Raw genomic sequence first — 57,671 nt, 5'->3', positions numbered from 1 at the left:
CGCAACTTTCTAAATAGGTTTGTGCATTTAATTGTGCCAAATAGCGATCTCCTCTATCATGATCATCCCAGTTTTGGAAGCCCATTAATGCAGGAACTGCAAATAATGATACAGCCGAAACAGCGTAAGCAACTATTTTTTTACTAGCGTATTTTTTAAAGTAATCATATAGTGCTAATACACCAAAACCAATCCAGATAGCAAAAACGTAGAATGAACCAACTACTGCGTAATCACGTTCACGTGGTTCAAATGGTTTTGGGTTGGTGTAGAATATAATTGCCAATCCTGTAAATAAAAAGAATAGTGTTAGTACATAAAAGTTGTTTTTATCCTTGTTTACTTGATAAAACAACCCAAATATCCCTAATAGGAAAGGTAAAAAGAAGTAGGTGTTACGTCCTTTGTTGTTTTTTACATCGTCTGGTAAATTTTGTTGAGAGCCTAAGCGAGCTTCATCAATAAAATCAATACCGCTTAACCAGTTTCCGCTTTCAATATCTAAATTTCCTTGAATGTCGTTTTGACGACCTACGAAATTCCACATAAAATAACGTCCGTACATATATCCGAATTGGTAATCGACCATGAATTTTACATTCTCTAAAAAGGTCGGACGTCTTTTACTTCTTGCAGGAATTCCAGCAATGCTTTTGTATTGTTGATCTGAAGCAGGATTTACCATACGAGGTATAAACCCTTTGTGTTTGCTAGAGTAGTTTGGTAATACATTTTTATATCTGTTTACAATAACGTATTTACCGTCTATTTTTTCATATTTAGGTTTATCATCTTTATAAGGCTTTTCAGCATCTTGCTCTCTATCATAAGCAACAGAATAGTAATTATCGTAAAAAACATTTGCATCACCGTATTGTTCACGGTTGTAGTACGCTAATAATTCTCGAGCACTTGATGGGTTGTTCTCGTTGATAATTGTATCGGCATTTGCGCGAATTGGTAACATTAACCAAGATGAAAATCCAATCATTATAAATAGTACAGAAAGAACTAAAGTGTTTGCTGTAACTAAGTTCTTTTTGCGTGTATATTTTAATCCGTATACAAATAATCCTACCAATAGTAACCCTGCAATGATAGTTCCTGAGTTATAAGGTAATCCTATTTGATTAATAAAGAATAATTCAGCAACACTAAAGAATTTTAATGTAAAAGGAAATAAAAACTTAAACACAAAAGCTAATACAAGTATTGCAACTAGGGTAGCAACTGCAGCTGTTTTTAAAGTGATGTTTTTATAAGTTTTAAAGAAATACAATAAAACTATTGAAGGGATTACTAGCAATGACAATATGTGTACACCAAAAGACAATCCTACAACAAAACTAATAAGTACTAACCATTTATTACCTCTCGGAGTGTTTAATTCGGTTTCCCAACGCAATCCTAACCAAAATAAAATTGCCATCAAGAAAGATGACATTGCGTATACTTCGCCTTCAACAGCACTAAACCAAAAGCTGTCAGAAAAAGTATACGCTAACGAACCTACTAAACCACTTCCTAATATAGCAATTGCTTCATTTTTACTGAACTTGCCGTTTTTTACTGCCATTTTCCTAGCTAAACTGGTAATAGTCCAGAACATAAATAAAATAGTGAAAGCACTTGCTAAAGCAGACATAAAGTTGACCATCTTAGCTAATTGACTAGGGTCGCTAGTAAACATTGCAAAAAATGCTCCTAGCATTTGAAACAAAGGAGCTCCAGGTGGATGTCCTACTTCTAGGTTTACTGCAGTTGCGATGTATTCTCCGCAATCCCAAGAACTTACCGTAGGTTCAAGAGTTAATGTATAGGTAATTAATGCTATTGCAAATGAAACCCATCCTAAAATGATGTTCCATTTTTTATAGTTAGGCTCAGTCATAGTTTTTTATCTAGATATAAAGTACGAATGTATTAATTACAAACGATTTTTTCGTTGTAAGCAAAAATATAATTTTACACAAACTACTCAGGTATGTATACTACCAAAGTTGTGTTAAAAAATACACTTATTTTTTCTGAAATTAAAAAAATAGAATTATATTTGCACCCGCAATAAGCAATTGGCCCATGGTGTAATGGTAACACACCGGTTTTTGGTGCCGTTATTCTAGGTTCGAGTCCTAGTGGGCCAACTAATTTTGCTTGTTTTTAGTTTTCAACTAAAATTGCCCCATGGTGTAATGGTAACACACCGGTTTTTGGTACCGATATTCTAGGTTCGAGTCCTAGTGGGGTAACTTCTTAAAAGTCTTAACGAATTTCGTTAAGACTTTTTTATTTGTAACAAATTTTAGCAAGTGTCGTCTTCAATTAAAACACTACAATTATGAAACGTATTGCAACAATTTTTTTCTGTCTTTTTGTATTAAGTACATCATTTGCACAAGAACAAAACTTTAAAGAGTTTTATAAATCTAATAAAGATAGAGCTGAAGTATCTTTAAACATTCCTAGTTTTTTTGCAAACCTATTTATTTCTGATGAAGATACTGATGAATTTGCTGTGTTCTTAAAGAAAGCACGTAATTATAAGGTTATGGTGTTTAATAACAATTTATCATCTGTTCAAAATGATTTTAAAAAGTTTGTTAGAAAAAACAACCTAAAAACTTTAGTAAAAGTTAAAGACGGAAAGGAAAGAGTAACGGTCTTTTTTAGAGAAACAAAAGACCGTATTAAAGAAATTATAGTGAATGTTCACGACAATAAAGATGAGTTAGTTTTATTAGGGATTAAAACAAACCTAACTATGGATGAACTATCAGCAATGGTAGAAGCATCAACAAAGAATAATATTGCTTCGAACTAAATTATATATAAACTCCGACAAAAAATGTCGGAGTTTTTTAATTAATCAAGCTTTTTAAGCTTTCAACTACTTTTTTACTATTACCAATAAAAATTTGGTTTTCAACAATAAAAACTGGGCGCTTTAAAAATGTGTATTCATCTAAAATGTACTGGCGGTAATCAGCTTCAGTAACATTTTGATTTTTTAAGTCCATTTCCTTGTACAATTTTGCTCTTTTGTTAAATAAGCTTTCGTAACTATCGGTCATCGCACGCATTTCTTCTAGTTGAGCAACAGTAATAGGATTGTTTTTTATTTCTTGCTTTTCAAATCCATCAAGATTTACTTCTTTTAAAATTCTTCGGCACGTATCACAAGTTTGTAAAAAATAAACTTTTTTCATTGGTATAAACTTTTATTGTTATTGGTTTTAACCATTAAATAACAAATACGAAGTACAAGCTTTATAGGTTAAATAGCTATCTTTGAAATAGCTAAAATAACTAGAAAAATGAACAAACAATTTGAAGTTTTAAAAAAATCGAGAGAATTAGTTTTAAAAAGAATAGAAGGGTTAACCTTAGAACAACTGCATATCATTCCTGAAGGATTCAATAATAATATTGCATGGAATGTAGCACACTTAGTAGTTACGCAACAATTATTGCATTATAAATTGTCGGGATTAGATTGTTTAGCGCCTGATGAATTGATAGAAGATTACAAAAAAGGAACCGTACCAACGAAAGATTTTACCGAAGAAGAATTTGATGAGGTAAAAGAATTACTAATTGGTTTACCAGATACGATGCAAGAAGATTTTGAAGCAGGAATTTTTACAGATTACCAAACCTATGAAACAAGTACAGGTTTTGTTTTAGATTCAATTGAAAGTGCTATAGCTTTTAATAATTTACACGAAGGAATGCATTTGGGAATGATTATGACTTTAACTAAATTGGTGTAATTTTTCTGAAAAATTCATTCTGAAATAAATTATAGATGAAATTCAATACCAAAACCATACACGGAGGTCAAAAGCACGAAGAAGCAACGGGGGCGGTTATGACTCCGATATTTCAAACATCTACGTATGCGCAAACAAGTCCTGGAGTTAACAAAGGGTATGAATATTCGCGTGCCTCAAATCCTACACGTACCGCTTTAGAAAATGCGTTTGCAGCTATTGAAAATGGAACACACGGATTTGCTTTTTCTTCTGGTTTATCAGCGATAGATTGTGTGTTGAGAACTTTAAATCCAGGTGATGAGATAATTGCAGGAGATGATATTTACGGAGGAACCTACCGCATGTTTACGAACATGTTTGAAAAATATGGATTGCAATTTCAGTATGTTGACATGAATGAAGTGGCGAATGTAACCAATGCTATTTCTGAAAAAACAAAACTAATTTGGATTGAAACACCAACTAATCCGCTAATGAAAATTGCGGATGTAGAGGAAATTACCAAAGCAGTGAAAAATAAAAAACCAGCTATTATAGTAGCGGTTGATAATACTTTTGCAACACCGTATTTACAGCGTCCGTTAGATTTGGGTGTTGATATCGTAATGCATTCAGCAACAAAGTATTTAGGAGGGCATTCCGATTTGGTCATGGGAGCTTTAATGACTAAAAATGCTGAGTTAGCAGAACAATTGCACTTTATTCAGTTTGCAGCTGGAGCAATTGCAGGACCTATGGATTCGTTTTTAGCGCTTCGAGGAGTAAAAACTCTGCATTTACGTATGCAACGTCACTGTGAAAATGGGAAAGCAGTAGCTAAATACTTATCAGCGCATCCAAAAGTAAGAGAGGTATTTTATCCGGGATTAGAAAATCATCCAAATCATAAAATAGCTAAAAAGCAAATGGATGATTTTGGAGGTATGGTTTCTTTCCGATTGAAAGATGAAAGTAAACAAGCAGCTTTAACTTTTTTAGAAAACACTCAACTATTTACGTTGGCTGAATCGCTAGGAGGAGTAGAAAGTTTGGTAAGTCATCCAGTAACGATGACACATGCTTCTATTCCTGAAACTGATCGTTTAAAAATAGGAATTACAGATTCTTTAATTCGTTTGAGTGTTGGGGTAGAAGATATAGACGATTTATTGGCTGATTTAGAACAAGCATTGAAAAAATAGAACGAAGACGAGTTAAGATATAAAATTAAAAAATCCCGCAATTTGCGGGATTTTTTATTCTTAATTTATGATAGGAACTAATTACTTAGCTGCTGCATATCTTCTTTCTACTTCGTTCCAGTTGATAACCTTAAAGAAAGCTTCAATATAATCTGGACGACGGTTTTGGTAGTTTAAGTAATAAGCGTGTTCCCAAACGTCTAATCCTAAAATAGGAGTTCCGCCACAAGTAACACCTGGCATTAATGGATTGTCTTGGTTAGGAGTAGAGCAAACTTCTACTTTACCTCCTTTGTGTACACATAACCAAGCCCATCCTGAACCAAATTGTGTAGCAGCTGCTTTAGAGAACGCATCGATAAAAGCTTCTTTCGATCCGAATTCAGCTTCGATAGCATCTTTTAATTCACCTGATAAATATCCTCTGTCTTCTGGGTTCATTACTGTCCAAAATAAAGAGTGGTTGTAAAATCCACCTCCATTGTTACGGACAGCTCCGTTGCTCATGTCTAAATTAGTTAAAATATCTTCGATAGATTTTCCTTCTAAATCAGTACCTGCAATGGCATTGTTTAAGTTGTTTGTATATCCGTTATGGTGCTTACCATGGTGTATTTCCATAGTTCTAGCATCTATATGTGGTTCTAAAGCGTCGTAAGCATATCCTAATTTTGGTAATTCGAAAGCCATAATTTTTTGTTTTTTAATAGATTAAATTTTTCGTTTTTCTGAATGTAAATTTAACCCAAAAAAATAAGGCAAACAAAAGTTTGCCTTATGGATAATTTATATAGATATAAAAAATACTTATTCTTTAGTATGCTGGTTTATCGGCTGAAGAATATTCATTCATAAAATCCTCAGCTTTTTCAACCATTTGTTTACTTCCGCAATAAAAAGGAACACGTTGGTGTAATTCTGTAGGTTTAATATCCATGATTCTTGTAAAGCCGTCAGAAGCTTTTCCTCCAGCTTGCTCACAAATAAATGCCATAGGATTGCATTCGTATAACAAACGTAATTTTCCTTTCGGAGTGATTGCTGTAGCAGGATAAATATAAACTCCGCCTTTAATCATATTTCTATGGAAATCTGAAACCAATGATCCGATATAACGTGCTGTGTACGGACGGTTATCTGCCTCATTTAATTCTTTACAGTGAATTAAGAAACGCTTCATTCCTTCTTGAAAATGCGTAAAATATCCTTCGCTAACTGAGTATATTTTACCAATTTCTGGGAACTGCATATTTGGGTGTGATAAGTAAAAAGTACCAATAGCAGGATTTAGTGTGAATCCGTTTACTCCATTACCTGTAGTGAAAACTAACATGGTTGAGGTACCGTAAGCTACATAACCCGCAGCTACTTGTTCGCTACCTTTTTGTAAGAAATCTTCTTTAGTAACAGGAGTTCCCACAGGAGATATTCTTCGGTAAATAGAAAAAATAGTCCCTACCGATACATTTACATCAATGTTTGAAGATCCGTCTAAAGGATCCATTAACAATACATATTTGTTTTCGTTAGCTTTATTTTGACCTTCAACAATAACAAAATCGTCTTCTTCTTCACTAGCAATACCACAAACAATCTCACGGTTTATCAATGTTTGTTTAAATAAATCGTTGGCTAAAACATCTAGTTTTTGCTGTGCTTCTCCTTGAACATTAATGTCGCCAGCAGCTCCAGTTATATCTACTAAACCAGCTTTTCTAATTTCGTGATTTACTACTTTGGCAGCTAAACGAATAGAATTTATTAAACGAGATAATTCACCAGAAGAATATTTAAAATCTTTTTGTTTACTTATGATAAACTCACCCAGAGTCATGTGTTTATTGTCCATTTTACATGTTTGTGTTGTGTGTACAAAGATGCCAACTTTTTTGCTTTTCTACAATTATTTAGAGCCTTAAAAATTTCAACAAAAAATCTTGATGTGTTTTAAATTTTCCTTTTGCTTTTAGAGGATTTTTTTTAAAACTATCTTTACCAAAAAAATAAGAAATGAGTTTTATTATTAGACAAGGTGAACAAAAGGACGCGCAAGCTATTTTAGATTTAATCATAGAGTTAGCAGTGTTCGAAAAGGAGCCTAATGCGGTTGAAATTTCTATTGAAGACCTAATAGAAGATGGTTGGTCAAATACACCGAAATTTAAAACCTTTGTTGCTGAAGAAAATAATAAGATTATAGGTGTGGCGTTATTTTATGAACGTTATTCTACATGGAAAGGAAAAGCAATTCATTTAGAAGATTTAATGGTAACTAAATCTAAAAGAGGCCTAGGAGCAGGTAAAGCATTGTACACAGCTGTTTTAAAATACGCTTATGAAAAAGGATGTAAAAGAGTTGCTTGGGAAGTGTTAGACTGGAATACAAGTGCGGTTGATTTTTACAAAAGTACAGGTGCAACAGTATATGATGAGTGGAGAGTTTGTCATATGAATGAACAAAACTTACAACAATATTGTAATGAGAATATTTAAGTTTGGAGGAGCGTCGGTTAAAGATGCTAATGGAGTAAAAAACCTTGCTAAGGTATTGCAATACGAAGGAACTGAAAACACACTAGTGGTAATTTCAGCTATGGGAAAAATGACCAATGCTTTTGAACGTGTGGTTGATGGCTATTTCTATAAAAAAGAAGAGTTAAAAGAAGCATTGAATTATGTTGAAACTTTCCATCAAAATATGTTAGACGGATTGTTTTCTTCAAATCATGAAGTTTATAACAAAGTAAATTTCCTTTTTGGTGAATTAAGTGGGTTCATGATTCAAAACACCTCAAAAGATTATAACTATGTGTACGATCAAATGGTTGGCTTTGGTGAGTTACTATCAACTACTATTGTGAGTGCTTATTTGTCTGATATAGGGGTGAGCAATCAATGGTTAGATGTGCGTGAATACATTAAAACCGATGGTAGTTATCGCGATGCTAAAATTGATTGGAAACAAACTCAACAACAAATAAGTGAAAAAGTTGATGAGTCAAAACTTAACATCACACAAGGGTTTTTAGGAGGTTTTGGTGTTGAAACCACTACGTTAGGAAGAGAAGGTTCTGATTATACTGCAGGAATTTTCGCATATTGTTTAGATGCAGAAAGTGTTACCATTTGGAAAGATGTTGAAGGCGTTTTAAATGCTGACCCTAGAGTATTTTCTGAAACCACTTTGTTAGAAGAAATATCATATACAGAAGCAATAGAGATGGCGTTTTATGGAGCTTCTGTAATTCATCCAAAAACTATTCAGCCATTAGAACAAAAGAAAATACCGTTATACGTTCGTTCTTTTGAAGATGTTACGAAGTCTGGAACATGTGTAGGCAGAGGAAAGAAAATTACACCAGAAATTCCATGCTTTATTGTAAAGAAAAATCAAATTTTGGTGGCTATTTCAGCAAAAGATTTTTCGTTTATGGTTGAAGATAATATAAGCGATGTGTTTAAAAAATTGCATGAGTATAAATTAAAAGTTAACCTTATTCAAAATTCAGCTATTAGCTTCTCGGTTTGTGTAGAAGACAAGTACCATAATTTTGAAAATTTTTATAACGACTTAAAAGCTGCTTATAAAATTAAAGCTTACGAGAACACTACGCTTTATACCATTCGCCATTTTAACGACGATGCAATTGAAGTTATTAAAAAGCGAGGAAAATCTATCATACGACAAATAAATACCGAAACTGCACAATTTGTCATTCAAGAAAAGCTGGAAAGCTAGCGAAAAATAAATTATATTTGCAGTTATGTCAATTGATAACTGTTTATGGGATTAGTAACACCTAAGGAAGTTGCAAAAGCGATTGGGACTGATAAGTTCGGAGTTTTCGGGACGTTTTCAGGTTGGTTGCTGATGAAAGTTTTGCGAATTTCTACAGCTAATGAAGTTTACAACAAGCACAAACACAAAAAAGATTTGCCTTTTTTGAACGGTTTGCTTGATGAGTTTCAAATAGAATTTGAAATACCAGAAGAAGATTTAAAGCGTATTCCTAAAGAAGGACCATTTATTACCATTTCTAATCACCCACTAGGAGGTATAGATGGTATTTTATTGCTAAAACTACTATTAGAGCATAGAACCGATTATAAAATAATCGCAAATTTCTTATTACATAGAATTGAGCCTTTAAAACCATATGTAATGCCCGTAAATCCTTTTGAAAATCATAAGGATGCAAAATCGAGTGTTGCAGGTATTAAAAGTGCATTATCACACATACGAGAAGGAAAACCATTAGGGATTTTTCCAGCAGGAGAAGTTTCGACCTATCGTGATGGTAAATTAATGGTTGATAAAGAATGGGAACAAGGAGCAGTTAGATTAATAAAAAAAGCAAAGGTTCCAGTAATTCCAATTTATTTTCATGCTAAAAACAGCAAGCTGTTTTATACGCTTTCAAGAATTAGCGATACATTAAGAACAGCAAAATTACCTTCGGAATTATTATCACAAAAGCATAGAGTTATTAAGGTAAGAATTGGAAAACCGATTTCTGTAAAAGATCAAGATTCGTATGCTGAAATTCCAGATTTTTATCAGTTCTTACGTAGAAAAACCTATATGTTGGCAAATCCGTTTGAGAAAGGAGCTCAAAAAATATTGTCAACACAAAACCTTAAAATTCCGAAGAAAGCTAAAAATATCATTTCGCAAAAGTCTCCAGAATTATTTGTGAAAGAGGTGGATGCTTTACGAGAAAAAGGAAGCAGACTTTTAGAAAGTAAGAATTACGAAGTGTTTTTTGCTACAGCGAAAGAAATACCAAATATTTTACATGAAATAGGTCGTTTACGTGAAATTACCTTTAGAGAAGTAGGTGAAGGAACAAATAAGTCAATAGATTTAGACAAGTTTGACAAGTATTACCACCATTTGTTTTTATGGGATAACGATCAAAAAAAGTTGGTTGGAGCCTATAGAATGGGCTTGGGGAAAGAAATTTTTAAGAAGTACGGAATCAATGGTTTTTATATTCAAACTTTGTTTAGAGTGGAGCCAGAATTAAATCCAATGATGGAAAAAACCATCGAAATGGGACGTGCTTTTATCATCAAAGAATACCAACAAAAACCAATGCCTCTTTTCTTGCTATGGAAAGGTATTGTGCACGTTACGCTACGCTATCCTGAGCATAAATATTTAATGGGCGGAGTTAGTATTAGTAATCAATTTTCTGAGTTTTCTAAATCGTTGATGATTGAGTTTATGAAGTCGCATTATTACGATCCGTATGTGGCGCAATACATTCATCCGAAGAAAGAATTTAAAGTAAAACTAAAAGATGCAGATAAAGATTTTGTATTTGATGCTACTGAAGCTGATATGCAAAAGTTTGATAAAATTATTGATGAACTAGAACCTGGTGAATTACGTATTCCGGTTTTAATTAAAAAGTATGTAAAACAAAATGCACGTTTGGTAGCTTTTAATGTAGATCCGAAGTTTAACAACGCAATTGACGGATTAATGTATATTAAGGTTGCTGATATACCCGAAAGCACTGTAAAACCTGTTATGGAAGAATTTCAGGAAGAATTAGAACGTCGTGCAGCAGAAAATTTAAATAAGTAATTTATTATAAATATTAGCTAATAAAAAAGCATCGTACTAAGTACGATGCTTTTTTGTTTTTATTTAGTTTTTAGATTATTTGAATAACCTAAAAATATCGTTTCCGTTGGCAAATAGTAACAATGCAATTAATAAGATAAACCCTGTTATTTGCGCATATTCTAAGAATTTATCTCCTGGTTTTTTACCTGTAATCATTTCCCATAAGGTAAATACTACGTGACCACCGTCTAACGCAGGAATTGGTAATAAATTCATAAATCCTAACATGATTGATAAGAATGCAGTAATGTTCCAGAAAGTGTACCAACTAAATTCTGATGGGAAAATACTTCCGATAGAAATAAACCCTCCTAAACCTTTATAAGCGCCTGTACTCGGATTTAAAATCTTTTTCATTTGCTTAATGTAGTTCGTTAAAGTGGTCCAAGCTTTATTAGTACCAGCAGGAATAGCTTCACCAAAAGAATAACTTTTTTCTGCTAATGTATAGTACCCTAATTTTTCTAAATCGGTTAAAGGTAAATTAGTCGCATAAGCTCCTAGTTTTCCTTCTTCTGTAACTTTTACAGGAAATGTTATGTTTTGATTGTTTCTTAAAATAGTAAGGCTAATTTCTTGTCCTTTGTTATTTTCTAAAACAGATTGAACTTGGTCAAAATAGCTTACAGGAGTACCATTTATAGCTTTTACAATATCTTTCTTTTGTAAACCGCTTTTACTATTTGGTGAGTCATCAGGAATTTGACCGATAACAAAAGGCTGTCTGTAAGTAATGAAAGGACCAATGTCTCTACCTCTATCAACTAATTTAGAAATGAAATCTGTAGGAATGTCTTTTTCAATAACAGCTCCATTTCTTTCAATAGTATATTTATTTCCGTTGATGAATTCTAAAGGTAATTCACCAAACTTTTCAACTTTTTCACCATCAATAGTTAAAATTTTATCTCCAGTTTCTAAGCCTAAATCTTTTCCTAACTGGTCTTGTACCCAAACTCCATCTTTTAAACTTTCGTTTGGTAAATATTTTTCACCATACGCCCACATTAAACAGATGTAAATTAAAATACCAAGCACAAAGTTTACAAAAACTCCACCTAACATAATAATTAAACGTTGCCACGCAGGTTTAGATCGGAATTCCCAAGGTTGTGCAGGTTGTTTCATTTGCTCGGTATCCATACTTTCGTCAATCATACCCGCAATTTTTACATAACCTCCTAACGGAATCCAACCAATACCGTAAACTGTTTCGCCTATTTTCTTTTTAAATAATGAAAACTTATAATCGAAAAATAGGTAGAATTTTTCTACACGTGTTTTAAATAATTTAGCAGGAATAAAATGCCCTAATTCATGCAATACGATTAAGAGCGATAAGCTTAAAATAAATTGAGATGCTTTTATTAAAATTTCCATAAAAGGGTTTTGTCTAAAATTTAAAATCTGACAAATGTACGTTTTTCAGTACAGTTCTAAAAGTTTGCACCTTAGTTGGCGGTTTGTTTTAACAAAGTTTTTACGCTAGCGGTTTACAAACCTTGTTTTTAGTCGTATTTTTGCATAAAATTTATGTACTGTGGATCTTAATTTCTTTAAAAAATCTAAAAGCACCCTAATTTTTATCATTGTTTTTTGCGCTGTTGGAATTCCGGTGTTTTATCATTTGGTAAAAGTGGATACTAAACTACCTATTTATAATCCTGCTGATATTAATCCGAAATTGGTAGATGCTTCTATAAGAAATAAAACAAAGAATCATAAAATAGGAGATTTTAGGTTGATAAATCAGAATGGAGATACGATAACAAATGCTGATTATAAAGATAAAATATATATAGCTGATTTCTTTTTTACACGCTGTCAAACAATTTGTATTGCCATGGCGTATAATATGAGCGAACTCCAAGAGCATTATAAGAATGACGATGATATTATGTTTTTATCGCATTCGGTAACTCCGGTGATGGACAGCGTTCCTCAATTACGTAAATATGCTGATGAAAAAGGAGTAATCGATGGAAAATGGAATGTTACCACAGGAGATAAAAAGCACATTTACAATTTAGCACGTAAACATTATTTTGCTGTTTTAGACGAAGGTGACGGAGGTGAGAACGATTGGGTTCACACCGAAAACTTTGTGTTAATAGACAAAGAAGGTCGCATTAGAGGTTCTTATGACGGAACCAAAAAAGAAAACATGCAAAAAATTATTGATGACATTACTTTGTTGAAAGAAGAATACGCTAAATAATTACTTTAACTTCTTTCCGTCTTCATCAAAGTTCTTGTTAATTTCTTGCTCCGTTTTAATTACTGATACAGCCAATGAAAGTAGCATGATTGCCATAGGTTGCCATGTTAGTTCTTTAGATAAAAAAGCTAAAACTAAGACTGCAACTAAAGAAATAGCTGAATAAATTAAGAATTGCTTTGTAAAAAATGAATTTGCAAAATGCCAAATTGTTTCATTTTTCATGGTTTTATTGGTTCTGTAACCATAAATAGCATTTATTTTCTTAGGTGGAAAGAAATAAAAAATAAGGCTAAAAAAGAAAAGCATTCCGTTTACAGAAAGCACGTAATAAAAAGGATTCATGGTTTAATTTTTAATAGATTCTAGTATTCCTTTTAGTAAGGTGTTCATATCAGCATTTTTGGTAAGTCCTGTGCGAACCACTACTAAATCTTGATCTGGCAAAATAAATACATTTTGACCTTTATAACCATTAAAAGAATACATATTTTTTGGAGCATCAGGATATCTGCTTCCTGCATTTAACCAAATTTGAGCACCATACCAGCCATCAGAAGTTGGGGTAGGTGTCGTAGCATAAGTTACCCAATCTTGGTCGAACAAATGTTCTCCGTTCCATTCACCATTATGAAGGTATAATAAACCTAGTTTCGCCCAATCTCTTGCTGTAGCCCATGCGTATGAAGAACCAACGTAGTGATTACTCATATCAGTTTCAATAATCATAGAGTTCATTCCAATTTTATCAATCAACGCTTCATACCAAAAATCTAAATACTCTTGATGCGTATCAAATTGCGAACGTAAAATACCTGATAGCAAATTGGTGGTTCCAGAAGAATAGTTCCAAGATTCGTTGGGTTTTCCTATTAAAGGTTTGTTTACTTGAACTTTGGTCATGTCTTTTTCTAAAAACAACATTTTGGTTGCATCAGAAATCGTGTTGTAATCTTCTTCCCACTCCAAACCAGAATTCATTTGCAATAAATTATGAATGGTGATATTCTTACGATCATCATTTTCCCATTCTGGAAATAAATTGTCTTGTTGAAAATTGATTTTTCTCTGACAATTTAAAATTCCAAATAAAGTACTCGTAATACTTTTAGTCATAGACCATCCCAATTGTTTTGATTCTTTGGTGAATCCAGCATCGTATTTTTCAAAAACTATCTTGTCTTTATAAACAACAAGAACAGAACGAGTCTGATTTCTACTATTGAAAATAGTATCAATAGTTTCTTTCAGTTTTTTATAATCAATATTGCTGAAAATTGTGTCTTTATGATCTGCATTTCCATAAGGAAATGGAGTTGTATTATCAGCTTTTGAACGTTTCGGAGTAAGTTGAGGTTTTGAAGTATCAAAATCATCTGTAACTAAAACAGCACCCAAGCCTTCTCTGTAAATTGCTTTCCTTTTTAACAAACCATAAACCGAACCTGTTGCAGACTTTTCTCCTGCGTTAATTTCATCAGAAGTTAAATTGATTGGTGAAAAATTATTGTCATTAGTATCGGTAAACTCCAAGCTTCTTTCAGCAAGAAAAACAGATGAAGCAGTATTTTTTGCTGAATACCCTGCAAGGATATTCAGTTTTGGGTAGTTGTAGTAAATAGCAATAGTTAACGCTATTAAAACAAGTAAAAGTGTTCTTTTTAAAATTTTCATGAGGAACTCTTTTTTAACAAATGTAAGAATTTAATTGTTTGGTATTCGTATTTGAATTGCAAGCCCTACCTTTGCCTTAAATTTTGATTTTTATATGTTTACTGTAGATAAAATTCGAGCTGATTTTCCAATTTTAAATAGAGAAATACACGGAAAAAAATTAGTGTATTTAGACAACGGAGCAACTTCACAAACACCACAAGTAGTAATTGATACAATTGTTGATTATTATTCTAATTACAATGCGAATATTCATAGAGGTGTGCATACTCTTAGCCAAGAAGCTACCGATAAATACGAGGAAGCACGAATTAAAATTCAGCAGCATTTTAATGCAAAACATTCATATGAAATCATTTTAACCTCTGGAACAACACACGGAATTAATATTGTAGCCTCAGGTTTTTCGGCAATTTTAAACGAAGGAGATGAGGTGATTGTTTCTGCTTTAGAGCATCATTCTAACATTGTGCCTTGGCAAATGTTGTGTGAAAAAACAGGCGCGGTTTTAAAGGTAATTCCGATGGATGAAGATGGTTCTTTACGTATGGATATTTATCATGAATTATTAAACCCAAAAACGAAATTGGTTTTTTGTAATCATGTGTCAAATGCTTTGGGAACAATCAATCCAGTAAAAGAAATTATTCATGCAGCTCATAAATTTGGAGCCTATGTTTTAATTGATGGTGCGCAAGCGGTTCCACATATAAAGCCAGATGTTCAGGCATTAGATGCTGATTTTTATGTAGCCTCAGCACATAAAATGTGTGGGCCAACTGGAGTTGGAATGTTATATGGTAAAGAAGAATTGCTACAATTATTACCGCCTTATCAAGGAGGGGGAGAAATGATTGAAACGGTTACGTTTGAAAAAACCACCTACGCAGGTTTACCACATAAGTTTGAAGCAGGAACCCCTAATATTTGTGGAGGGATCGCTTTTGGAGCTGCTGTAGATTATATGAACTCTGTAGGTTTTGAAAATATTGAAAAACAAGAAAACGAGCTATTATCATATGCAACACAAGAATTAGAAAAAATAGAAGGATTAAAAATCTACGGAACAACTAATAAAACTTCTGTTATCTCTTTTAATTTAGAAGGAATTCATCCGTATGATGTTGGCGCTATTTTAGATAAATTAGGGGTAGCTGTTCGTACAGGTCATCATTGTGCACAACCTATTATGGAGTTTTATTGTATTCCAGGAACAGTTAGAGCATCTTTTTCTTTTTATAACACCAAGGAAGAAGTTGATGTATTGATCAATGCTGTTAAGAAAGCTAAAATGATGTTGAGTTAAATCACACAATATATTTTTATAAAAAAGCCTCCATATGGAGGCTTTTCTATTTATATGATTTTTTAGTCTCTCGACATAAATATTTGTAAAACATACCAGAATAGTAGCATTAAAGAAGCAAACAACCCTAATGCGGCAGGAATATAATCATCCGTAGAAAATTTATGAACTAAATTAGAAGTTTGGTATAAAATAGATCCTGCAGCTAAAACACACATTCCAACAGAGAACCATAATCCTAAATTAAATTCGAATAAAGTTCCAGCAATTATTAATCCGATAGCAATAAAAAAGCCAACTGATAATCCTGCTCTAATAAATGAAAAATCTTTTTTAGTAATAAATACAATAGATGAGATTCCTGCAAATAACCCGATAGTAACAATACCTGCTTGTTTAATAATGTCAAAGTTATTAGTATAAGTAATAGCGATGTATATTAACGGAATAAAAATAAAAGCTTCTGCAAAAATATAACCAGTATAAGCTAAATATTGTAGGTTTTTATCAGATGTTTTTAAAGCGGTGCTTTCAGCGTAATTTGTTATCAACATAAAACCACCTAATAGTAATAACCATTTATAACCTTGTGTCATAGATAAAGCAAACTCTACAATAGTGACACTTTGTAAAAAAGATATTCAAATAAAATAAATAAGAATACACCGCCAGCTACGTGTGCGTATGTTTTTTTGTAAAAAGCAATTTTGTCGGTTTCAGAAACTTGTGCAACAAGTACTTTTGAGTTAAATGAGTTTTCCATAATTAATTTTTAAGTTTTGGTAAATATATAGTTTTTTGATGTTCTTTTAGTTTGATGTTTAGGTATTGTTAAAATCACAATTTTCAAACATTAAAATTGCAGACTATTTTGACAAAAGTGTTTAAAATTGACGTTTTGTTAACTGTTTTGTTAAAATTTAACATTCTAATTTTAGCCAAAAAAGACAGCTTAGAAGTGATAAACACTAAGGTTTTAACTTTTTGTTAACTTTTTTTTGTCATTAAAAAAAAGTTATATATTGCGAATCGTTAAAAAACCCTTCAGATTGTTATCAAAATAACAATTGTTTAACACCTTCATTAACGAAACTGTTATCCTAAGTTTTTTAGCAAAGTTTTATAACCTTAAATAAGGGGTTATTTATTGATTAACTAATTTTTTTAATTTTTCACAACATGAAAAGAATTTTTTTAACACTAGCTGTAGCAGCATCTGTTTTAGTAGGATGTCAAGAAAACGCTAAAGACGAAACAATCCAAGCTCAAGAAGCAGTAGACATGAGCGACTTCTATGTAGAGACTGAAGAGTCTGCATCAAAAGGAGGATCTGAGCAATGTCACTCTATGAGAGTTTTAAACAGACAAGTAAAAGAAAACCCAGGATTATACAAGAAAATGTATGATATTGAGTATGCTACAAGAAAACTAACAACTGCTAAGGGTAAACCAGGAGGTAACACAGGAGGATCAGGAGATGTTGATGTATTACCAATCGAAGATGGATTAGGAACTATCAATATTCCAGTATATGTACACGTTGTTTTACCAGACGCTAATAGTGTTTCAAATTCACAAATTCAAGCACAAATGAATGTGTTAAATGATGATTTTAGTAGTCCTAACACTAATCAATTACCTTCAGGTGCTTCTGACTTTATCAACGATGCAACTAACACAGGAATTCAATTTACATTAGCAGGAACTTTTAGACATAACGATTCTAGATCTTCTTGGGGAACTAACGATGCTGTAAAAGCTGCTTACCCTCCAATTACTCCTTCAACTCACTTAAACATTTGGGTGTGTGAAATAGGTGGAGGTATCTTAGGATATGCTCAATTCCCAGGTGGTAACTCTGCTACTGATGGTGTAGTATTATTAACTGGAACTTTACCAGGTGGTAATTCAGCTCCTTATAACTTAGGTAGAACTGCAACTCACGAAGTTGGTCACTACTTAAACTTACGTCACATTTGGGGAGACGGAAGATGTCGTCAAGACGATTTCGTAGCTGATACTCCATCTTCTGATGCTTCAAACTACGGATGTCCTACATTCCCAGACGTTAGCTGTAAATCTGCTGACATGACTATGAACTACATGGATTATACAAACGATTCTTGTATGTATATGTTTACTGATGGTCAACGTAACAGAATGAGAGCTTTATTCGCTTCTGGTGGTGCTAGATCTTCTATGTTAAACTAAGAAAACCAATAGTCTTTTTTTAAAAGACGTTCTCAATAATTATAATAATTATTATGAAGCCAAGAGATTAAATCTCTTGGCTTTTTTATTTAGATATGTTGGTTTTTTAAACTTAAGGTCTTTATTTATTTGGTTATCAGTTGTTTTCCCCTTTTTACATGCTTTTATTATTTATATATTAGTTAGCTATAAAATGAAAATTTTACAAAAACAATTAACTAACTTTTAAATTTTAAAAAATGAAGAAAATTTTTCTAGGGCTTGCTGTGGTTGCAGGTCTATTAATCGGTTGTCAGAATGAAGAAAAAAGTAATGAAGAAATTACACAAGAAGTTGCTGTAGATATGAGTGACTTTTATGTAGAAACTGATCAAACATTAGGCAAGGGTGTCGATTCAGACAAATGCCATTCAATGAGGGTTTTAAATCAACAACTAAAAGAAAACCCAGGCTTGTATAAAAAAATGTACGACATTGAATATGCAACAAGAAAGTTTTTAAACGGTAAAAAACCCGATGGTACTCCTGGAGGAGGCGGTGGAGGAAATAATGGAGGAGATGGAGATGTTGATGTATTGCCAATTGATGATGGATTGAATATATCAATCCCTGTATATTTTCATATTGTGATGCCAAATGCAAGCGATGTGTCTAACTCCGATGTTCAATCACAAATGAATGTGATTAATAGCGATTTTACAAGCCCAAATACAAATCAATTACCTTCTGGGGCAACAGACTTTATAAACGATGCTACAAACACGGAAATCACATTTACATTAGCGGGTACATTTAGATATAATGACTCTAGATCTTCTTGGGGAACTAATAATGCTGTAAAATCTGCGTATCCACCAATTACTCCAGAAACTCATTTAAATATTTGGGTATGTAATATTGGAGGTGGAATTTTAGGGTATGCGCAATTCCCTGGTGGAAACTCTTCAACAGATGGTGTGGTAATTTTACCAGGAACTTTACCTGGAGGGAATGCAGCACCATATAACCAAGGAAGAACGTTAACTCACGAGATAGGACACTATTTAAATTTACGTCATATTTGGGGTGATGGAAGATGTCGTCAAGACGATTTTGTGGAAGACACTCCAGCTTCTGATGCGGCAAATTATGGTTGTCCTTCTTATCCAGATGTTAGCTGTAAATCTGCTGATATGACAATGAACTATATGGATTATACTGATGATGCATGTATGTATATGTTCACAGATGGTCAGCGTAACAGAATGAGAGCAATCTTTCAACCTGGTGGTGTTAGATCATCTATGATTAATTAAATTAGAATAGTTTTTAAGATTATGAAGCCAAGAGATTTAAATCTCTTGGCTTTTTTCTATTTTTATAACAGAAATAAATTTGAAAAACCTTGAAGAAAATTAAATTCCCAACACCGCACTCAATTTTACTATTAATAGCAGGTTTTGTAGCTATTTTAACTTGGTTTGTGTCAGCAGGTAAGTTTGATACATTGCAATACCAAGAATCATCAAATTCTTTTATATATAAACATTTAGAAGAAGAAAAGTTTATTCCAGCTACTCAAGAAACACTTGAAGAATTAGGAGTAAAAATTCCGCTAGAAAAATTCACCAATGGAGATATCGGAAAACCCATTAGCGTACCAGGTACATATACTAAACTAGACCCGAAACCTCAAGGTTTTTTAGATTTTTTCAAATCGCCTATTAAAGGAATTATTCAATCATCAGATATTATTTTATTTGTATTGATTTTAGGGGGGATTATAGGTGTAATGAATTTTACAGGTGCTTTTGATGCAGGTATTGCTTGGTTAGCAAAAACATTAAAAGGAAAAGAGTACTGGTTAATTTTTGTTGTTACAACGTTGGTAGCTATTGGAGGTACTACTTTTGGATTAGCAGAAGAAACAATAGCTTTTTATCCAATTCTTATACCCATATTTTTAGCAGCTAAATATGATGCTATTGTGGCTTTAGCTTGTATTTATATAGGTTCATCTATAGGAACAATGTGCTCAACAGTAAACCCGTTTAGTGTAATTATAGCTTCTGATGCAGCAGGGATTAATTGGACGACAGGCTTTACAGGCAGATTATTAATGCTGATTGGAGGAATTGTGATTTGTGTAATTTACATTCTTCGTTATGCAAATAAAGTTCAAAAAGACCCCACAAAATCAATTATTTATGATCAAAAAGAAATGATAGAAGGTCTTTTTGGTAGTTCAACATCTAATACACATACTTTAACTGGTAGATTACGCGTAATATTAACAGTTTTTGCAATGTGTTTCGTTGTTATGATTTATGGTGTTTCTCGATTAGGATGGTGGTTTGAAGAGATGACAGTTGTGTTTTTAATAGGGGCGATACTTATAGGTTTTTTAGCTAAAATGAAAGAAGAAAACTTTGTAAATACTTTTATTAAAGGAGCTAGCGATTTATTAGGTGTTGCGTTTATTATTGGTATAGCACGTGGGGTTTCAGTATTAATGGAACAAGGGTTGATTAGTGACACTATTTTACAACACGCAAGTGAGTTTACTACAGGCATGCCAAAAGGAATTTTTGCAAATGTTATGTTGTTTATTTATTCTGGGTTGTCTTTTTTTATTCCAAGTTCATCGGGTATGGCGGTGTTGACTATGCCAATTATGTCGCCGTTAGCTGACACTGTTGGAGTAGGTAGAGAAGTGATTGTAAACGCGTATCAATACGGAATGGGATTGTTTGCTTTTATCAACCCAACAGGGCTAATTTTAGCATCCTTGGCAATTGTAAAAGTAGGATATGATAAATGGTTAAAATTTGTAATTCCGTTGGTAATTATTTTAACTGTATTTACTATGATAGTTTTAACAGCTCAAGTATATCTGTAATTGATGAAACAGGTTAGTGTTTTTCTTTTTTTAATATTTTTCTTCGGATGTACACCTGTAAAAAAATCAACAAAAATGAATAAGAAAATTGTGATTGCTCATCGTGGAGCATCAGGATATTTACCAGAACATACTATGGAAGCCAAAGCAATGGCCTATGCTATGAACCCTGATTATATTGAGCAAGATTTAGTATTGAGCAAAGACAATGTTCCAATTGTAATTCATGATATAGAGCTAGACGATGTTACCAATGTAGCGGAAGTTTTTCCTGATAGAAAAAGAGAAGATGGTCGTTTTTATGTGATAGATTTTACATTTGAAGAATTGCAAAAACTTCAAGTTACCGAGCGTTTTAATCCTAAAACAGGAAAGCAGTTTTATCCAAAACGTTTTCCAAAAGGGAAAGGTAATTTTAAGTTGCATTCTCTTCAGCAAGAAATAGAAATGATTCAAGGATTAAACTTTTCTACAGGAAAAAATATTGGAATTTATCCTGAAATAAAAAACCCAGCATTTCATCATCAACACGGAAAAGACATTGCTAAAATTACGTTAGATATTTTATCGAATTATGGCTACAAAACTCAAAAAGACAAGTGCATTTTTCAATGTTTTGACGCAAAGGAATTGGAACGAGTTCGAAAAGAATTGAAGTCTGAGTTATTTTTAGTGCAATTAATTGAGTTTCCTGAAGAAACAACACAACTCGATTATTATGCTACCTACGCCAACGGAATAGGACCTTGGTACAAACAAATTGTATCGAGTAAGGTTGAAGGGGAGTTCACTTTTACCTCACTAGTTGAGGATGCTCATAAATTAGGATTACAAGTGCATCCGTATACCTTTAGAGCTGATCAGTTAGATGAATTTTCTACTTTTGAAGAAATGATGCAGGTATTGTTTTTTGAAGCAAATATCGACGGAGCTTTTACCGATTTTCCTGATAAAATGGTAGATTTTTTAAACCGTAACCTCAATTAATTTAGTTCGGTAAGCAGAAAGCAATTTTGATTTTGAGATAAAACCTACATACTTTTTATCTTTTACCACAGGTAAATTCCATGCACCACTTTCTTTAAATTTTTGCATTACTTGCTCGGTAGAATCGTTATGAAAAATAATAGCTGGCGCACTTTTCATTAGTACTTGAATTGTAAGTTTATCGTACATCTCTTGCTCAAACATTAATGGACGAATATCATCTAGTAGCACAATTCCTAAAAAGTGTTTCTCTTTATCTAATACTGGAAATATATTTCTAGATGATTTAGCTACGGCTCCTTTCAACATTTCACCTAAAGTCATATCAGGGTGAATAGGTTTAAAATTTTTCTCGATGAGCTTATGTATTTGCAACATCATCAACACATTTTTGTCTTTATCATGTGTTATTAGTTCTCCTTTTTCAGCCAATTCTACGGTGTAAATAGAGTTGGAAACAAAATACTTTGTAAACGCATAAGAAATGGCTGCAACTAGCATCAAAGGAACAAATAGTTCATAACCTCCAGTTATTTCTGCAATTAGGAATATAGCTGTTAAAGGAGCGTGAAGTACCCCAGCCATTAGACCTGTCATCCCTATTAAGGTAAAATTACTTTCAGAAACATTGCCGCCAAACTGATTGATGATTTTTGCAAACACGTTTCCTAAAGCGCTTCCCATCACTAGAGTTGGAATGAAAATACCTCCGACACCACCAGCGGCGAAAGTAGTAGTCATGGCAATGGCTTTAAAAATAGTAATTAGTAGAAGAAAAGAAATCACTGTCCAAACATTATTAAAATCTAAAGAATACCCAGCGTCTTTTAGTGCTTCTTGTGTATTTCCTTCTAGTAAATTATTAATTAAACCATAACCTTCACCATAAAGAGATGGAAGAAAAAACAGCATAATTCCTATTGCTAATCCACCAAAAATAAGTCGGTGAAAATCACTTTTTATTCGTTTGAAAAAATTGGTAATTGTAAAATAAATTTTTGAAAAATATACAGATGCTATTCCTGTTCCGATTGCTAATAAGACGTAAAAAATCAGATCGTTTATTTGAAATTCATCTTGTAGTTTAAAGCCTAACAAAACATCTTTTCCTAAGAAAAAATAAGAAGTTACCACAGCAGAAACCGAAGCTAGTAACAACGGAACTAACGACGCGAAAGCAAGGTCTAAACTAAATATTTCAACTGCAAAAATAATAGCTGCTACAGGTGCTTTAAACATTGAAGACATTGCACCAGCTGTAGCACACCCAATTAACAGCATACGTGTTTTAGTGTTCATGTGAAATAATTGAGCAACTCCAGAACCCAAAGCTGCTCCTGTACTTACTGCAGGACCTTGTAATCCTGCTGAACCTCCAAAACCTACCGTAATTGGAGCGGTTAATAAAGAGGCGTAAATTTTATACTGCTCAATAATTCCGCTTCGTTTAGATATAGCATGTAAGGTGGTTGAGATACCATGACCAATCTCTTTTTTTATAATTTTTTTCTTAATGTAATACACTAAAAATAATCCGATGATTGGGAAAATAAAATATAGTAAATAGTGAATGTCTTTAATGAATTTTCCTTCTAAAATATCGTGGAAAAAGAAGGTTAAGTTTTTAAGGATTAATGTACCCAAACCTGCTAAAAAACCTACTAATACACTCAATACGTATACAAACTGACGTTCGGAGATATGTTTATATCTCCAAATAAGAATTTTTTTGAATAGTTGTTTTGAGTTTGGCATCCTTCTGATAAAAACACTTATTTATTAGTTAAAAAATCCGTTCCTAAATAACCGTTGTCTTTATTGTAATACCACGCTCTATTTTTAGGCATCTTTATTCCATTGATGGTTATTTCATCAGAAAGTAAAATGTATTCTCCACTAGTAGGAGTTTCTTTAAAAAACTGATACACTTCCATCGCATAGGTTTTCGGATTAAAATAGAAATACCAAGCATCAGAACCTACTTTTTTATCATACGTAACTTTAAGTACTAAGTATTCTTTTCCTTTAAAAGTTTTACGCTCTACTTTATCATGAATAATCGTTCCGTTGTCTTTTAATTTCATCGGAAGTCCATACAAATAGGTATAATAGTTTTTGTACAGATTAGCTCTGTTGCAGTTTAATTTATGTTCTTCTAAAACTTCTTCGGAAGGATTTTCTTGTCCGTTAAAACTAATTTTACATTTTCCTTTATCAATTGTATATTCAGTTGTATTCTCTCCTCTTGAAGCTTTTACGTAAAAATATTCTTCAGGCAGATTGATTTTTATTTCACTATCTCTTTTAGGGTTTTTAGGAGTTTGCATAGTAACGAACAAAGTACCATTAAACGTTTCCCAATTTCCATTCGGATCGTGATATTGGATTGTTTTATCTAATAATTCTATTCCTGTGAGTTCTTGAGAAAATAGATGAGTAGTTAGTAAAAAAGCAAAAAGAATAGTTAGTTTTTTCATAGGATTAAAAATAATAAAAAATCCCATCCTAAAAATTTAGAACGGGATTTATATTTTGAGATTGCTTCGCTAATGCTTGCAATAACTTTCTTACTTTTTAATGTCTAATTGAATACTTAACTCTTCTAACTGTGCATTGTCAATTGTTGCAGGTGCATCTATCATTACATCACGTCCTGAGTTATTTTTAGGGAATGCAATGAAATCACGAATGGTTTCTTGTCCTCCTAATATTGCCACTAAACGGTCTAAACCAAATGCTAAACCTCCGTGAGGTGGTGCTCCGTATTCGAAAGCATCCATTAAGAATCCGAACTGAGCTTTTGCTTCCTCTTCAGTAAATCCTAAATGCTTGAACATAATTGCTTGCGTTTCTTTATCGTGAATACGAATAGAACCTCCACCAATTTCGTTTCCGTTTAATACTAAATCGTACGCATTTGCTTTTACTTTGCCAGGGTTTGTATCTAATAAGGTTAACTGACCTGGTTTTGGCGAAGTAAATGGGTGGTGCATTGCATGGTAATGCCCTGTTTCTTCATCTAATTCTAATAACGGGAAATCGATTACCCATAACGGAGCAAATTCGTCTGATTTACGTAAGCCTAAACGTTCAGCCATTTCCATACGTAATGCAGATAATTGAGCACGAACTTTATTGGTATTTCCTGAAAGTACACAGATTAAATCCCCCGCTTTTGCTCCTGTAGCTTCTGCCCATTTAGCTAAATCTTCTTGATCGTAGAATTTATCTACTGATGATTTGAATGTTCCGTCTTCGTTACATTTTACATACACCATTCCTAAAGCACCAACTTGCGGACGCTTTACCCATTCAATTAATTTATCAATTTCCTTACGAGTATAAGCATTTCCTCCTGGTACAGCGATTCCAACTACTAATTCAGCATCGTTAAATACTTTAAAATCTTTGTGCTGTGCTACTTCGTTTAACTCACCAAACTCCATCCCAAAACGAATGTCTGGTTTATCATTACCATATTTACGCATTGCATCATCAAACGTAATTCTTGGGAATTTGTCTACGTCAACTCCGTTGATCTCTTTTAATAAATGACGTGTCATTCCTTCAAAGATTTCTAAAATGTCTTCTTGCTCAACAAATGCCATTTCACAGTCTATTTGTGTAAACTCTGGTTGACGGTCGGCACGTAAATCTTCATCTCTAAAACATTTTACAATCTGGAAGTATTTATCCATTCCACCTACCATTAACAATTGCTTAAAGGTTTGTGGCGATTGTGGTAAGGCGTAAAACTGACCCGCATTCATACGAGAAGGCACTAAGAAATCGCGTGCTCCTTCTGGAGTAGATTTAATTAAATATGGAGTTTCTACATCAATAAATCCTTTATCAGAAAGATATTTGCGAACTTCCATCGATACTTTATGACGGAAAATCAAACTGTTTTTTACCGGATTACGACGAATGTCTAAATAACGATATTGCATACGAATATCTTCACCACCGTCAGTTTCATCTTCAATAGTAAATGGAGGTAATTTTGCTTCGTTTAAAATTTCTAATTCAGAAACCAATACTTCAACTTCCCCGGTTGGGATGTTAGTATTTTTAGAAGCACGCTCAATAACAGTTCCTTTTACTTGAATTACAAACTCGCGACCTAAAGTTCTTGCTTTTTCCATTAAGTCTTTTGCGGTACGCTCTTCATCAAAAATTAACTGTGTAATTCCGTAACGATCACGTACATCTACCCAAATCATAAATCCTTTATCACGTGATTTTTGTACCCAACCTGAAAGGGTAACTTCTGTATTGATGTGCGACGCTCTTAACTCGCCACAAGTATGCGTTCTATACATTTCTTGAAATTTTTAGCTGCGCAAAATTACGGAATTAATAGCAATAAAAAAGGCTGAATAGCACATAACTATTCAGCCTTAATATGAAAATTATTTTTTTAAAAAGTCATAGAAATTCCAACACCATTATCATTTAATAACATGTTGAATTGTGGTTTAAAACTATTATACGAAGTTGTATTTAAAGACGAATTATATAATTCTACAGCCTGATTAGCTTTCTTGTTAGCTCCAGAAGCGATAGGGATTGCTACAATAACTAAACCTGCTCCTACACCAGCTAAGGTCCAGTTAGCATCACCACCTCCTATTGCTGTTCCTATAGGAAACCCTATTAATGCTCCACCAACTCCTCCAAGGACAGTTGCTAAAGTAGTATTTGATTTTGCTTTTTTCATTAACGCCAAAGCTTTGGTGTTACTTTCCATTAGATTTATCATTTCTTTCATAGAAAGAGCTTTTCCGTCAACCGAATATTGGTAGCCTCCAAAAACTTTTTCTTTTTGTATTTGTTGTGATTGCACTAAAAATGAAGTGAAAATTGCAAACAAAAAAGTAAAAACTATTTTTCTCATAAGAATTTAAATTGTTATTTAATTGATATTCCTTTTTTGCCTAAAATATCTATATCTTTTAAAAATCCTTTTTGAATAGTTTCTGCTTGAAAAATATAGGTTTTATCGTGCAGTTGATTGTTTTCAAAAAATGTTACTTGAAAACGATTGTCTAATGCAAACAATTCAGGTTGCATAATTTCAAACTTAGAAAAAGAGTTTGCAGGTAGTGCATCAATTTTTCTACGGAATAAAGATGTTTTTTTTGTTTCAGAAAATCCTTGAGAAACGATTACAACCATTTCTAAAGCAACTTCTTTTCTATTGATAATATAAACACCCCATTCATCTGAATTGTCTGTTTCATTTTTATCTAAAACAACTGCAATTTCTACGCCTGTAACTGTAGGGATATGAATATCTTTTTTCATTTTTATTGAGATTAGAGAGATAAGAAACGAGAAAAGAGACCAATTTGTCTCTTCTCTTGTATCTTTATTCTATTTTCTTAAAATTAAATCACCGATTTAAACTGCTCTAAGAAACGTTTATCATTTTCATAGAACATACGAATATCTGGAATTTGGTATAATAACATTGCAATACGTTCTATTCCCATACCAAAAGCATACCCGCTATATTTTGTTGGATCGATGTTACAGTTCTTTAAAACGTTAGGATCTACCATACCACACCCCATAATTTCTAACCAACCTGTTCCTTTGGTTATACGGTAATCGGTTTCAGTTTCTAATCCCCAATAAATATCTACTTCAGCACTTGGTTCGGTAAAAGGGAAATATGACGGACGTAAACGAATCTTAGATTTTCCAAACATCTCCTTAGTAAAGTATAACAACGTTTGTTTTAAATCTGCAAAAGAAACGTCAGTATCAATATATAAACCTTCTACTTGGTGGAAGATACAGTGCGCGCGTGCAGAAATATCTTCATTACGGAATACACGTCCTGGAGAAATGGTACGAATTGGAGGTTCGTTATTTTCCATATAACGTACTTGTACAGAAGATGTATGTGTTCTTAACAAGGTATCTGGATTCTTTTCAATGAAGAAAGTATCCTGCATATCACGTGCTGGATGATATTCTGGTAAGTTTAACGCAGTAAAGTTATGCCAATCATCTTCAATCTCAGGACCTTCAGAAACGGTAAAACCAATACGGTTAAATACTTCGATGATTTGATTTTTTACAAGAGATATAGGATGACGAGAACCTAATTCAATTGGTTCAGAAGGACGAGTTAAATCACCATAAACTCCTTTATCTTCAACAGCATTTTCTAGAGCTTCGTTTAATTCAGAAACTTTGTTTTCTGCTGAGTTTTTTAAGTTGTTTAACGCTTGTCCGAAATCTTTACGAAGTTCAGCATCAACATTTTTAAATTCAGCGAATAAATCTTTTAATAATCCTTTACTTCCTAAATACTTAATTCTAAAAGCTTCTACTTCTTCTTTCGAAGTTGCTTTAAAAGCTTGTACATCACCAATCAGTTCTTTTACCTTATCTAACATAATCTTTCCAAAAGTTAAGCTGCAAATTTACGTTTTTTTGCGAAAATAAAAGGGCTTTTATAAGTGTTTGATTTAGGGGTACTAAAACAAGTAAATTAAACAAAAAAATAAAATTAACGAATTGTAAATTAATTATATTTGCAAAGCAAAATTTGTAGATAAATTTATAATAACAGAACAACTAAGTTTATGGAATCTAAGATAAATGCATTTATGGATTACGTTAAAGAACGTAATGCATATGAACCAGAGTTTTTGCAAGCTGTACATGAAGTAGCAGAAACTGTAATTCCGTTTATAGAGAATAACCCAAAATATCAAGGTAAAAAGTTACTTGAGCGTATGGTAGAACCAGAGCGTACTATTTTATTTAGAGTGCCTTGGGTTGATGACAACGGAGAAATTCAAGTAAACAGAGGGTATAGAGTAGAGTTTAACTCTGCTATTGGACCTTACAAAGGTGGTTTACGTTTTCACCCATCAGTAAACTTATCAATCTTAAAATTCTTAGGATTTGAACAAGTTTTTAAAAACTCATTAACTACTTTACCAATGGGTGGAGGTAAAGGAGGATCTGATTTTAACCCTAAAGGAAAATCTGATCGTGAAGTAATGGCGTTTTGTCAATCTTTTATGACTGAATTAGCTCGTCATATTGGTCCTGATACAGATGTGCCAGCAGGTGATATCGGAGTAGGAGGACGTGAGATAGGTTTCATGTTTGGACAATATAAGCGTTTACGTAACGAGTTTACTGGTGTTTTAACTGGTAAAGGAGCAACTTGGGGAGGTTCATTAATTCGCCCTGAAGCTACAGGTTATGGTGATGTTTACTTCGCTGAAAACATGTTAAAAACTAAAGGAGATTCTTTTGATGGTAAAGTTGTTGTAGTTTCTGGTTCAGGAAACGTTGCGCAATACGCTGCCGAAAAAGCTACTCAATTAGGAGCAAAAGTTGTTACAATGTCTGATTCTTCAGGATACATTTATGACGAAGCTGGTATCGATGCTGATAAATTAGCTTTTGTTATGGAGTTAAAGAATGTAAAACGTGGAAGAATTAGCGAGTACGTTGAAAAATATCCATCAGCTAAATTCTTTGCAGGGGAAAGACCTTGGGGAGTTAAGTGTGATGTAGCTTTACCATGTGCTACTCAAAATGAATTAAACGGTGAAGAGGCTAAAGCATTAGTTGATAACGGATGTATTTGTGTTGCTGAAGGAGCAAACATGCCATCTACACCAGAAGCTATTGAGGTTTTCCAAAAAGCTAAGATTTTATTTGCACCAGGAAAAGCATCTAATGCTGGAGGTGTTGCAACTTCTGGTTTAGAAATGTCTCAAAACTCTTTACGTTTATCTTGGACTCGTGAAGAAGTTGATGCTAAGTTACATTCAATCATGAACAATATTCACGAAGCTTGTGTAAAATATGGTACACAAGAAGATGGATATGTTGATTATGTAAAAGGAGCAAACGTTGCAGGTTTCGTAAAAGTAGCTGACGCAATGTTAGATCAAGGAGCAGTATAATAACATTATTATATATATTATTAAAACCTCATAGTTTAGCTATGAGGTTTTTTGTTTTCGGTAAATTCAATTTTTGTACTTTCGATGAGTTACAAATTTTACGATTAATGGGCAGAAGAAAGAATAAGATTACCATAGCTTTTTATAATGTAGAAAATTTATTTGATACAGTTGACAATCCGTTTACTGTTGATGATGATTATACTCCAAACGGAAAGAGAAGATGGAACTTAAAAAAGTACAACCATAAAGTAAAAAAAATAACTTCAATAATTAGTCAAATAGGGTTAGAGAGTTCTTCTATTCCACCAGTTATTATTGGTTTAGCTGAGGTAGAAAACTCAAAAGTGATTAAAGATATTACTACGCATAAAAACGTATTAAAATTTAATTATAAGTATGTTCATTACGATTCTCTAGATGAGCGCGGAATTGATGTAGCCTTAATGTATAATAGCGATTTTTTTGAAGTAATTTCATCTAAAACTCATTCGCTTTTATTAAAAGATGAAGAAGGAGAGGTTGATTATACTCGTGATTTATTGGTGGTAAAAGGGAAGTTAAATAACGAAGAAGTGTATGTATTGGTTAACCATTGGCCTTCTAGAAGAGATGGTGAAGAAGTAACAGCTATAAATAGAATTAAAGCAGCTGAGTTGGTTCAAAAGGTAATTTCAGAAATTAAAGAGAAGGAAAAGGATTCTAAATTCATTATTATGGGTGATTTTAATGATAATCCTACTAGCAGAAGTATACAGGATTATTTGATGAACGATGATTTATATAATCCAATGAAATCGCTTTATAAAAAAGGGAATGGAACGTTAACTCATTATAAAGAATGGCATTTGTTTGATCAGATTATTTTTTCAAGAGATTTTTTTGATGCTGGAAAAAGTCACCATACTTTTTTAGAAGCTAAAATTTTCAAGAAAAAATGGTTAAAAATCTATAAAGGAAAATACAAAGGAAGTCCGTTTAGAACTTATATTGGACCCTTTTATCAAGGTGGAGTTTCAGACCATTTTCCTGTATATATTACTTTAGAAAAAGATGTATAAAAAAATCCTGAGTTAACCTCAGGATTTTATATTTCTAATAAATCTATTGTTATTCAACAGTAACCGATTTTGCTAAGTTTCTTGGTTGATCTACATTTTTACCTAACATTACAGCAATATGATAAGATAATAACTGTAACGGAATAGTAGTTAATAAAGGTGTAAATGCTTCTTCAGTATCAGGAATTTCGATTACATGGTCGGCAATTTCTTTTACCGTTTCATCACCCTCAGTAACAATGGCAACAATTTTACCACTTCTCGATTTAATTTCTTGAATATTACTTACTACTTTTTCGTAGTGACCTCTACTAGTTGCAATCACAAAAACTGGCATGTTCTCATCAATCAAAGCAATAGGTCCGTGTTTCATTTCAGCTGCAGGATATCCTTCAGCGTGGATATAAGAAATCTCTTTTAACTTTAAAGCTCCTTCTAAAGCAACTGGGAAGTTAAATCCTCTGCCTAAATACAAACAGTTTTTAGCGTCTTTATATACAGCAGCAATTTCTTTAACTTGTGAATCTATCTTCAATAAATTCTCTACCTGAGCAGGAATTTGCTGCATGGTTTGTAAATAATTATTTACCGCTGATGTTGATAGTGTTCCTTTAGCTTGTGCTAATTTTAAAGCAATTAAAGAAAGAACAGTTATTTGTGTAGTAAATGCCTTTGTTGATGCAACTCCAATCTCAGGGCCAGCATGTGTATAAGCTCCTGCGTGCGTTTCTCTTGCGATAGATGAACCTACAACGTTACACACACCAAAAACAAAAGCTCCTTTAGATTTTGCTAATTTAATAGCAGCCAAAGTATCAGCAGTTTCTCCTGATTGAGAAATAGCAATAACTACATCTTTTGGTGTAATAATAGGATTACGATATCTAAACTCTGAAGCGTACTCAACTTCAACAGGAATACGCGCCATGTCTTCAAAAAGATATTCTCCAACCAATCCTGCGTGCCAAGAAGTACCACAAGCAACGACAATAATTCTGTCTGCATTCAAGAATTTAGACATGTTATCATCAACACCAGCCATTTTTATAACACCTTCGTTAGCTAACATTCTACCTCTATAAGTATCAATAATAGCTTTTGGTTGCTCGTAAATTTCTTTCAACATAAAATGGTCGTAACCACCTTTTTCAATCTGCTCTAAACTCAATTGTAATTTTTGAATATTAGCATCGATTTCTTTGTCGTTTTCTATTTTGCGAACTTTAATTCCTTTATCTTTTTTGATAATAGCTAACTCACCATCTTCAAGGTAAATAGCGTCTTTAGTATATTCAATAAAAGGAGAAGCATCAGAAGCAACGAAAAACTCTTCGTTGTTGTTCCCAACTCCAATAGCAATAGGACTTCCTAAACGAGCCACTACTAATTCATTAGGTTTTGTTTTGTCAAAAACGGCAATAGCGTAAGCTCCGATTACATTAGTTAAAGCCAATTGAACAGCTTTTCCTAATTTACAACCTTCACTTTTCTTTACTTCCTCAATAAGATTTACTAAAACCTCGGTGTCGGTATCACTTTTAAACTCATAACCTCTAGTAACTAATTCTTTCTTGATGGTGTCATAGTTTTCAATAATACCATTATGAACAATTACTAAATCCCCTGATTGAGAAAAGTGTGGGTGAGAGTTAACATCATTTGGGACACCATGAGTTGCCCAACGAGTGTGTCCAATTCCTATTTGACCTTTTTTTCTACTTTCTTCTTTATTAGTGATTATTTCTAAGTCAGAAACTTTTCCTTTGGTTTTAGATAAGTGCATAACGTCTCCGTCATACATCATAATACCCGCACTGTCGTATCCTCTATACTCTAATCGCTTTAATCCGTTAATTACAATTGGGTAAGCTTCTCGGTGTCCTATATATCCAGTAATTCCGCACATAACAATTTCTTATTTTTCTTTTGAATATGATATTTTTAAAACAGCTCTCTTGCTGCCATTAACAGCTTCATTTCCGTCTAATAACATAACAGATCTTGGATTCCAGTTGTAAGTTTTAACATTCGTGTTTAAAACATTATTGCTTACAGGTGAATCGGTTGGATTATATGCTTTTAAAACTAATGGATCAATAGTTATATCATCTTCTCCAGACAATAACTTAGAAATATAGTCAGTAATTCTGAATGTATATTTTTCAGGAGCGTCATCATTTAAAATTAAACCTCCTCCAAAAAATGCAGACTCTGTATATGCATCCAATATATGTGTAGGAGAAGTTCCTCCTGATCCGTTGTCTTTATTTTGATATAAGAACAATCTTTGAGGAACAATGTTCTTATCTGAATTGATGCTTTGATTAATATAAAAAGTTAATGAAGCGTCATTAATTAACAGGTTCTGACTCCTTAATTCTTGAAGTTTTGTTTCGTCTAAAATTTTAACTTCTGCCATTGTACCTGCCGTACCTTGAATAGAAAAATTATTTGACGGTGCAGCGTTTGTTGCATCAGTCATTTTATAAAGACTATTTCTTACACCAGATAAAGGAAAAGAGTACTTGCTGTTTATTGTATCTTTTAAAGTGGTTCCATCTTTTACAGATTTTGTATAATAAAAATCTAAAACAGGAGCAGGTGTATTTGCTAAATTAAACGGAACTAAAGAGCCATCATCTCCAAAAGCTTCAATTATTAACCCTCTAAAATAGTTGTCGAATTCTTCTTTAGAAGAAAACTCAGTACTTTCAAATTTATCCCAAAATAAACTTTGCATTTTAGTTACATCTAAAGGGATAGCTAAAAAAGGAACAGGTATAGTGTCTCCACTAATTATTCTATTCATTTTTATAGTTTCTTCATAAAATTCTGATGGGTTAAACCTGTCAATTCTTTTTAAAGTAAAAACTGTGTCATTCTTCCAGTTTGGTAAGAATTTAAAATTTAACTCTTCGTTTAAATCTTGTCCTGCAACATATTCAGTATCAGAGTTAAAGATATTGTTTTTTGCAGGATCAACAGGGTCTAAAGTGTTTAAGAAGGTAGTGTTCAGTTTTACCGCTAGGGAAGTGCTGTCAGTAGTGCTTCCTAGTATTGAATCTAACCTGTGTAATGTTTTTCCCCCGTCTTTACCAGTTGATGTAGCTGGGTAAGGAAGTTTTAATATTACTTTATCTAAAGTTAAAGTAGTATCGGTGCCTGCTGTATTTTTTAATCCCGAAACATACCCTACTTGAGAGACGATTGACGCTTCAATTTTTTCAGCATCAGGGTTGTTGTACACCCCTAGCCAGTATTCTCCAATGGTAGCGTTTATATTGTCTGCTTGTACTCGCTCTATATTTATTGGAGTAATTTCAACGTCTACTAAAATTTCTCCTGTTTCAAATTTTGTGTTGGTTACAACATTAGTTCCTACTTCACTAAAATCTTTTTCACACGATGTAATAGCTGCAAAACATAGCAGGCTAATACCTAATACACCAATTTTTCTAATCATTATTCGCTTAATTCTAAAACGTTTTCTTTATAAAATTCTAAATATGCTTCGGTTAAAGTTTCTTCAGATTGAAAATCTAATACTTTTGTGTTTGTTTGTTCAATAAAAGACTCAATTTCACCAGATAAAACCTCACTACCTTTAATTACAGCATCTGAGTTTTCAATAGCGCTCTTTAAAATATTTATATGACTTGGTGTTTCGATAGTTGTTACTTTAGTTTCGTCTATTTTGTCAAAACGAACTTTGTTTGCCATCTCTTCATTCAAGTTTTCAATATTGCTATTGTAAAGCGAAGTTACAATCTTGCTTTCAGCAAACAATGGTTCTTCTTTATAAAATTCTCTTAAATATAACGGAAGTAAAGAAGCCATCCATCCATGAACATGAATAATATCTGGTGCCCAGTTTAATTTTTTAACTGTTTCTACAACTCCCTTTGCAAAGAAAATCATACGCTCGTCATTATCGTCAAATAACTTATCATCTTCATCAGAGTATACAGCTTTACGTTTAAAATACTCATCATTATCAATAAAATACACTTGCATTCTTTCTTTAGGAATCGAAGCAACTTTAATTATTAATGGCATATCCATGTCGTTAATAATTAAATTCATACCCGATAAACGAATAACTTCATGTAATTGATGTCTTCGTTCATTAATTACCCCAAATCGAGGCATGAAAATACGAGTTTGAATTCCTTTAGAATGTGCATTTTTAGCAACGTTAAATGCGGTAGACGATAATTCTGTTTCGGGTAAATAAGGGGTTACCTCAGACGAAACATATAAAATTCTCTTATCCTTCATTAAAATCGGTCTCTTTTATTGAGGTGCAAAAATACGAAAATTAATGCAAAAATCGTGTTAAATTGCTAATTTTGCATGCATTTCAATAAATATAGAATGAAAATTTTCACCAAAAAATCCGAATTAAAAGAATTTTTATCAAATCAAAAAGCTGATGGAAAATCAATCGGATTTGTTCCAACCATGGGAGCCTTACATCAAGGACATTTATCGTTAATTAAAAGAGCTAAAGAGAAAAACGATATTGGTGTTGTAAGTATTTTTGTCAATCCTACTCAGTTTGATAACAAAGAAGATTTAGATAAATACCCGAAAACGTTTGATAATGATGTTTTGTTGTTAGAATCGGTAAATTGCGATGTGCTGTTTTTTCCTTCTGTTGAAGAAATTTATGCAGAAAACATAACTTCAGAAAAATTTGATTTTGACGGATTGGAACATCAAATGGAAGGTAAGTTTAGAGACGGACATTTTGATGGTGTTGGAACCATCGTAAAAGCATTATTCGAAATTGTTGAACCTGATACTGCTTATTTTGGAAGGAAAGATTTTCAGCAATTACAAATCATACATAAACTAGTTGAAAAGCACAATATTCCTGTTAAAATTAAAGGAAGACCTATTTTTAGAGAAGAAGACGGATTAGCGATGAGCTCTAGAAATGTTCGATTAACAAAAGAGCATAGAGAAGCAGCTCCGTTCATCTACAAAACCTTAAAAAAAGCTAGAAAGAAGTTTGGCGCAAAAAGTGCTAAAGAGTTAACCGAATGGGTAGAAAAAAAGTTAAAAAAACATCCGTTATTAGAACTTGAGTATTTTACCATAGCTGATGAACAAACATTAGAAACAGCAACAATCATCGAACCAAATAAGAAATACCGTGCTTTTATAGCTGTTTTCGCAGGAGACATTCGTTTGATTGATAACATTAGCTTAAAAAGAAAACATTAATCATTAAAAAACAACTATTTTTGCAACATGTTAGTACAAGTAGTAAAATCTAAAATACACCGCGTTAAAGTAACTAATGCGGATTTAAACTATATAGGGAGCATAACCATTGATGAAGATTTAATGGATGCTGCTGGAATTATCGAAGGAGAACGTGTTCAGATTGTAAATAACAATAATGGTGAACGTTTAGAAACCTATGCAATTCCTGGTCCAAGAAGAAGTGGTGAAATTACCTTAAACGGTGCTGCTGCTCGTAGAGTTCAAAAAGGTGATATACTTATTTTAATCGTATATGCTTTTATGGAGTTAGAAGAAGCAAAGAAATTTAAACCACAATTAGTCTTCCCTAATGAAGAAAACAACCTGTTAGAATAGTTTGAATATAACAATAAAAAAGATTACAAAAATTACATTACCTCTCTTATTGGGAGGTTTTTTAGTTTGGTACTCTCTCTCAAAAGTTTCGGTTGAAACACTGCTTCAATATTTTAAAAATGCCAACTACGGATGGATAGCTTTAGGGTTGTTCTTCGGAATTTTAAGCCACTTATCAAGAGCCTATCGTTGGAAATATTTACTAGAACCTATGGGGTATAAACCCGATTTTGGGAATAGTACCATGGCGGTTTTGGTTGCTTATTTGGTAAATTATGCAGTGCCAAGAGCAGGAGAGGTGTCGCGTGCAGCGGTAATGACAAACTATGAAAACATTCCTTTTGAAAAAGGGTTCGGAACCATTGTTGCTGAAAGAATTGCCGATTTAATAATGATGTTGAGCATCATTACCATAACCCTTTTTGTGCAATTTGATTTTATTTATGAATTACTTACTAAAAACTTCGACCCTGCTAAAATTGGAATAGGAGTTGTAGTTTTAGTATTAGGCGGATTCTTTTTTAGTAAATACGTTAAAAAAGCACAATCAGGATTCGGATTAAAAATCAAAAACTTTATTGCTGGTTTAGTCGAAGGTGTTACTAGCATCTTCAAAATGAAACACAAGTGGGCATTTATTTTCCATACCGTTTTTATTTGGGTAATGTATGTTGCAATGTTTTGGGCTACGATACCTGCAATTGAAGGGCTACAAGTTCCAATTGGAGGTGTTTTAATTGGATTCATCGCAGGTGGTTTTGCTATTGCTGCTACTAACGGAGGAATTGGATTGTACCCAGTTGCTGTTGCTGGAGCTTTAGCCTTATTTGGAATTGCAGAAGAACCTGCAACCGCTTTTGGTTGGATTATGTGGACCGCCCAAACACTTATGATTATTGTTTTTGGCGGATTGGCATTTTTGCTACTTCCTATCTATAATAAAAACAAATAGTTTTCTTTTCTTTGTAGGTAAATCGTACAAAGGCTATGGCTAAAACCAAAACAACTTTTTTCTGTCAAAACTGTGGAGCGCAACATGCGCAATGGGTAGGGCAATGTGGCTCTTGTAAACAATGGAATACTATTGTTGAAGAAGTTATTCAAAAAGAAGAAAAAAGAAGTTGGAAGTCGCCATCAAGCTCACAAAAAAGAGTTTCTAAACCGTTGCGTGTTGAAGATATTCAACTAAATCCAGAAGAACGTTTTGGAACTAAAAATCAAGAATTAGATACCGTTTTAGGAGGTGGATTGGTGAAAGGAGCGGTAGTGTTGTTAGGCGGAGAACCAGGTATTGGTAAATCTACTTTACTGTTACAAATCGCGTTGCAAATTCCACAAAAAGTACTCTATGTTTCTGGGGAAGAAAGTCAGTCGCAAATAAAAATGCGTGCAGAACGCATTGAAGGTAAAAATCCGAATTGCCTAATCCTTACTGAAACCAATACCCAGCAAATTTTTAAAAATATTGAAGAAGTTCAGCCAGATGTATTGGTAATCGATTCTATTCAAACACTCCACACGAACTCTATTGAAGCGTCTCCAGGAAGCATCTCTCAAATACGAGAAACTTCCGCAGAACTGATTAAATTTGCGAAAGAAACAGCAACTCCTGTTTTATTAATCGGACATATCAATAAAGAAGGGCATATTGCGGGACCTAAGATTTTAGAACATATGGTTGACGTAGTGTTACAATTTGAGGGTGACCGAAACCATACGTATCGAATTTTACGTTCACAAAAAAACCGTTTTGGTTCTACTGCAGAATTAGGGATTTACGAAATGTTATCAGACGGATTGCGAGAAGTGTCAAATCCTTCAGAAATATTAATCTCTAAAAAAGATGACGATTTAAGCGGAACAGCAATTGCATCCACCTTAGAAGGTATTCGTCCGTTGATGATAGAAATTCAAGCGTTGGTATCAACAGCGGTTTACGGAACGCCACAAAGAACCACTACAGGGTACAACTTAAAACGTTTACACATGATTTTAGCAGTGTTAGAAAAGCGTGCAGGATTCAAACTCGGAGCTAAAGATGTGTTTTTAAATGTTACGGGTGGAATTCATGTAGATGATCCTGCAATCGATTTAGCTGTTGTAGCAGCGATTTTATCATCAAATCAAGATTTAGCGATTAATCCAGATGTGTGTTTTGCTGCTGAGGTTGGTTTAGCTGGTGAAATTAGACCTGTTTCTAAAATAGATCAACGAATTACCGAAGCTGAAAAACTAGGGTACAAAACCTTTGTGACTTCAAAATACAACAAAATTACGAGTAAAAACCATTCTATAAAACTGATTTTAGTGAGTAAGATTGAAGAAGCTTTTGCAACGTTGTTTGCTTAATTTTCTTCTTTTTTCTTTCCAAAAAGTCGGTTAAAAAAACCTTTTATTCCTTTTTCTCTGTATGGAGAACAGTTGATTGAAGAAGCAATGTCTTCAGGAATATCAAAAGAGGTTAAGTATTTATTTTTTAATTCAGGATTGTTTTCTATTTCCTTCAAAATATTAGCAACAATGGGTAATGCTAAAGAAGAGCCCGAACCATTTCCGCTAGTAAAATGTACATCGTTTTTAGAAGTTCCTACCCAAGTTCCGAAAACTATATTTGGGGTGTATGCCATAAACCAAGCGTTGGTGTAGTTTTGAGCAGTTCCTGTTTTACTTGCTAGTGGACTTTTAATTTTATAACGATTTCTTATTGACGATCCTGTTCCTTGTTCAACTGCTTTTTGTAAAATTGTGGTTAATGTTTGTGAACTTTCTTTGGTGAAAATTCTCTTAGCTTCTTGTGTGGTACTTTCATAAATTATATTTCCTTGTTTATCGGTAATTTTATCAATCATGTATAAATCATTCATTTCACCGTTGTTAGCAAAAGTACCGTAAGCTCTCGTAGCTTCGTAAAGTGATACATCTAAAGTTCCCAAGGCGATTGATGGAGCGTCGTCTGTAATTTCTGGAAATAATAACTTTTTACAAGTATCAACTAACCATTCTCTTTCTAGTTTGAAGTATAGGTTTACACTAGGAATATTCATCGATTTAATTAAAGCATACCAAAGGGCGACTTTTTTATCGGGAGTTGAGCTATAATCAGCATTTTGTGGTTTCCAGTTTTCGTATTTAGGATAGGTTTTTTCCTCGTTTTCAAAATAATCACACGGAGAAATTCCATTTTCTAAAGCAGTGGCGTACAAAAAAGGTTTGAAAGCAGAGGCTATTTGTCGATGCGATAACACCATATCAAAAGGGAGGGTGTTAAAATTATTACCGCCAACCCAACTAATTACTGCCCCGTTTTTCGGGTTTGTAACCAGTACAGAAGCATTTAACATTTTATCATAATACCAAAGACTATCAATTTTATTACCTGTAATGGTTTTTGTGCTATCCCAATCAAATAATTGGAGAGTTCTGTTTTGTTTGTCCTCTTGAGTGAATTGTTGCTTTTTTAACCATCTATTTCTAAGTCTGTTTGAAGCTAATTCTTTGTCTAGTTGTTTTTGTTTGATGATGAGCTGTTTTTTAGCAGATTTTTCTGCAATTTTTTGAATCTCATAATTCAGTGTTGTATGGATTTTTAAACCGTCGGTTTCTAAGTTATAGTTGTTGTTTGAACTTTCGTTAACAACTTTTATAATCTCCGTAGCTTTCTTTTTTACTTGATAGTTGAAATAACCTGCCGATGTGTTTAAATCAAGGTTATGATAGTTCAATGCAATAGGTGTTTTTTGAAGACTATCTGCTGTTTTTTGACTTAAATAGTTTTCGCTTTTCATTAATTGAAGAACCGTATTACGACGTTGTAAGGCATTTTTTGGATGCAATCTTGGGTTGTAATAGGTGTTTGCTTTTAACATACCTATTAATACAGTAGATTCTTCAATGTTTAACTCGCTGACAGATTTGTTAAAAAATCGATTCGCAGCCGATTCTATTCCGAAGCTATTTTCTCCAAACGGAACGGAGTTCAAATAGAGTAACAATATCTCGTCTTTAGTATATAGTTTTTCGATTCTACTAGCAATAATCAACTCTTTTATTTTGTTGATTGGTAAACTTAAAACCCCATCATATTGCCTTCCGTATAAGTTTTTTATCAATTGTTGGGTAATGGTGCTTCCGCCGCCTCCAGAAGAATCTCTTAGCAAAATACTTCTAAAAAACACGCGCGCATAACTTTGACCGTCATATCCGTTATGCGAATAAAATCGTTTGTCTTCGGTAGCGATAAGAGCTTCTTTTAAGTGATTTGGAATTTGTGCTAGTTGAATATTGGTTCTGTTCTCAGCAAATATTTTTCCAATAACTATATCGTCTGATGAATAAATTAAAGAGGCTTCTTCGTTGATGATAGAAGTTAATTCTTCTTTATCGGGCAACTTACCAAATACGTTAAAGTAGACTAGTGAAAACAACAGAAGAATAGAAAAAACGATAAATAGAAAAGCTCCTGATATGTATTTTAATAGGAGGTATAACTTTCTTTTTTCTTTAAGTTGAAGTAGTTTTTCTTTCAATGTTTTCATCATACTAAAAACGAAGCAGCGTAAGTAAAATTGTAACTATTAAAAAGGTGGTTTGTTAAACTTTTGTGAAGTAATCTTTCTAAATAATAAGTAGAAATTCTATTAATTTGTTTTGTCTCTAAACTTCTGTTGAATCTTTTTCTTTTCCCATTTTTCTCCAAAAAACTGAAAAGTATTTAGAGAATAAACACTAATCACAACAAGCCATCCTAAGAAAGTTACTAAAACAATCACCCAAAAAGAACTGTCGTTTAATGCGATTATAATTGGTACAATCAAACTGAATAAAGCTATGACTAAAAGTTTATAAAACCCTTTTAACTTTTGAATATAAGCTTCTTCTTTTTTAACTTGTTCTAATTCGTCTTTTTTGTTCGAATCTTCAATATTAGTTTCAAAAACAGCAGCTAAAGATTTTAAAGATTCTAATCCAGCATTTTCACCATTTTCAATTCTTTGAATGGTTCGTGTACTTAACCCACTCATTTGAGCTAATTGTTCTTGAGACCAATGACGATCTAGTCTTAGTTTTTTTATGTTTCTTAAATTCGTTGTGCTTGAATTCATTACTAATAATTATTTGATTTCGATACAAAAGTAAGGATTGAAAATATTTCCGTGTTGTAAATTGCCTGACAGAGATGTGACACTAATATGACATTAAGTAGAAGTGTGAAGTTACTAGTTGAAAATTAAAATCAATTACTACCTTTTAGGTACTCCTAAAATATAATACCCTTGTTTTTTACCTTTTACGTTTTCAACACGATTAACGGTCCAATCGTAAGAATCGTTTTGTAACCCTTTTAATAAATGGTTTTGAATATCATTAAAAGTATACATTCTTACTAAAGAAGCTTGTCCGTCCCAAGCATATACTAATGGAATTATCGGAATTAAATAAGTAAATATTATTTGCTTAAATGTGAGGTTTTTTACAAAAGGAGTCATAAAAAGCACCATTACCACCATAATTACGATTGAAATAGGTAATAACAACCACCAAAGTAATGTAGGAATATTATTTTCACCCATCTCATAAATCAATAAAGGTTGCTTATTTTTTTGAGCAGTTTGTAAGATTTTTTGAGCAGCTTTTGGTGGCATATGATGAAAACTATTCATCATGGTTTTTAAACCTTCAGAGGCATTTTTAAAATCAGTAGCGTTTAATGATTCTTCTCTATAGTGTATGTTTTTAATGTTTGCACTATTAATACGATTTACAACAGATAAATTGGGATATAAATCGGTAAGTAATAAGTTAACAGGTGTATTGCTGTTTTTATTGATTTCTTCAATTACGTCAATCATCACGCCTCCAGAACCAGATCCTAAATCAACTATTTGGTTAAAATCATATTGCTTTTTAATATCTAAGATAAGAGTTGCAACAACATCTTTTGTTTTCAACATTTTTAGCAATAAAGCCAGTAGATTGGTAATACTTGATCTGATAAATGGCGGAAGCCAATGAAAATCTTCAAATTCAAAAAGTTGTATGCGTTTCATAACGTCAATAATTTTGATTTTAAAGATAAAGAAAAACCCTCACAATTTGCGAGGGGTGATTTTTACAAGGTCTTTCTGAATAAAGTGAAGAAACCCTATTATGAGATGGCTTCACTTTGTTCGCAATGACAACTTAAAGATTGTTTCGACATGTTTTCTCGCAATGACGTGTTATCTTAACAACATCCACCACCATCGTAATGATAGGTAGATTCTGAAATAAAAATATCATCTCTACCTAAATCAGCTAAAGCTTGTGCAGTTTTATCACAAATCGCCAACGGTTGGTTTTTTAATAAGGTGTGTCCTGCGCCATCATCAAAATAATCTTCATCTCCAAAGTAAATGGCAGCTTTTCCTGTAAATACACATGGACCGTCTTCTGGCATTGGGTCTTTAATCGCAGCTACTTCAATAGATTCGATATAAATCAATTCATCGGTAGGGTAATTCTTAGGATCTAAGATTCTATAAGGTTTACGAGCTCTAATTTCAATAGTTCCAAAACCAGCATCTGTAAGCATTTTTACGTATTCAGCAATTGGCAAGCTTCCGCTTAAACATAAAGCACGTAAACGTTCATCGTTGCGTAAGGTTTCGTTCATGGGTTGCTCACAAGTAGGATCGCTCATTACTAAGCGTCCGTGAGGTTTTAAAACACGATACATTTCAGCGATAGCCTTTTTTAAATCGTCTGTTTTAAAAATATTGAACAGGCAATTTTGTGCAGCTACATCTACAGAATTGTCTTCAACAGGTAGGTTTAAAGCATCTCCTTTACGTAAATCAACAAATTCACTCTTAAACCAATCGTTTTGTTCTTCGGCAACTGTAAAGTTTTTACGAGAGGCTTCTAACATTTCATCAACAACATCCAATCCGATAACGCCACCTTTGTTTCTGTTGAAATAGGCAAATTGTAACAATTCCATTCCGCCACCAACTCCTACGTATAGCATTTTTGGATTGTTGGTTAAATCACGCGCATGAACAGTAGAACCACATCCGTAGTTCATTTCTTGCATGATTCTTGGAATTTTTAACCCGGGTAATTCCCAAATAGGATTGGTAGTACAACACAAGCCAACATCAGGAGTTAAGGCTGCTTCTTTATATACGTTTTTGGTAGTTTCTAAATAACTCATATTTTTTAAGATTAAAGACCGTTCAGGGTTTGTCTTGATTCTTGTGTCTAAAAAGTCTTGGTTTAATAGTTTGTTTATTGTCATTGCGAGGAAATTTGACGAAGCAATCTTTTAGAAAGATTCCATCACTTTGTTAGGAATGACGTTACAATTCGCTAATTAATTCTTTAAATAATGTTATCATTTTAGGTTCTGCTTTTCCGGCAACTTCAATGATTTCTTGAATGTTTACAGGTTGCAAATTCTTAGGATCACATTCATCAGTTAATACCGAAACAGCTGCACAAGGTAGTTGTAAATGTTTTGCAACAATTACTTCAGGTACTGTACTCATTCCAACTGCATCTACTTCTAAAATTTGTAACATTCGGTATTCTGCTCTTGTTTCTAATTGTGGTCCCACAACACTTGCATATACACCTTCTTTCAAGTCTATGTCGTTGGCTTGGGCGATTGCTTTCATTTTTGTATTCAATTTTTTTGAATACGGTTCAAGCATGTCAGCAAATAAGTCTCCCATTTCACCAGCGCCTTTAAATGCTAACGGAGAACTTCCTTGAAGGTTTAAATGATCTTCTAACAACATTAAATCTCCTTTTTTATAGCTTAAATTTACAGCACCAGCGGCATTAGAAATCAATAAGGTTTGAATGCCTAATGCGTGCATGGTTCTTATCCCGTAAGTTACTTCCCAAAGCGAATAGCCTTCATACACGTGAAAACGACCAGACATAACAATAACTTTTTTTCCTGAAAGAGTTCCATAGATTAGTTTTCCTGAATGAAATTCTACTGTTGCTTGTGGAAAATGTGGAATTTCTGAATAGGGTATTTCAAGTTCAATATCAATTTCATTTATCAGTTTTCCTAAACCTGTTCCTAATACTATTCCTATTGCTGGATTGGTAATTCCTTTATTTTGAAGAAACGTTGCGGTTTCTTGTAACTGTTGTTTTTTTAGCATTTTATATTGTGTTTGTCATTGCGAGTGATAGCGAAGCAATCTTTAAGTTATGATTTCAAGATAGACAGATTACTTCGGTTGTATATTTCCTCGTAATAACGGTTAGTTTAAAAATTGATCGAATACAGGATTGTCTTTAATATCCTCAAAAACATCTACATCGTTTAAGGTTTCCAACAAATGTACTGATTCGTTTTGTAAATCGTTTAAGGTATCTTCTCTAACAGTTGAGGTTCCCCATTCTTTGTTTTGAAAAATAGTAGGATGAAGTTTTTTCATTCCCAATAAATAATAACCACCATCTTCTGCGGGACCAATTACCACTTCATTTGTATGTAGTTTTTCAAATGCTTCGGTAATATGCTTTTCTTGAAGATCATATAAATCACTACCAATAATTAAAACTTTTTCATAACTATTATCAAAAGCTTGTTGAAAAGCGTTTTGCATTCGCATGCCTAAACTTTCTCCTTGTTGTTGGTGTTTTTGATATGTTGTAGCATCCCAAATATCTTTTTCTCTTACTTTTACAGAGTAATAAACTGCTTTATCACAAGATAAATTTTGGGTAACTTCTTTGGTGTGATGTAGTAAAAACGTATAGATGTTTAAAGCAGCTTTGTCTCCAACTGTTTTTGCTAAACGTGTTTTTACTTTTCCTAGTTCTGGGTTTCTGGTGAAGATTAACAATAAGTTCTTACTCATAAATTTTTTCTCCTTTATGTAACCACTTACTCCATTCTTTATTGAAGGTGTGGACTTTTTCAGTTGGGTTGTTTTGTTTGTTAACTACGGTGTTGTTTTGGTTTTTCCATTCGAAAATGCCACCGTATAAATTGAAAACATTGGTGTATCCTGCTTTTTGAAGTTGTTCGGCAATGTCTTCTGAACGAATTCCTAAGGAACAATACACTACAATTTTAGTATTCTTGTTTTGTGGAAGTTCTTTCAAAGCTTTTTCTAAATTGAAAAAATCATATCCAACACAAATCGCATTTTTAATATGGCTAACTTCAAATTCTACGGGTTCTCTAGTATCTAGTAAAACAACTTCTGTCTCTTTTTGTAAATCGGTAACCGAAATATAGGGAACGTTTTCGGTGTTGAATTTTTTCAATAGTTGTTCTAAGTTCTTTTGTGAAAAAGAATTGAGAGAAATCAATAAGAAAAAGAAAGCTAGTTTTTTCATTAAGCTACAGTTCCTTGACAGCTACTTCCTGCACCAGCAGTACATCCGTAGCAATGTTGATTGATAATGATGTTTCTGTTTTGCAACAACTCTTCATTGTATTCAGAAATATGTTTTACTTTACTCGCTACTTTTAAATTCAGCATCTGATTGAAATCACAATCGTATAAAAATCCGTCCCAACTTACCGAAAGGGTATTGGTACACATTACATTTTCTACCGCCATTGGGTTATAGGCTTCTATCAAAGCATACATATAATCTTCATAATTTTCAGAAGCAATTAAATAATCTAAAAATCGACTGATAGGTAAATTGGTAATGGCAAAAAGCGAGTTAAAATTGATGTTAAAATCTTCTTTCAACGCTTTTTTAAAATCAGCTTCTAATGCCATTTGATCTCCTGGTAAAAATGCACCCGAAGGATTGTAGACTAAATCTAATTGTAATCCAGAACTCTCCATTCCATAACCAACTTCATTAAGCATTTGTAGAGCTTCAATAGATTTATCGAAAACGCCATTACCACGTTGTTTGTCGGTTTTTCCACGAGTCCAATGTGGCATTGAAGAAACTACGTGCACGTTATGTTTTTTAAAGAAATCAGGTAAGTCGTGATATTTTTTATTCGCTCTAATAATAGTTAAGTTAGAGCGCACAATAAAATCTTTAATTCCTGCTTTGGATGCCTCTTCTACAAACCAACGAAAATTCGGATTCATTTCTGGTGCGCCACCTGTTAAGTCTAATGTATGTGCTCCCGTTTTTTTAATGACTTCTAAACACTGTTCCATTGTTTCTCTAGTCATGATTTCTTTCCTATCTGGACCTGCATCTACGTGACAATGTGCACAAACTTGATTGCACATATATCCTAAATTAATTTGAAGAATTTCTAATTTTTTAGGACGCAACGGAAACTGATTGGTTTCTTTGAGTTTTTTAGCAAATGTAGGGAGTTCTCCATCCGCAAAAATTCCGTTTGATAGAATTTCTAACTGACGTTGTGTGTTTGCTAAATCGTTATTTCTCGCTTGAAGAGATTTCTTCATAATTGGTTTTACATTTCTAATTTATTCACTTTGTTCATCATTTGAACTCCGTGTACTAAAGTCGCACCACTTTTAATGGCAGCGCCAACGTGAATAGCTTCCATCATTTCTTCTTTGGTAATTCCACGTTGCAGCCCATCTTTAGTATAGGCATCAATACAATACGGACATTGCTCGGTATGTGCAACAGCTAATGCAATTAAGCTTTTTTCACGAGCTGTTAAAGCGCCTTCTTCAAAGACTTTTCCGTAATAATCGAAGAATTTATTTCCTAATTCTTCGCTCCATTCTGTTATTTTTCCAAACTTACGTAAGTCGGCAGGATCGTAATATGTTTTAGACATGTTTTCTTATTTCTGTTGAGAGTAAAAATACCAAATTGTTTTTACTATTATTTTATAAAAGGGTTTACTTTCCGTTTAAAGACCAATCGTATTCTAAGTAGCTTATTTTGGCTTTTTTGTTGATTTTTACATCTGAATATTGATTGAGAAAATCAATTAAACTTCCTTCTTTTGTAAAATCTCCTTGAAACCATTCAAATATTTTAGATAGTTGTAATCTTTTTTCTGAAATTTTATTTCTTGAAGTATCATTAACAAACTTCTTCATTAAAGCAGTTGTTTTTGATTCGTAGTTGTCTTCCGTAAAAGCGTAATTTGGTAATTTCGGACAAGATCCAGATGCACAATTCACAGCTACATGAATTTTAGGATCGTTATATTTTTTACGTAAAATTTCGTGTTCAATTTGATTTAACGTGTAGGTTTTACCGCCAACTTTAGCAAAAGGTATTTCCCAAGCATTTTTTCCGTTCTTTTTAATATTCATAATACTTTTAAGAGGGTAATTATCTAAAACCAATTTAATAGTATAAGCATTATAAGCGTTTGCCCAAAAAGCTTTAGCTTTAGCTGCAGACCAAGGTTTTTGAGGTTTGGTAGCGGCTAATTCATCTAAATAGGTTTGAAGTTTTTCTTCGTCAGTTTTAAATGCTTTATAGTTTACGTTTCCTTTAGCGTCAACATATTTTTTTAATAACGAATTATACGTGCTTGTTTGCGCATTTATATTCATGAAAAAAGTTAAACCCAATAGTAAAAATATCGTTCGCATGATTTAGATTTTGAATTTTAGACGTGCGGGTAGAAGATACATTACAAAGAATATTCCGAAAAAATAAAGTTTAAACATTATTAAGGTTATATTACTTTTACAGTATAATTAATTGTTATGAAACTTTGGTATTTAATTTTTTATAGTTTTTATCAGTTTGATAAAAGTTGTTTTGTTCTGTTAGATAAGGTAGATCCAATAAACCTATTGTATTATATACCTGCTTTAAAGAGAAAAAAGGAGGAATGCAAAAAAGCAGTTGACGAAGTGTTATTTGATAAAGTAATAGGTGTTAGTATATTTAGAGCCACGTACCTTATGTGTGGTTTGATATCTATATTAGCATTAACAGTAACAAATTTTATTGTAGTTCTAATAGGGGTGAAGGTTAATCATAGTACAGAGTTAATGATAGGTATAGTACTTGTAGTATCGTTGTTTAATAACTTTGTTTTGTTAAAAGAGGAAAATTACATAAAAGCATTTGATGAATTTGATTCTCTAAGTAAAAAGAAAAGGTATTTAGGGTATTTAATTAGTTTGTTTGTGGTAGTTGTTGCTTTTCTTCTTCTTTTTATTTCTTTTTTTGGAAATGCTAACAAGTATTATATAGGTTAAATTGTGGTTGAAAGAATTATAAATGAATGGGTTTTTATTAACTATTGTACCCAAAAAGTAGGGATGTGGGATAAGAACGATATGGTAGATGGTGTTTGTCATGTATTTAAAATAGAGATAGCAAACCTATTTGCACCATTAGTTTTTATACCATATTTTAGTTTCACTTCCAATATGAAAGGTTTTTATGTGCTTTTAATTTTGTATATAGCTTTTATATGGTATTCTCCTTTCGTAAATAAAAAATTAAAAAGTAAGATAAAAGAAAAGGAGTTAAGAAAAAAATACATGTCTATTAGTAAGAAAAAAAGAGTGCTAAACTTTTTTTTAGGAATTTTAATAGGAGCTTTGTGTATTTTAACTCTAATATTTTCGTTTAGCCTTTTAAATTATACTCGTTAATTTTAAAAAAGATATAAGCCATGTTGTAAGTTATACAGCATGGTTTTATTTTTTAAGAGAAGTTTAGATTTAGATATGTGCTTAAAAGATACATTACAAAGAATATTTCTAAAAGTTTAGATACAAAAAAAGCCTTAACAAATTTGTTAAGGCTTTTGTACTGAAGGCGGGACTTGAACCCGCACGGGCATTACGGCCCATTGGATTTTAAGTCCAACGTGTCTACCAATTCCACCACTTCAGCGTTTATACTATTAAATGACTACTTTTAAAATGAAACCTCACTCATACAAGTGAGGTTTCTTGGTACTGAAGGCGGGACTTGAACCCGCACGAGCATTACGGCTCATTGGATTTTAAGTCCAACGTGTCTACCAATTCCACCACTTCAGCATACTCTTTTTAAAAAAGGCTTGAGCGAAAGACGGGATTTGAACCCGCGACCCTCACCTTGGCAAGGTGATGCTCTACCCCTGAGCTACTTTCGCGTAGTCATTTATTATTTTAATGAACGTGCATTACTGCGAATGCGGGTGCAAATATAACACCATTTTTTTAATTACAAAGCAGTTTTTAATTTTTTTCAATTTTAATTCCAATAAAAATTTATGGTGGTTCAATTAGAATAAAATATCTTTGCAAAAATTTTTTTAATTTAGAAGTGAATTCTGTTTCGTCTACACATACAAATCCCTCATTAAAAGCAATCTTTAAAGACTTTAAACAGTTAACGAAAGTTGGGTTGTCTATAAGTGTAGTTTTTACATCTATAACAGGTTACTTGTTAGGAGCAGAATCTATCAACTATACTACAGTTTTATTATTAGCTTTTGGGGGCTATTTAATGGTAGGAGCGTCGAATGCTTTTAATCAGGTGATTGAAAAAGATATTGATGCGGTAATGCAACGTACGAAGAATCGCCCATTGCCATCGGGTAGAATGTCTACTACAACAGCTTTAACCATTGCAACTATATTTACTATTGCGGGTATTGCTATTTTATACGCAATTAATCCGAAATGTGCTTTGTTTGGCGCAATTTCTATCTTTTTATATACAAGTGCGTATACACCTTTAAAAGCAGTAACACCTTTAGCGGTTTTTGTAGGAGCTATTCCAGGAGCTATTCCTTTTATGTTAGGATGGGTAGCTGCAACGGGAAAGTTTGGTATTGAAGCGGGATTTTTATTTATGATTCAGTTTTTTTGGCAATTTCCGCATTTTTGGGCAATCGGTTGGTTACAGTTTGAAGAATATAATAAAGCAGGGTTACATATGCTTCCGATGGATAAAAAAGACAAAGGAGCAGTTGTTCAAATTATTTTTTACACCTGTATTATGATTTTGATGTCGATTGCACCTGTATTAAAGGTGACAGGAGATTTTTATATATATCCAGCAACAGCAGTTATTATATTGTTGTTAGGTTTGTTAATGCTTTACTACGGAATAGTATTGTATAAAACAGAAAAAAACACTGATGCTCGTAAATTAATGTTAGCGAGTGTTTTCTATATTACAATTGTACCCATTATATATGTGGTAGATAAATTTTTACACTAATGAGTGAACAACCATTACAAGAAGAATTAAAAGTAGCGAAACGTAAATCAGCTAAACCAATGTTGTGGATTTCTATGGTGAGCATGGTTATGTTTTTTGCAGGATTAACAAGTGCTTATGTTGTAAGTATGAATCGTGAAGATTGGGTTACATTCGATTTACCACAAGCGTTTTTTATCAGCACAGTATTAATCGTGTTGAGTAGTATTACGTTGTTTTTCTCTCAAAAACTATTAAAAAAAGACAATCAGCAAGTATCATTCATACTACTTTTAGTAACTTTAGTACTAGGTTTAGGTTTTGTTTGGTATCAATGGGTTGGTTTTAATGAGCTAAAAGAAACAGGATTATATTTTACAGGACCTGAAAGTACAGTATCAACATCATTTATAATAGGAATAACTTTTATGCACGTTTTACACCTATTAGCGGGGGTAATCGTGTTATTAGTCGTTATTTATAATCATTTTAAAAAGAAGTATTCATCAACCGATATGCTTGGGTTTGAACTCGGTGCAATCTTTTGGCATTTCGTAGATATACTGTGGATTTATCTATTTTTCTTTTTCTATTTTATTAGATGATGAAAAATGCGTAATTTTGGCGCACTGATTTAACAAAAATTAACAAAAAGAGATTTATGGGAGCAAATATTGCTGTAAATTCTGACAACAAAGAAACCTGGAGCGGAGGTGGAGTTAAACCATTTGGCGCTAGTTATGGTAAAATGATGATGTGGTTTTTCATCGTATCAGATGCATTAACTTTTTCTGGCTTTTTAGCAGCATACGGTTTAACACGTTTTAAATTTATCGACTCTTGGCCAATTGCCGATGAGGTATTTACACACTTTCCAGGGTTACACGGTGTACATGCACCAATGTATTATGTAGCTTTAATGACGTTTATCTTAATTGTATCATCGGTAACGATGGTGTTAGCGGTAGATGCAGGTCATAAAATGCAACAAAAAAAGGTAGCTTGGTATATGTTTGCAACCATCGTTTTTGGTATTATTTTCGTTGGATCACAAGCATGGGAGTGGAAAAACTTTATTAACGGTTCATACGGAGCTGTTAAAACTACTGACAACCACATTTTACAGTTTGTAAAAGATGGTCATCAAATCGCATTAGCTGATTTTGTTCACGGTGAAAGAAAAGACGATAGAGTTCAACACGATAGAACAAACGGTTTATGGTTTGAAAAAGAAGCTACGATTTCTCAATATTCAGTAGCTCAAATTCAAGAAGCATTTAAAGCAGATCCTTCTTTATTAATTAGAACTGAAAAATTAAACCCTGATACAAAACAAAAAATTGTTTTATCAAGAGAAGAAAGTTTAGCTCAATTAGCAAAAGCCAATATGGTTGTTGAAGGGGCTAACTTACACGTAAACGAGTATGGTAACCCAATCTTTGCAGATTTCTTCTTCTTTATTACTGGTTTCCACGGATTCCACGTATTTTCAGGAATTGTTATCAATATCATTATTTTCTTTAACGTTGTGTTAGGTACGTATGAGCGTAGAGGACACTACGAAATGGTTGAAAAAGTAGGTTTATATTGGCACTTTGTAGATTTAGTTTGGGTATTTGTATTTACCTTCTTCTACTTAGTATAATCAAAAAACAATAGTAAAAATGGGTCACGCACACGAATCGAATACAAAAAGAATTTGGATTGTTTTAGCAATCTTAACGATAGTAACAACAGTTGAAGTAGCTTTAGGTATTGTAAAACCAGCTGCTTTACACTTACACGGATGGGGGACTAGTTGGTTAAACTGGATATTCATCATCTTAACAATTGTAAAAGCATATTATATTGCTTGGGCTTTCATGCACTTAGAAGGAGAAAAAACTTGGTTTAGACGCGCAATTGTTTGGACAGCAGTTTTCCTAATCTGTTACTTAGTAACACTAGTGTTAATAGAAGGTGATTACTTACACGAAACATTAGCGCCATTAGTAAAATGGTAATCATATAATAAAGAAAAGGTGGTGTTAACCACCTTTTTTTATATTCAATAAAATGAACATATCTAAAAAACATATTGTACTGTTTGCGCTATTTATAGTGCCTTTATTATTTTATATATTCTTGTCACTAGGTATTAATAATTTTGCAAAACTACCTGTGCTTACAGAAAATGTGATTGATGTTTCTTCAATCGATAAAAAACATCAGTTTGAGAGAAATATTTCTATTGTTACCTTTTTCGGGAAAAATATTGAAGAAACAAAAGGAGAGTTATTCAACTTAAATGAAAAGATTTATAAACCATTTTATGGATTTAAGAACTTTCAATTAATTGTGATTGCCTCACCAGAAGTTAAAGAAGATGTAGAAAAACTTCAAAAAGAAATAGGAGCTTACACAAATATGGTAAATTGGAAGTTTGTGTATGCTAATGATGCAGAAATAGAAGTGCTGTATGATAGTTTTAAAACGAATCAATCGTTAGATAATACACTGCATACTTCAAAAGCTTTTATTGTTGACAAAGAAGGAAATTTAAGAGGAAGAACCGATGATGAAGACAGCGCAGGAGGGAAGTTATTTGGCTATAATATGAAATCGGTAGCTGAATTAAATAATAAAATGAAAGACGATGTTAAAGTTGTATTGGCAGAATATCGTTTGGCATTGAAAAAGAACAACGCAGATAGAGAAATTTAACAATTGTTGAATTATGAAGAAACAGAATTATTCATACATAGGAATTTCGTTTATAGTTTTATTATTCGGAATTTATGCCATACCTAAGATAGTCGCACATTTTAAAACTGCGGATTTACATAAATTCAATAAAGTGCCAGCTTTTGAATTTATTAATCAAGACGGAAAAACGATTACTAACAAAGATTACGATGGTAAGGTGTATGTGGTAGAGTTTTTCTTTGCTACTTGTCCAACTATTTGTCCTATCATGAATCAAAAAATGGTAACTATTCAAAACGAATTTATGGGGAATCCTAACTTCGGAATAGCTTCTTTTTCAATTACTCCAGAAATTGATACGCCAAATCAACTGAAAGAGTATGCCAAAAACAATGGAATTAACCATAAAAACTGGCATATGTTAACAGGGAAAGGAGATGATGTCGTATACCAGTTATCTAACGAAGGATTTAAATTGTATGCTGGAAAAGGAGAAGTAAGTCATGGTGGATTTGAGCATTCTGGGTTGTTTGCCTTGGTAGATAAAGATGGTTATATCCGGTCACGTTACGATGAGAATGGAAACCCAATTATGTATTACAGAGCTTTAGATGAGCATGGGTTTGACGATCAAATCACAGAATTAAAAGAAGATATTAAGTTATTATTAAAAGAATAATGAGTACAGAAGAAAAGAAATATAAAAGATTTATAACAATTGTTTCTGTTGTAATCCCTGTTGCGGTAGCAGCTTTATTCGGAATTAAAATACCTAACGTAGAACCGTTATCTTTTTTACCTCCAATTTATGCAAGTATAAACGGATTGACAGCTGTATTGTTAGTAGCTTCTGTAATTGCAATTAAAAGCGGAAAAAGAAAGCTACATGGGCAATTAAACACCACAGCAATTATTTGTTCGACATTATTTTTAGTAATGTATGTGGCGTATCATATGACTTCAGATTCTACTTCGTTTGGAGGTGAAGGGGTTATAAAATACGTGTATTTCTTTATTTTAATTACACATATTTTATTGTCGATCGTAATTATACCTTTTGTGTTAATTACATTTATGAGAGCACGATTAGGAAATTTTCCAGAGCATAAAAAAATAGCAAAAATTACATTCCCACTTTGGTTATATGTTGCAGTTACTGGGGTAGTAGTGTATTTAATGATATCACCTTATTATGTTTAAAAAGATTGTTTTTTTTATAGTTTTATTTTTTTCGCTACAAACTTCAGCACAATGTGCTATGTGTAAAGCAGTTGTTGAAGGCGGAAACGAAACAATGGCTGAAGGTGTTAATAACGGAATTACCTATTTAATGGTGTTTCCTTATTTGTTGGTAGGGGTATTGTTTTACTTCATTTACCGACACAAAAAGAAGGCTAATAGTTAATACACATATTAAGAATATTTTTTTGTAACATATTCTATTTTTAATCGTCATATAAGGGCAGTTAAAAATAATTGGTTGTTTTATTATGTAACTGCTGAAGGTTTTTCTAGTTTTATAGAAAAGCTATGTATTTCATTATTTAGAAATATCAACTAGCTAATAATTTAAATAAAAAATATTCGTCTTTTGAAAACTAAAATTGCATTATTCGCAGCTGTATTTACTACAATAGCTGCTTTTTCACAAAAACAATGGACCTTAAAAGAATGTGTAGATTACGCATTGCAAAACAACATAACGGTTAAGCAAAATCGTTTAAATGTTCAGTTAGCAGAAAAAGATGTTGAAATTGCAAAAGGAAATTTTTTGCCAGATTTAAGAGGGTCTTCATCTGCTAGTTTCAGTTCAGGATTATCTCCAGATAAATTAGGTGTTTTAAAGAACACACAAAACTTTAGTTCAAATTTTGCGTTTTCTACAAGAGGAACAATTTTTAATGGTTTTCAAAATTTAAACACAAAAAAACAAGCTCAAATAAGTGTTGATGGAAGTAAGTTAGATTTAGCTAAAATAGAAAATGACATCTCTTTAAATGTTGTTAACGAATATTTAAATGTATTATTTGCAAAAGAAAATTTAGCGGTGGCAGAAACACAAGCTGAAATTAGTAAAAAACAAATTGAAAGAGCAAAAGCACAATTTGAAGGAGGAGCAATACCTAAAGGAGATTTGTTAAATGTTGAATCTACTGCAGCTAATGATGTACAAAGTGTTGTTTTGCAACAAAACAGATTGAATTTAGCTTTGTTGCGATTAGCTCAACTATTACAAATTCCTTCAGATAACTTTTATGTGGCTGACTTAAATATTGATTCTCCTTCTGTTGCGTTACTTTTTGATAATGCTGATGAAGTTTATAAAAAAGCATTGACTAATAGACCTGAAATAGAAAGAGCTGAATTAAATGTTGAGAATGCTAATTTAAGCATAGAGCTTGCTAAAGGGGCATATTTACCTAGTTTAACTTATACATTAGGAGCAAGCACTTCTTATTATCATCAGTTTAATAATTTATTGCCAGGTCAAACTAATGATAATTTTGTAAGTCAAGTTAATGATAGAGTACAATATAATATTGTTTTATCTTTAGATATTCCAATTTTTAATAGATTTCAAACGAAGAATAGAGTTGCAAAATCTATTATTAGTAAAGAGAACTCAGAGTTAAGCTTTAAGAATCAGCAATTACAATTACAGCAAGAAATTGAGGGAGCCTTTTTAGATGCAAAAGCTGCAGCAAAAACGTTTGAAGCGGCAAAAATATCGTTAGAAGCACAACAAGAAGCTTTTAAAAATGCACAGGTGAGTTATGATTATGGTTCGATGACACAATTTGATTTTGATCAGGTACGTAACCGTTTGGTTAATGCAGAAGGAGCAATGATAAGAGCTAAGTACGATTATGTATTTAAAACTAAAGTATTGAAGTTTTACTATGGTGAGTCGATAGTAGAATAACAAACAAATATTTATTGTTGGAGGAACCTCGTTAGTTTTTTGCTAATGGGGTTTTTCTTTTAATGTATCTTTGTCAAAAATTAATTTCAGGTTTGGCAACAATTGTAAATATTGAAACCGCAACTAAAAATTGTTCGGTAAGTATCGCAAAAGAAGGTGTAATTCTAGGAATGCAAGAGTTGAATGACGGTAACTATTCTCATGCAGAAAAACTGCACCCATTTATTCAACAAGTTGTTAATGAAGCAAATATTTCTCTAAAAGATATTGATGCTGTTGCCGTAAGTAAAGGACCAGGTTCGTATACTGGTTTACGAATAGGTGTTTCGGCAGCAAAAGGATTGTGTTTTGCATTCGATAAACCTTTAATTTCTATTGAAACTTTACATTCTTTAGCGCATAAAACTACTATTAAGGACGGAGTAATTGTGCCAATGCTAGATGCACGCCGAATGGAAGTATATGCAGCAGTTTACGATGCAAAATATTCACAAGTAAGAGAAATCAAAGCTGAAATTATTGATGAAAACTCATTTAAAGAGTATTTAGAAAACGGAAAAGTATATTTCTTAGGTGATGGAGCAGAAAAATGTAAAGAAGTAATTCCACACGAAAATGCGGTGTTTATAGATGGAGAATTACCTTCAGCTAAAGAAATGGCAAGTTTAAGTTTTGACAAGTTCAAAAAAAACGACATCGAAGATGTCGCTTATTTTGAACCTTTTTATTTAAAAGATTTTGTGGTAACGCCCGAAAAAAAGCGTTAGCCTTCTTTTTGTATTTCCACAGAGTGTGGGTATGGAATTTCAATTCCTGCCTTGTCTAAGGCTAATTTCGTGTTTTCAGTAACATCAAAGAAAACCGTCCAATAATCTTCTGTTTTACACCAAGGTCTTACAGCAAAATTTACTGAACTATCTGCTAATTCAGAAACATTTACGGTAGGTGCAGGATCTTTCAATACTTTTGGGTGAGAAGTAAGAACATTCATCAATACTTCTTTGGTTTCTTTAATATCAGCATCATAAGAAACACCAAAAGTTAAGTCAACTCTACGAGTTCCTTCCGAAGAAAAATTAATAATATTCCCGTTTGATAAAGCTCCGTTTGGAATGATGATTTCTCTATTAGATAAACCAGTAAGTTTAGTTGTGAAAATTTCAATTTCTTTAACAACACCAATTTCACCTTGAGCTTCTATTAAATCGCCTACTTTAAAAGGTTTAAATAGCATAATTAACACGCCACCTGCAAAGTTTCCTAAAGAACCTTGTAAAGCTAACCCTACAGCTAAACCAGCAGATGCTAAAACGGCTGCAAACGATGTGGTTTCTACTCCTAATTTAGCTATAACGGTAATTATTAATAGAATTTTTAAAGCCCAGTGTAATAAGTTTGATAAGAATTTTTGAAGCGTAATGTCAACCTCTCTTTTTGTCATTATTTTTTTGGCTGCCTTAAGTATTAACTTAATAACATAAGAACCAATAATGTAAATTAGAATAGCAACTAT

At 32.8% G+C, this 57,671-nt stretch carries 58 protein-coding genes and 5 tRNA genes (2 of these 63 cut by a window edge); 31 read left to right on the top strand and 32 right to left on the bottom strand.

Annotated elements, in window-relative coordinates:
- Nucleotides 1-1,891 carry the 5' portion of a protein O-mannosyl-transferase family gene (locus ACKTST_RS11905; protein ID WP_408047964.1) on the bottom strand. It extends 1,220 nt beyond the left edge of the window, so only the first 1,891 of its 3,111 coding nucleotides appear in the window; it begins with the start codon at nt 1,889-1,891; its stop codon lies beyond the left edge, outside the window.
- Nucleotides 1,892-2,073: 182 nt separating this feature from the next.
- On the opposite strand from ACKTST_RS11905, the gene ACKTST_RS11900 reads away from it, so the two are divergent.
- The 3 genes from ACKTST_RS11900 to ACKTST_RS11890 all read left to right on the top strand — a co-directional run bounded on the left by ACKTST_RS11900 (nt 2,074) and on the right by ACKTST_RS11890 (nt 2,821).
- Nucleotides 2,074-2,144: transfer RNA gene (locus ACKTST_RS11900), tRNA-Gln, on the top strand.
- Nucleotides 2,145-2,178: 34 nt separating this feature from the next.
- Nucleotides 2,179-2,249, top strand: a tRNA-Gln gene (locus ACKTST_RS11895).
- Nucleotides 2,250-2,338: 89 nt separating this feature from the next.
- Nucleotides 2,339-2,821 (top strand): DUF4252 domain-containing protein, encoded by a 483-nt coding sequence (locus ACKTST_RS11890; RefSeq protein WP_408047963.1) that lies wholly within the window; start codon nt 2,339-2,341, stop codon nt 2,819-2,821.
- A gap of 37 nt (nt 2,822-2,858) precedes the next feature.
- Here ACKTST_RS11890 and ACKTST_RS11885 read toward each other — a convergent pair whose 3' ends face one another.
- A complete protein-coding gene (locus ACKTST_RS11885) occupies nt 2,859-3,206 on the bottom strand; it encodes an arsenate reductase family protein (RefSeq protein WP_408047962.1) in 348 nt (115 codons plus the stop codon).
- 108 nt (nt 3,207-3,314) lie between these two features.
- Between ACKTST_RS11885 and ACKTST_RS11880 the strand changes: the two genes are divergently transcribed.
- A complete protein-coding gene (locus ACKTST_RS11880; protein ID WP_408047961.1) occupies nt 3,315-3,770 on the top strand; it encodes a DinB family protein in 456 nt (151 codons plus the stop codon).
- 35 nt (nt 3,771-3,805) lie between these two features.
- Entirely contained in the window at nt 3,806-4,954 is a 1,149-nt protein-coding gene (locus ACKTST_RS11875; RefSeq protein WP_408047960.1) for a cystathionine gamma-synthase, read from the top strand.
- 81 nt (nt 4,955-5,035) lie between these two features.
- On the opposite strand, the gene ACKTST_RS11870 is transcribed toward ACKTST_RS11875, so the two are convergent.
- Nucleotides 5,036-5,644 carry a superoxide dismutase gene (locus ACKTST_RS11870; protein ID WP_408047959.1) on the bottom strand — a complete coding sequence of 203 codons (609 nt, stop codon included), beginning with the start codon at nt 5,642-5,644 and terminating at the stop codon, nt 5,036-5,038.
- A gap of 124 nt (nt 5,645-5,768) precedes the next feature.
- Entirely contained in the window at nt 5,769-6,803 is a 1,035-nt protein-coding gene (gene fbp / locus ACKTST_RS11865) for a class 1 fructose-bisphosphatase (RefSeq protein WP_408047958.1), read from the bottom strand.
- 161 nt (nt 6,804-6,964) lie between these two features.
- On the opposite strand from fbp, the gene ACKTST_RS11860 reads away from it, so the two are divergent.
- The 3 genes from ACKTST_RS11860 to ACKTST_RS11850 are packed head-to-tail and all read left to right on the top strand — an operon-like array spanning nt 6,965 to nt 10,547.
- The gene (locus ACKTST_RS11860) at nt 6,965-7,447 is read left to right on the top strand and encodes a GNAT family N-acetyltransferase (protein WP_408047957.1); all 483 of its coding nucleotides are present in this window, start codon (nt 6,965-6,967) and stop codon (nt 7,445-7,447) included.
- A complete protein-coding gene (locus ACKTST_RS11855; protein ID WP_408047956.1) occupies nt 7,434-8,693 on the top strand; it encodes an aspartate kinase in 1,260 nt (419 codons plus the stop codon). The genes ACKTST_RS11860 and ACKTST_RS11855 overlap by 14 nt, the downstream gene beginning before the upstream one ends.
- 45 nt (nt 8,694-8,738) lie before the next feature.
- Complete coding sequence (locus tag ACKTST_RS11850) at nt 8,739-10,547, top strand: GNAT family N-acyltransferase (RefSeq protein WP_408047955.1); 1,809 nt, start codon at nt 8,739-8,741, stop codon at nt 10,545-10,547.
- 75 nt (nt 10,548-10,622) lie between these two features.
- Here ACKTST_RS11850 and rseP read toward each other — a convergent pair whose 3' ends face one another.
- Complete coding sequence (gene rseP / locus ACKTST_RS11845) at nt 10,623-11,969, bottom strand: RIP metalloprotease RseP (protein ID WP_408047954.1); 1,347 nt, start codon at nt 11,967-11,969, stop codon at nt 10,623-10,625.
- A 160-nt stretch (nt 11,970-12,129) separates the two neighbouring features.
- Between rseP and ACKTST_RS11840 the strand changes: the two genes are divergently transcribed.
- Nucleotides 12,130-12,807: an SCO family protein gene (locus ACKTST_RS11840; RefSeq protein WP_408047953.1), complete on the top strand. Its 678-nt coding sequence runs from the start codon at nt 12,130-12,132 to the stop codon at nt 12,805-12,807.
- Here the strand turns inward: ACKTST_RS11840 and ACKTST_RS11835 are convergent, their stop codons facing one another.
- Nucleotides 12,808-13,152 (bottom strand): SdpI family protein, encoded by a 345-nt coding sequence (locus ACKTST_RS11835; protein WP_408047952.1) that lies wholly within the window; start codon nt 13,150-13,152, stop codon nt 12,808-12,810.
- 3 nt (nt 13,153-13,155) lie between these two features.
- Nucleotides 13,156-14,481: a serine hydrolase domain-containing protein gene (locus ACKTST_RS11830; RefSeq protein ID WP_408047951.1), complete on the bottom strand. Its 1,326-nt coding sequence runs from the start codon at nt 14,479-14,481 to the stop codon at nt 13,156-13,158.
- A 94-nt stretch (nt 14,482-14,575) separates the two neighbouring features.
- On the opposite strand from ACKTST_RS11830, the gene ACKTST_RS11825 reads away from it, so the two are divergent.
- Nucleotides 14,576-15,787, top strand: a complete 1,212-nt coding sequence (locus ACKTST_RS11825) for an aminotransferase class V-fold PLP-dependent enzyme (protein WP_408047950.1) — start codon at nt 14,576-14,578, stop codon at nt 15,785-15,787.
- A 62-nt stretch (nt 15,788-15,849) separates the two neighbouring features.
- Here ACKTST_RS11825 and ACKTST_RS11820 read toward each other — a convergent pair whose 3' ends face one another.
- Complete coding sequence (locus ACKTST_RS11820; protein ID WP_408047949.1) at nt 15,850-16,383, bottom strand: Bax inhibitor-1/YccA family protein; 534 nt, start codon at nt 16,381-16,383, stop codon at nt 15,850-15,852.
- 14 nt (nt 16,384-16,397) lie between these two features.
- On the bottom strand, nt 16,398-16,550 hold the full coding sequence (locus tag ACKTST_RS11815; protein ID WP_408047948.1) for a hypothetical protein: 153 nt from the start codon (nt 16,548-16,550) through the stop codon (nt 16,398-16,400).
- 416 nt (nt 16,551-16,966) lie between these two features.
- Between ACKTST_RS11815 and ACKTST_RS11810 the strand changes: the two genes are divergently transcribed.
- From ACKTST_RS11810 to glpQ, 4 genes are all read left to right on the top strand, one after another.
- Complete coding sequence (locus tag ACKTST_RS11810; protein WP_408047947.1) at nt 16,967-17,998, top strand: M43 family zinc metalloprotease; 1,032 nt, start codon at nt 16,967-16,969, stop codon at nt 17,996-17,998.
- 239 nt (nt 17,999-18,237) lie between these two features.
- Nucleotides 18,238-19,293, top strand: a complete 1,056-nt coding sequence (locus ACKTST_RS11805; RefSeq protein ID WP_408047946.1) for a M43 family zinc metalloprotease — start codon at nt 18,238-18,240, stop codon at nt 19,291-19,293.
- Nucleotides 19,294-19,382: 89 nt separating this feature from the next.
- Nucleotides 19,383-20,876 carry a YfcC family protein gene (locus ACKTST_RS11800; RefSeq protein WP_408047945.1) on the top strand — a complete coding sequence of 498 codons (1,494 nt, stop codon included), beginning with the start codon at nt 19,383-19,385 and terminating at the stop codon, nt 20,874-20,876.
- A 75-nt stretch (nt 20,877-20,951) separates the two neighbouring features.
- Complete coding sequence (gene glpQ, locus ACKTST_RS11795) at nt 20,952-21,863, top strand: glycerophosphodiester phosphodiesterase (RefSeq protein WP_408047944.1); 912 nt, start codon at nt 20,952-20,954, stop codon at nt 21,861-21,863.
- Here glpQ and ACKTST_RS11790 read toward each other — a convergent pair.
- The 6 genes from ACKTST_RS11790 to pheS form a co-directional block, all read right to left on the bottom strand.
- Nucleotides 21,843-23,618, bottom strand: a complete 1,776-nt coding sequence (locus ACKTST_RS11790; protein WP_408047943.1) for a chloride channel protein — start codon at nt 23,616-23,618, stop codon at nt 21,843-21,845. The two genes, glpQ and ACKTST_RS11790, sit on opposite strands and share 21 nt — an antisense overlap.
- A 17-nt stretch (nt 23,619-23,635) precedes the next feature.
- A complete protein-coding gene (locus ACKTST_RS11785; protein WP_408047942.1) occupies nt 23,636-24,340 on the bottom strand; it encodes a DUF6503 family protein in 705 nt (234 codons plus the stop codon).
- Between the two features lie 90 nt (nt 24,341-24,430).
- On the bottom strand, nt 24,431-26,185 hold the full coding sequence (gene aspS / locus ACKTST_RS11780) for an aspartate--tRNA ligase (protein ID WP_408047941.1): 1,755 nt from the start codon (nt 26,183-26,185) through the stop codon (nt 24,431-24,433).
- 98 nt (nt 26,186-26,283) lie between these two features.
- Complete coding sequence (locus tag ACKTST_RS11775; protein WP_408047940.1) at nt 26,284-26,760, bottom strand: hypothetical protein; 477 nt, start codon at nt 26,758-26,760, stop codon at nt 26,284-26,286.
- A 14-nt stretch (nt 26,761-26,774) separates the two neighbouring features.
- Nucleotides 26,775-27,170 carry a hypothetical protein gene (locus ACKTST_RS11770; RefSeq protein WP_408047939.1) on the bottom strand — a complete coding sequence of 132 codons (396 nt, stop codon included), beginning with the start codon at nt 27,168-27,170 and terminating at the stop codon, nt 26,775-26,777.
- Between the two features lie 83 nt (nt 27,171-27,253).
- Nucleotides 27,254-28,273 carry a phenylalanine--tRNA ligase subunit alpha gene (gene pheS, locus ACKTST_RS11765; RefSeq protein ID WP_408047938.1) on the bottom strand — a complete coding sequence of 340 codons (1,020 nt, stop codon included), beginning with the start codon at nt 28,271-28,273 and terminating at the stop codon, nt 27,254-27,256.
- A gap of 189 nt (nt 28,274-28,462) precedes the next feature.
- Between pheS and gdhA the strand changes: the two genes are divergently transcribed.
- Nucleotides 28,463-29,806 (top strand): NADP-specific glutamate dehydrogenase, encoded by a 1,344-nt coding sequence (gene gdhA, locus ACKTST_RS11760; protein WP_408047937.1) that lies wholly within the window; start codon nt 28,463-28,465, stop codon nt 29,804-29,806.
- A gap of 41 nt (nt 29,807-29,847) precedes the next feature.
- A complete protein-coding gene (locus ACKTST_RS11755; protein WP_408047936.1) occupies nt 29,848-30,867 on the top strand; it encodes an endonuclease/exonuclease/phosphatase family protein in 1,020 nt (339 codons plus the stop codon).
- A 49-nt stretch (nt 30,868-30,916) separates the two neighbouring features.
- On the opposite strand, the gene glmS is transcribed toward ACKTST_RS11755, so the two are convergent.
- From glmS to ACKTST_RS11740, 3 genes are read right to left on the bottom strand one after another with little or no spacing between them, the layout of a single operon-like run.
- Nucleotides 30,917-32,773 (bottom strand): glutamine--fructose-6-phosphate transaminase (isomerizing), encoded by a 1,857-nt coding sequence (glmS, locus tag ACKTST_RS11750; protein WP_408047935.1) that lies wholly within the window; start codon nt 32,771-32,773, stop codon nt 30,917-30,919.
- A gap of 9 nt (nt 32,774-32,782) precedes the next feature.
- Nucleotides 32,783-34,330 (bottom strand): DUF4270 family protein, encoded by a 1,548-nt coding sequence (locus tag ACKTST_RS11745; protein ID WP_408047934.1) that lies wholly within the window; start codon nt 34,328-34,330, stop codon nt 32,783-32,785.
- The gene (locus ACKTST_RS11740) at nt 34,330-35,145 is read right to left on the bottom strand and encodes a glycogen/starch synthase (protein WP_408047933.1); all 816 of its coding nucleotides are present in this window, start codon (nt 35,143-35,145) and stop codon (nt 34,330-34,332) included. The genes ACKTST_RS11745 and ACKTST_RS11740 overlap by 1 nt, the downstream gene beginning before the upstream one ends.
- Nucleotides 35,146-35,241: 96 nt before the next feature.
- Here ACKTST_RS11740 and panC point away from each other — a divergent pair, with 96 nt between their 5' ends.
- The 4 genes from panC to radA are packed head-to-tail and all read left to right on the top strand — an operon-like array spanning nt 35,242 to nt 38,823.
- The gene (gene panC, locus ACKTST_RS11735; RefSeq protein ID WP_408047932.1) at nt 35,242-36,096 is read left to right on the top strand and encodes a pantoate--beta-alanine ligase; all 855 of its coding nucleotides are present in this window, start codon (nt 35,242-35,244) and stop codon (nt 36,094-36,096) included.
- Between the two features lie 27 nt (nt 36,097-36,123).
- Nucleotides 36,124-36,474 (top strand): aspartate 1-decarboxylase, encoded by a 351-nt coding sequence (panD, locus tag ACKTST_RS11730; protein WP_274634613.1) that lies wholly within the window; start codon nt 36,124-36,126, stop codon nt 36,472-36,474.
- Between the two features lies 1 nt (nt 36,475).
- Nucleotides 36,476-37,426 (top strand): lysylphosphatidylglycerol synthase transmembrane domain-containing protein, encoded by a 951-nt coding sequence (locus ACKTST_RS11725; protein ID WP_408047931.1) that lies wholly within the window; start codon nt 36,476-36,478, stop codon nt 37,424-37,426.
- A gap of 35 nt (nt 37,427-37,461) precedes the next feature.
- Complete coding sequence (radA, locus tag ACKTST_RS11720) at nt 37,462-38,823, top strand: DNA repair protein RadA (protein WP_408047930.1); 1,362 nt, start codon at nt 37,462-37,464, stop codon at nt 38,821-38,823.
- Here radA and ACKTST_RS11715 read toward each other — a convergent pair.
- The 10 genes from ACKTST_RS11715 to ACKTST_RS11670 form a co-directional block, all read right to left on the bottom strand.
- Nucleotides 38,820-41,012, bottom strand: a complete 2,193-nt coding sequence (locus ACKTST_RS11715) for a transglycosylase domain-containing protein (protein WP_408047929.1) — start codon at nt 41,010-41,012, stop codon at nt 38,820-38,822. The genes radA and ACKTST_RS11715 overlap by 4 nt on opposite strands.
- Nucleotides 41,013-41,111: 99 nt before the next feature.
- Nucleotides 41,112-41,576: a helix-turn-helix domain-containing protein gene (locus ACKTST_RS11710; protein ID WP_408047928.1), complete on the bottom strand. Its 465-nt coding sequence runs from the start codon at nt 41,574-41,576 to the stop codon at nt 41,112-41,114.
- Nucleotides 41,577-41,714: 138 nt separating this feature from the next.
- Nucleotides 41,715-42,521, bottom strand: a complete 807-nt coding sequence (locus tag ACKTST_RS11705) for a hypothetical protein (RefSeq protein WP_408047927.1) — start codon at nt 42,519-42,521, stop codon at nt 41,715-41,717.
- 176 nt (nt 42,522-42,697) lie between these two features.
- A complete protein-coding gene (gene arsM / locus ACKTST_RS11700) occupies nt 42,698-43,666 on the bottom strand; it encodes an arsenosugar biosynthesis arsenite methyltransferase ArsM (RefSeq protein ID WP_408047926.1) in 969 nt (322 codons plus the stop codon).
- Between the two features lie 145 nt (nt 43,667-43,811).
- The gene (locus tag ACKTST_RS11695) at nt 43,812-44,630 is read right to left on the bottom strand and encodes a purine-nucleoside phosphorylase (protein WP_408047925.1); all 819 of its coding nucleotides are present in this window, start codon (nt 44,628-44,630) and stop codon (nt 43,812-43,814) included.
- A gap of 102 nt (nt 44,631-44,732) precedes the next feature.
- Nucleotides 44,733-45,335: a TIGR04282 family arsenosugar biosynthesis glycosyltransferase gene (locus ACKTST_RS11690; RefSeq protein ID WP_408047924.1), complete on the bottom strand. Its 603-nt coding sequence runs from the start codon at nt 45,333-45,335 to the stop codon at nt 44,733-44,735.
- On the bottom strand, nt 45,328-45,819 hold the full coding sequence (locus tag ACKTST_RS11685; RefSeq protein ID WP_408047923.1) for a rhodanese-like domain-containing protein: 492 nt from the start codon (nt 45,817-45,819) through the stop codon (nt 45,328-45,330). Before ACKTST_RS11685 ends, ACKTST_RS11690 begins: the two co-directional genes overlap by 8 nt.
- Nucleotides 45,819-46,874: an arsenosugar biosynthesis radical SAM (seleno)protein ArsS gene (gene arsS / locus ACKTST_RS11680; protein WP_408048091.1), complete on the bottom strand. Its 1,056-nt coding sequence runs from the start codon at nt 46,872-46,874 to the stop codon at nt 45,819-45,821. Before arsS ends, ACKTST_RS11685 begins: the two co-directional genes overlap by 1 nt.
- Before the next feature lie 5 nt (nt 46,875-46,879).
- A complete protein-coding gene (locus tag ACKTST_RS11675) occupies nt 46,880-47,215 on the bottom strand; it encodes an arsenosugar biosynthesis-associated peroxidase-like protein (protein WP_086029663.1) in 336 nt (111 codons plus the stop codon).
- A gap of 64 nt (nt 47,216-47,279) precedes the next feature.
- Complete coding sequence (locus ACKTST_RS11670) at nt 47,280-47,987, bottom strand: DUF547 domain-containing protein (protein WP_408047922.1); 708 nt, start codon at nt 47,985-47,987, stop codon at nt 47,280-47,282.
- 117 nt (nt 47,988-48,104) lie between these two features.
- Here ACKTST_RS11670 and ACKTST_RS11665 point away from each other — a divergent pair, with 117 nt between their 5' ends.
- Complete coding sequence (locus ACKTST_RS11665) at nt 48,105-48,605, top strand: hypothetical protein (RefSeq protein WP_408047921.1); 501 nt, start codon at nt 48,105-48,107, stop codon at nt 48,603-48,605.
- A gap of 560 nt (nt 48,606-49,165) precedes the next feature.
- Here the strand turns inward: ACKTST_RS11665 and ACKTST_RS11660 are convergent.
- The 3 genes from ACKTST_RS11660 to ACKTST_RS11650 all read right to left on the bottom strand — a co-directional run bounded on the left by ACKTST_RS11660 (nt 49,166) and on the right by ACKTST_RS11650 (nt 49,495).
- Nucleotides 49,166-49,251: transfer RNA gene (locus tag ACKTST_RS11660), tRNA-Leu, on the bottom strand.
- A gap of 60 nt (nt 49,252-49,311) precedes the next feature.
- Nucleotides 49,312-49,400: transfer RNA gene (locus tag ACKTST_RS11655), tRNA-Leu, on the bottom strand.
- A 23-nt stretch (nt 49,401-49,423) separates the two neighbouring features.
- Nucleotides 49,424-49,495, bottom strand: a tRNA-Gly gene (locus ACKTST_RS11650).
- 173 nt (nt 49,496-49,668) lie between these two features.
- Here ACKTST_RS11650 and cyoE point away from each other — a divergent pair.
- The 10 genes from cyoE (at nt 49,669) to tsaB (ending at nt 56,925) form a co-directional block, all read left to right on the top strand.
- The gene (cyoE, locus tag ACKTST_RS11645; protein ID WP_408047920.1) at nt 49,669-50,571 is read left to right on the top strand and encodes a heme o synthase; all 903 of its coding nucleotides are present in this window, start codon (nt 49,669-49,671) and stop codon (nt 50,569-50,571) included.
- Complete coding sequence (locus tag ACKTST_RS11640) at nt 50,571-51,155, top strand: cytochrome c oxidase subunit 3 (protein WP_408047919.1); 585 nt, start codon at nt 50,571-50,573, stop codon at nt 51,153-51,155. Before cyoE ends, ACKTST_RS11640 begins: the two co-directional genes overlap by 1 nt.
- 56 nt (nt 51,156-51,211) lie before the next feature.
- Nucleotides 51,212-52,195 (top strand): cytochrome c oxidase subunit 3, encoded by a 984-nt coding sequence (locus tag ACKTST_RS11635; protein ID WP_408047918.1) that lies wholly within the window; start codon nt 51,212-51,214, stop codon nt 52,193-52,195.
- Between the two features lie 19 nt (nt 52,196-52,214).
- A complete protein-coding gene (locus ACKTST_RS11630; RefSeq protein ID WP_408047917.1) occupies nt 52,215-52,553 on the top strand; it encodes a cytochrome C oxidase subunit IV family protein in 339 nt (112 codons plus the stop codon).
- A 52-nt stretch (nt 52,554-52,605) separates the two neighbouring features.
- Nucleotides 52,606-53,253, top strand: a complete 648-nt coding sequence (locus tag ACKTST_RS11625; protein ID WP_408047916.1) for a hypothetical protein — start codon at nt 52,606-52,608, stop codon at nt 53,251-53,253.
- Between the two features lie 13 nt (nt 53,254-53,266).
- The gene (locus ACKTST_RS11620) at nt 53,267-53,914 is read left to right on the top strand and encodes an SCO family protein (protein ID WP_408047915.1); all 648 of its coding nucleotides are present in this window, start codon (nt 53,267-53,269) and stop codon (nt 53,912-53,914) included.
- The gene (locus tag ACKTST_RS11615) at nt 53,914-54,435 is read left to right on the top strand and encodes a DUF420 domain-containing protein (protein ID WP_408047914.1); all 522 of its coding nucleotides are present in this window, start codon (nt 53,914-53,916) and stop codon (nt 54,433-54,435) included. The genes ACKTST_RS11620 and ACKTST_RS11615 overlap by 1 nt, the downstream gene beginning before the upstream one ends.
- Nucleotides 54,436-54,493: 58 nt before the next feature.
- Complete coding sequence (locus tag ACKTST_RS11610) at nt 54,494-54,640, top strand: hypothetical protein (protein ID WP_408047913.1); 147 nt, start codon at nt 54,494-54,496, stop codon at nt 54,638-54,640.
- Nucleotides 54,641-54,826: 186 nt separating this feature from the next.
- Nucleotides 54,827-56,158, top strand: a complete 1,332-nt coding sequence (locus ACKTST_RS11605; protein ID WP_408047912.1) for a TolC family protein — start codon at nt 54,827-54,829, stop codon at nt 56,156-56,158.
- A gap of 92 nt (nt 56,159-56,250) precedes the next feature.
- A complete protein-coding gene (gene tsaB, locus ACKTST_RS11600; protein ID WP_408047911.1) occupies nt 56,251-56,925 on the top strand; it encodes a tRNA (adenosine(37)-N6)-threonylcarbamoyltransferase complex dimerization subunit type 1 TsaB in 675 nt (224 codons plus the stop codon).
- Here tsaB and ACKTST_RS11595 read toward each other — a convergent pair.
- Nucleotides 56,922-57,671, bottom strand: partial view of a mechanosensitive ion channel family protein gene (locus ACKTST_RS11595; protein WP_408047910.1) — the 3' portion only. Its footprint extends 57 nt past the window's final position; only the last 750 of its 807 coding nucleotides appear in the window; the start codon falls outside the window, past its right edge — the gene reads right to left on this strand; its stop codon occupies nt 56,922-56,924. The two genes, tsaB and ACKTST_RS11595, sit on opposite strands and share 4 nt — an antisense overlap.

This window comes from Tenacibaculum crassostreae (assembly GCF_964512405.1).
Classification (GTDB): Bacteria; Bacteroidota; Bacteroidia; order Flavobacteriales; family Flavobacteriaceae; genus Polaribacter; species Polaribacter crassostreae.
This window is presented reverse-complemented; position numbering and strand designations above follow the sequence as displayed.

Excerpts from the sequence above, each read along its gene's own strand:
- ACKTST_RS11810 (WP_408047947.1), top strand. The coding sequence starts at position 16,967 with ATGAAAAGAATTTTTTTAACACTAGCTGTAGCAGCATCTGTTTTAGTA.
- ACKTST_RS11885 (WP_408047962.1), bottom strand. The coding sequence starts at position 3,206 with ATGAAAAAAGTTTATTTTTTACAAACTTGTGATACGTGCCGAAGAATT.
- ACKTST_RS11740 (WP_408047933.1), bottom strand. The coding sequence starts at position 35,145 with ATGAAGGATAAGAGAATTTTATATGTTTCGTCTGAGGTAACCCCTTAT.
- ACKTST_RS11620 (WP_408047915.1), top strand. The coding sequence starts at position 53,267 with ATGAAGAAACAGAATTATTCATACATAGGAATTTCGTTTATAGTTTTA.
- ACKTST_RS11825 (WP_408047950.1), top strand. The coding sequence starts at position 14,576 with ATGTTTACTGTAGATAAAATTCGAGCTGATTTTCCAATTTTAAATAGA.
- glmS (WP_408047935.1), bottom strand. The coding sequence starts at position 32,773 with ATGTGCGGAATTACTGGATATATAGGACACCGAGAAGCTTACCCAATT.
- ACKTST_RS11775 (WP_408047940.1), bottom strand. The coding sequence starts at position 26,760 with ATGAGAAAAATAGTTTTTACTTTTTTGTTTGCAATTTTCACTTCATTT.
- ACKTST_RS11710 (WP_408047928.1), bottom strand. The coding sequence starts at position 41,576 with ATGAATTCAAGCACAACGAATTTAAGAAACATAAAAAAACTAAGACTA.
- ACKTST_RS11640 (WP_408047919.1), top strand. The coding sequence starts at position 50,571 with ATGAGTGAACAACCATTACAAGAAGAATTAAAAGTAGCGAAACGTAAA.
- ACKTST_RS11890 (WP_408047963.1), top strand. The coding sequence starts at position 2,339 with ATGAAACGTATTGCAACAATTTTTTTCTGTCTTTTTGTATTAAGTACA.
- panC (WP_408047932.1), top strand. The coding sequence starts at position 35,242 with ATGAAAATTTTCACCAAAAAATCCGAATTAAAAGAATTTTTATCAAAT.
- ACKTST_RS11705 (WP_408047927.1), bottom strand. The coding sequence starts at position 42,521 with ATGAAACGCATACAACTTTTTGAATTTGAAGATTTTCATTGGCTTCCG.
- radA (WP_408047930.1), top strand. The coding sequence starts at position 37,462 with ATGGCTAAAACCAAAACAACTTTTTTCTGTCAAAACTGTGGAGCGCAA.
- ACKTST_RS11870 (WP_408047959.1), bottom strand. The coding sequence starts at position 5,644 with ATGGCTTTCGAATTACCAAAATTAGGATATGCTTACGACGCTTTAGAA.
- ACKTST_RS11630 (WP_408047917.1), top strand. The coding sequence starts at position 52,215 with ATGGGTCACGCACACGAATCGAATACAAAAAGAATTTGGATTGTTTTA.
- ACKTST_RS11875 (WP_408047960.1), top strand. The coding sequence starts at position 3,806 with ATGAAATTCAATACCAAAACCATACACGGAGGTCAAAAGCACGAAGAA.
- glpQ (WP_408047944.1), top strand. The coding sequence starts at position 20,952 with ATGAATAAGAAAATTGTGATTGCTCATCGTGGAGCATCAGGATATTTA.
- ACKTST_RS11635 (WP_408047918.1), top strand. The coding sequence starts at position 51,212 with ATGGGAGCAAATATTGCTGTAAATTCTGACAACAAAGAAACCTGGAGC.
- ACKTST_RS11835 (WP_408047952.1), bottom strand. The coding sequence starts at position 13,152 with ATGAATCCTTTTTATTACGTGCTTTCTGTAAACGGAATGCTTTTCTTT.
- ACKTST_RS11685 (WP_408047923.1), bottom strand. The coding sequence starts at position 45,819 with ATGAAAAAACTAGCTTTCTTTTTCTTATTGATTTCTCTCAATTCTTTT.
- ACKTST_RS11690 (WP_408047924.1), bottom strand. The coding sequence starts at position 45,335 with ATGAGTAAGAACTTATTGTTAATCTTCACCAGAAACCCAGAACTAGGA.
- ACKTST_RS11745 (WP_408047934.1), bottom strand. The coding sequence starts at position 34,330 with ATGATTAGAAAAATTGGTGTATTAGGTATTAGCCTGCTATGTTTTGCA.
- pheS (WP_408047938.1), bottom strand. The coding sequence starts at position 28,273 with ATGTTAGATAAGGTAAAAGAACTGATTGGTGATGTACAAGCTTTTAAA.
- arsM (WP_408047926.1), bottom strand. The coding sequence starts at position 43,666 with ATGAGTTATTTAGAAACTACCAAAAACGTATATAAAGAAGCAGCCTTA.
- ACKTST_RS11815 (WP_408047948.1), bottom strand. The coding sequence starts at position 16,550 with ATGGAAAACTCATTTAACTCAAAAGTACTTGTTGCACAAGTTTCTGAA.
- ACKTST_RS11715 (WP_408047929.1), bottom strand. The coding sequence starts at position 41,012 with ATGATGAAAACATTGAAAGAAAAACTACTTCAACTTAAAGAAAAAAGA.
- ACKTST_RS11615 (WP_408047914.1), top strand. The coding sequence starts at position 53,914 with ATGAGTACAGAAGAAAAGAAATATAAAAGATTTATAACAATTGTTTCT.
- ACKTST_RS11675 (WP_086029663.1), bottom strand. The coding sequence starts at position 47,215 with ATGTCTAAAACATATTACGATCCTGCCGACTTACGTAAGTTTGGAAAA.
- ACKTST_RS11610 (WP_408047913.1), top strand. The coding sequence starts at position 54,494 with ATGTGTAAAGCAGTTGTTGAAGGCGGAAACGAAACAATGGCTGAAGGT.
- ACKTST_RS11755 (WP_408047936.1), top strand. The coding sequence starts at position 29,848 with ATGAGGTTTTTTGTTTTCGGTAAATTCAATTTTTGTACTTTCGATGAG.
- gdhA (WP_408047937.1), top strand. The coding sequence starts at position 28,463 with ATGGAATCTAAGATAAATGCATTTATGGATTACGTTAAAGAACGTAAT.
- ACKTST_RS11830 (WP_408047951.1), bottom strand. The coding sequence starts at position 14,481 with ATGAAAATTTTAAAAAGAACACTTTTACTTGTTTTAATAGCGTTAACT.
- ACKTST_RS11665 (WP_408047921.1), top strand. The coding sequence starts at position 48,105 with ATGAAACTTTGGTATTTAATTTTTTATAGTTTTTATCAGTTTGATAAA.
- ACKTST_RS11790 (WP_408047943.1), bottom strand. The coding sequence starts at position 23,618 with ATGCCAAACTCAAAACAACTATTCAAAAAAATTCTTATTTGGAGATAT.
- ACKTST_RS11880 (WP_408047961.1), top strand. The coding sequence starts at position 3,315 with ATGAACAAACAATTTGAAGTTTTAAAAAAATCGAGAGAATTAGTTTTA.
- rseP (WP_408047954.1), bottom strand. The coding sequence starts at position 11,969 with ATGGAAATTTTAATAAAAGCATCTCAATTTATTTTAAGCTTATCGCTC.
- ACKTST_RS11860 (WP_408047957.1), top strand. The coding sequence starts at position 6,965 with ATGAGTTTTATTATTAGACAAGGTGAACAAAAGGACGCGCAAGCTATT.
- ACKTST_RS11855 (WP_408047956.1), top strand. The coding sequence starts at position 7,434 with ATGAGAATATTTAAGTTTGGAGGAGCGTCGGTTAAAGATGCTAATGGA.
- aspS (WP_408047941.1), bottom strand. The coding sequence starts at position 26,185 with ATGTATAGAACGCATACTTGTGGCGAGTTAAGAGCGTCGCACATCAAT.
- ACKTST_RS11770 (WP_408047939.1), bottom strand. The coding sequence starts at position 27,170 with ATGAAAAAAGATATTCATATCCCTACAGTTACAGGCGTAGAAATTGCA.
- ACKTST_RS11625 (WP_408047916.1), top strand. The coding sequence starts at position 52,606 with ATGAACATATCTAAAAAACATATTGTACTGTTTGCGCTATTTATAGTG.
- panD (WP_274634613.1), top strand. The coding sequence starts at position 36,124 with ATGTTAGTACAAGTAGTAAAATCTAAAATACACCGCGTTAAAGTAACT.
- ACKTST_RS11850 (WP_408047955.1), top strand. The coding sequence starts at position 8,739 with ATGGGATTAGTAACACCTAAGGAAGTTGCAAAAGCGATTGGGACTGAT.
- ACKTST_RS11670 (WP_408047922.1), bottom strand. The coding sequence starts at position 47,987 with ATGCGAACGATATTTTTACTATTGGGTTTAACTTTTTTCATGAATATA.
- ACKTST_RS11695 (WP_408047925.1), bottom strand. The coding sequence starts at position 44,630 with ATGCTAAAAAAACAACAGTTACAAGAAACCGCAACGTTTCTTCAAAAT.
- ACKTST_RS11820 (WP_408047949.1), bottom strand. The coding sequence starts at position 16,383 with ATGACACAAGGTTATAAATGGTTATTACTATTAGGTGGTTTTATGTTG.
- ACKTST_RS11785 (WP_408047942.1), bottom strand. The coding sequence starts at position 24,340 with ATGAAAAAACTAACTATTCTTTTTGCTTTTTTACTAACTACTCATCTA.
- ACKTST_RS11805 (WP_408047946.1), top strand. The coding sequence starts at position 18,238 with ATGAAGAAAATTTTTCTAGGGCTTGCTGTGGTTGCAGGTCTATTAATC.
- fbp (WP_408047958.1), bottom strand. The coding sequence starts at position 6,803 with ATGGACAATAAACACATGACTCTGGGTGAGTTTATCATAAGTAAACAA.